This is a genomic window from Parabacteroides merdae ATCC 43184 (genome assembly GCF_025151215.1).
GTDB lineage: Bacteria > Bacteroidota > Bacteroidia > Bacteroidales > Tannerellaceae > Parabacteroides > Parabacteroides merdae.
The window spans coordinates 1,730,144-1,787,814 of record NZ_CP102286.1; the positions used below are offsets into that span (position 1 = coordinate 1,730,144).

Annotated in this window: 41 protein-coding genes and 2 pseudogenes (2 of these 43 running past the window's edge); 9 read left to right on the forward strand and 34 right to left on the reverse strand. The window is 46.5% G+C overall.

Going from position 1 to position 57,671, the window contains the following annotated elements; translation table 11 throughout:
• Window positions 1-612 carry the final stretch of a cobyric acid synthase gene (locus NQ542_RS07185; RefSeq protein WP_005638788.1) on the forward strand. It extends 912 nt beyond the left edge of the window, so only the last 612 of its 1,524 coding nucleotides appear in the window; its start codon lies off the left edge, out of view; it ends in the stop codon at window positions 610-612.
• A 10-nt stretch (window positions 613-622) separates the two neighbouring features.
• Here NQ542_RS07185 and NQ542_RS07190 read toward each other — a convergent pair whose 3' ends face one another.
• On the reverse strand, window positions 623-1,165 hold the full coding sequence (locus NQ542_RS07190; protein WP_005638789.1) for a UpxY family transcription antiterminator: 543 nt from the start codon (window positions 1,163-1,165) through the stop codon (window positions 623-625).
• A 202-nt stretch (window positions 1,166-1,367) separates the two neighbouring features.
• Here NQ542_RS07190 and NQ542_RS17945 point away from each other — a divergent pair.
• Window positions 1,368-1,469: pseudogene (locus NQ542_RS17945) on the forward strand (ATP-binding protein); the annotation flags it as partial.
• A 147-nt stretch (window positions 1,470-1,616) separates the two neighbouring features.
• Here the strand turns inward: NQ542_RS17945 and NQ542_RS07195 are convergent.
• The 9 genes from NQ542_RS07195 to NQ542_RS07235 all read right to left on the reverse strand — a co-directional run bounded on the left by NQ542_RS07195 (window position 1,617) and on the right by NQ542_RS07235 (window position 16,010).
• Entirely contained in the window at window positions 1,617-3,854 is a 2,238-nt protein-coding gene (locus tag NQ542_RS07195; protein WP_371745027.1) for a GH92 family glycosyl hydrolase, read from the reverse strand.
• Between the two features lie 66 nt (window positions 3,855-3,920).
• Complete coding sequence (locus NQ542_RS07200) at window positions 3,921-6,230, reverse strand: GH92 family glycosyl hydrolase (protein ID WP_005638792.1); 2,310 nt, start codon at window positions 6,228-6,230, stop codon at window positions 3,921-3,923.
• A gap of 169 nt (window positions 6,231-6,399) precedes the next feature.
• Window positions 6,400-7,581, reverse strand: a complete 1,182-nt coding sequence (locus tag NQ542_RS07205) for a TolC family protein (protein WP_005638793.1) — start codon at window positions 7,579-7,581, stop codon at window positions 6,400-6,402.
• Window positions 7,578-10,694: an efflux RND transporter permease subunit gene (locus tag NQ542_RS07210; protein ID WP_005648760.1), complete on the reverse strand. Its 3,117-nt coding sequence runs from the start codon at window positions 10,692-10,694 to the stop codon at window positions 7,578-7,580. Before NQ542_RS07210 ends, NQ542_RS07205 begins: the two co-directional genes overlap by 4 nt.
• A gap of 23 nt (window positions 10,695-10,717) precedes the next feature.
• Window positions 10,718-11,935: an efflux RND transporter periplasmic adaptor subunit gene (locus NQ542_RS07215; protein ID WP_005638795.1), complete on the reverse strand. Its 1,218-nt coding sequence runs from the start codon at window positions 11,933-11,935 to the stop codon at window positions 10,718-10,720.
• Between the two features lie 93 nt (window positions 11,936-12,028).
• Window positions 12,029-12,439 (reverse strand): DUF6769 family protein, encoded by a 411-nt coding sequence (locus tag NQ542_RS07220; protein WP_005648759.1) that lies wholly within the window; start codon window positions 12,437-12,439, stop codon window positions 12,029-12,031.
• 596 nt (window positions 12,440-13,035) lie between these two features.
• The gene (locus tag NQ542_RS07225; RefSeq protein ID WP_005638798.1) at window positions 13,036-13,806 is read right to left on the reverse strand and encodes a sulfide-dependent adenosine diphosphate thiazole synthase; all 771 of its coding nucleotides are present in this window, start codon (window positions 13,804-13,806) and stop codon (window positions 13,036-13,038) included.
• 173 nt (window positions 13,807-13,979) lie between these two features.
• Window positions 13,980-14,621, reverse strand: coding sequence for a cytidylate kinase-like family protein (locus NQ542_RS07230; protein ID WP_005638800.1), 642 nt, complete (start codon window positions 14,619-14,621; stop codon window positions 13,980-13,982).
• Window positions 14,622-14,663: 42 nt separating this feature from the next.
• Window positions 14,664-16,010, reverse strand: coding sequence for an MATE family efflux transporter (locus tag NQ542_RS07235; protein ID WP_005638802.1), 1,347 nt, complete (start codon window positions 16,008-16,010; stop codon window positions 14,664-14,666).
• Window positions 16,011-16,072: 62 nt separating this feature from the next.
• Here NQ542_RS07235 and NQ542_RS07240 point away from each other — a divergent pair, with 62 nt between their 5' ends.
• On the forward strand, window positions 16,073-16,546 hold the full coding sequence (locus NQ542_RS07240) for a GAF domain-containing protein (protein WP_005638804.1): 474 nt from the start codon (window positions 16,073-16,075) through the stop codon (window positions 16,544-16,546).
• A gap of 117 nt (window positions 16,547-16,663) precedes the next feature.
• Here the strand turns inward: NQ542_RS07240 and NQ542_RS07245 are convergent, their stop codons facing one another.
• The 19 genes and pseudogenes from NQ542_RS07245 to NQ542_RS07335 form a co-directional block, all read right to left on the reverse strand.
• On the reverse strand, window positions 16,664-22,195 hold the full coding sequence (locus NQ542_RS07245) for an alpha-2-macroglobulin family protein (RefSeq protein ID WP_005638806.1): 5,532 nt from the start codon (window positions 22,193-22,195) through the stop codon (window positions 16,664-16,666).
• A gap of 273 nt (window positions 22,196-22,468) precedes the next feature.
• Window positions 22,469-23,356: an aldo/keto reductase gene (locus NQ542_RS07250; RefSeq protein WP_005638808.1), complete on the reverse strand. Its 888-nt coding sequence runs from the start codon at window positions 23,354-23,356 to the stop codon at window positions 22,469-22,471.
• A complete protein-coding gene (nhaA, locus tag NQ542_RS07255; protein ID WP_005638809.1) occupies window positions 23,343-24,707 on the reverse strand; it encodes a Na+/H+ antiporter NhaA in 1,365 nt (454 codons plus the stop codon). The genes NQ542_RS07250 and nhaA overlap by 14 nt, the downstream gene beginning before the upstream one ends.
• A gap of 72 nt (window positions 24,708-24,779) precedes the next feature.
• On the reverse strand, window positions 24,780-25,973 hold the full coding sequence (locus NQ542_RS07260; RefSeq protein WP_005638811.1) for a cation:proton antiporter: 1,194 nt from the start codon (window positions 25,971-25,973) through the stop codon (window positions 24,780-24,782).
• 48 nt (window positions 25,974-26,021) lie between these two features.
• The gene (locus tag NQ542_RS07265) at window positions 26,022-26,630 is read right to left on the reverse strand and encodes an IMPACT family protein (RefSeq protein ID WP_005638813.1); all 609 of its coding nucleotides are present in this window, start codon (window positions 26,628-26,630) and stop codon (window positions 26,022-26,024) included.
• A 3-nt stretch (window positions 26,631-26,633) separates the two neighbouring features.
• Window positions 26,634-26,852, reverse strand: coding sequence for a hypothetical protein (locus NQ542_RS07270; RefSeq protein ID WP_005638815.1), 219 nt, complete (start codon window positions 26,850-26,852; stop codon window positions 26,634-26,636).
• Window positions 26,849-29,701 carry an excinuclease ABC subunit UvrA gene (uvrA, locus tag NQ542_RS07275; RefSeq protein WP_005638817.1) on the reverse strand — a complete coding sequence of 951 codons (2,853 nt, stop codon included), beginning with the start codon at window positions 29,699-29,701 and terminating at the stop codon, window positions 26,849-26,851. Before uvrA ends, NQ542_RS07270 begins: the two co-directional genes overlap by 4 nt.
• A gap of 12 nt (window positions 29,702-29,713) precedes the next feature.
• A complete protein-coding gene (locus NQ542_RS07280) occupies window positions 29,714-30,691 on the reverse strand; it encodes a lytic transglycosylase domain-containing protein (protein WP_005638819.1) in 978 nt (325 codons plus the stop codon).
• The gene (locus tag NQ542_RS07285) at window positions 30,669-32,024 is read right to left on the reverse strand and encodes a T9SS type B sorting domain-containing protein (protein ID WP_005638821.1); all 1,356 of its coding nucleotides are present in this window, start codon (window positions 32,022-32,024) and stop codon (window positions 30,669-30,671) included. Before NQ542_RS07285 ends, NQ542_RS07280 begins: the two co-directional genes overlap by 23 nt.
• 295 nt (window positions 32,025-32,319) lie before the next feature.
• Window positions 32,320-33,708 (reverse strand): phosphoglucosamine mutase, encoded by a 1,389-nt coding sequence (gene glmM / locus NQ542_RS07290; protein WP_005638825.1) that lies wholly within the window; start codon window positions 33,706-33,708, stop codon window positions 32,320-32,322.
• Between the two features lie 10 nt (window positions 33,709-33,718).
• A complete protein-coding gene (locus NQ542_RS07295; protein ID WP_005638827.1) occupies window positions 33,719-34,300 on the reverse strand; it encodes a DUF4827 family protein in 582 nt (193 codons plus the stop codon).
• Between the two features lie 54 nt (window positions 34,301-34,354).
• A complete protein-coding gene (locus tag NQ542_RS07300) occupies window positions 34,355-35,404 on the reverse strand; it encodes a DHH family phosphoesterase (RefSeq protein ID WP_005644117.1) in 1,050 nt (349 codons plus the stop codon).
• Between the two features lie 38 nt (window positions 35,405-35,442).
• Window positions 35,443-36,723 (reverse strand): ComEC/Rec2 family competence protein, encoded by a 1,281-nt coding sequence (locus NQ542_RS07305; RefSeq protein WP_005638830.1) that lies wholly within the window; start codon window positions 36,721-36,723, stop codon window positions 35,443-35,445.
• Window positions 36,724-36,873: 150 nt separating this feature from the next.
• Entirely contained in the window at window positions 36,874-37,524 is a 651-nt protein-coding gene (gene rpe, locus NQ542_RS07310; RefSeq protein WP_005638832.1) for a ribulose-phosphate 3-epimerase, read from the reverse strand.
• Window positions 37,525-38,286: 762 nt separating this feature from the next.
• Window positions 38,287-38,880: an RNA polymerase sigma factor gene (locus tag NQ542_RS07315; protein WP_005635085.1), complete on the reverse strand. Its 594-nt coding sequence runs from the start codon at window positions 38,878-38,880 to the stop codon at window positions 38,287-38,289.
• 214 nt (window positions 38,881-39,094) lie between these two features.
• Complete coding sequence (locus NQ542_RS07320) at window positions 39,095-40,768, reverse strand: OmpP1/FadL family transporter (protein ID WP_005635087.1); 1,674 nt, start codon at window positions 40,766-40,768, stop codon at window positions 39,095-39,097.
• Window positions 40,769-40,851: 83 nt separating this feature from the next.
• Window positions 40,852-42,222, reverse strand: coding sequence for a hypothetical protein (locus tag NQ542_RS07325; RefSeq protein WP_005635088.1), 1,371 nt, complete (start codon window positions 42,220-42,222; stop codon window positions 40,852-40,854).
• A gap of 411 nt (window positions 42,223-42,633) precedes the next feature.
• Window positions 42,634-42,780 (reverse strand): annotated as a pseudogene (locus NQ542_RS07330) (Crp/Fnr family transcriptional regulator); the annotation flags it as partial.
• The gene (locus tag NQ542_RS07335) at window positions 42,781-43,344 is read right to left on the reverse strand and encodes an RNA polymerase sigma-70 factor (protein ID WP_005635091.1); all 564 of its coding nucleotides are present in this window, start codon (window positions 43,342-43,344) and stop codon (window positions 42,781-42,783) included.
• Window positions 43,345-43,498: 154 nt separating this feature from the next.
• Here NQ542_RS07335 and NQ542_RS07340 point away from each other — a divergent pair, with 154 nt between their 5' ends.
• The 6 genes from NQ542_RS07340 to NQ542_RS07365 all read left to right on the forward strand — a co-directional run bounded on the left by NQ542_RS07340 (window position 43,499) and on the right by NQ542_RS07365 (window position 49,183).
• Entirely contained in the window at window positions 43,499-44,767 is a 1,269-nt protein-coding gene (locus tag NQ542_RS07340) for a carboxypeptidase-like regulatory domain-containing protein (protein WP_005635093.1), read from the forward strand.
• A gap of 78 nt (window positions 44,768-44,845) precedes the next feature.
• Window positions 44,846-45,397: an RNA polymerase sigma-70 factor gene (locus NQ542_RS07345; protein ID WP_005635095.1), complete on the forward strand. Its 552-nt coding sequence runs from the start codon at window positions 44,846-44,848 to the stop codon at window positions 45,395-45,397.
• Entirely contained in the window at window positions 45,390-46,238 is an 849-nt protein-coding gene (locus NQ542_RS07350) for a FecR family protein (RefSeq protein ID WP_005635097.1), read from the forward strand. The genes NQ542_RS07345 and NQ542_RS07350 overlap by 8 nt, the downstream gene beginning before the upstream one ends.
• A 30-nt stretch (window positions 46,239-46,268) precedes the next feature.
• The gene (locus NQ542_RS07355; protein ID WP_155151641.1) at window positions 46,269-47,828 is read left to right on the forward strand and encodes an STN and carboxypeptidase regulatory-like domain-containing protein; all 1,560 of its coding nucleotides are present in this window, start codon (window positions 46,269-46,271) and stop codon (window positions 47,826-47,828) included.
• A gap of 493 nt (window positions 47,829-48,321) precedes the next feature.
• On the forward strand, window positions 48,322-48,654 hold the full coding sequence (gene queD / locus NQ542_RS07360; protein ID WP_005635104.1) for a 6-carboxytetrahydropterin synthase QueD: 333 nt from the start codon (window positions 48,322-48,324) through the stop codon (window positions 48,652-48,654).
• Complete coding sequence (locus NQ542_RS07365) at window positions 48,641-49,183, forward strand: 7-carboxy-7-deazaguanine synthase QueE (protein WP_005635107.1); 543 nt, start codon at window positions 48,641-48,643, stop codon at window positions 49,181-49,183. Before queD ends, NQ542_RS07365 begins: the two co-directional genes overlap by 14 nt.
• 42 nt (window positions 49,184-49,225) lie before the next feature.
• On the opposite strand, the gene NQ542_RS07370 is transcribed toward NQ542_RS07365, so the two are convergent.
• The 5 genes from NQ542_RS07370 to NQ542_RS07390 all read right to left on the reverse strand — a co-directional run.
• A complete protein-coding gene (locus NQ542_RS07370) occupies window positions 49,226-50,566 on the reverse strand; it encodes a dihydroorotase (protein ID WP_005635110.1) in 1,341 nt (446 codons plus the stop codon).
• Window positions 50,567-50,573: 7 nt separating this feature from the next.
• Window positions 50,574-53,372: a polysaccharide lyase family 8 super-sandwich domain-containing protein gene (locus NQ542_RS07375; RefSeq protein WP_005635113.1), complete on the reverse strand. Its 2,799-nt coding sequence runs from the start codon at window positions 53,370-53,372 to the stop codon at window positions 50,574-50,576.
• 27 nt (window positions 53,373-53,399) lie between these two features.
• Window positions 53,400-54,902 (reverse strand): glycerol kinase GlpK, encoded by a 1,503-nt coding sequence (glpK, locus tag NQ542_RS07380; protein WP_005635115.1) that lies wholly within the window; start codon window positions 54,900-54,902, stop codon window positions 53,400-53,402.
• Between the two features lie 267 nt (window positions 54,903-55,169).
• Entirely contained in the window at window positions 55,170-57,515 is a 2,346-nt protein-coding gene (locus NQ542_RS07385) for a transglycosylase domain-containing protein (RefSeq protein ID WP_005635119.1), read from the reverse strand.
• An 81-nt stretch (window positions 57,516-57,596) separates the two neighbouring features.
• Window positions 57,597-57,671: the final stretch of a YeiH family protein gene (locus NQ542_RS07390; RefSeq protein ID WP_005635121.1), read on the reverse strand. 972 nt of this gene lie beyond the right edge of the window; only the last 75 of its 1,047 coding nucleotides appear in the window; its start codon lies off the right edge, out of view — the gene reads right to left on this strand; it ends in the stop codon at window positions 57,597-57,599.

The following is a 57,671-nucleotide window of genomic DNA, read 5'->3' on the forward strand; positions in this document are numbered from 1 at the left end:
TCTAAAAATACACTTTCGGATCTTCAAAGCCTGCGAGCGTGCGGTATAGCCGATGCAATTATCCGTGCCCATAAAAACGGGAAAAAAGTTATCGGCATCTGTGGAGGGTATCAAATGATGGGAGCACGCCTCGAGGACCCGAAAGCCATCGAAGGAAACCTGCCCGCCGTTCCCGGACTGGGCCTGCTACCGCAATGTACGATCATCGAACCGGAAAAAATAACTCGCCAAAGCACCTTTGCCTTTCTGCCTGGGCTATGCAAGGACGGTTCCTGTAAAAGCGGTTCGCGAACCATCTCCTACGGCTGTCGCGGCTACGAGATACACATGGGACGAACAACTCTGCTTGGCGACGCTCCAGAAAATCCGGTGGCCGTCCTCAACGACGGACGGACGGACGGTTATTATCTGGATAACACATGCTGGGGCAGCTATATGCACGGAATACTGGATAACCCGGAAGTCCTGGACAACCTGGCCGAAGGATTTGATAAAGAAACAACAGACCACCCTTTCGACTATGCAGCATTCAAAGAAGAACAATACGACAAGTTGGCGAATTTAGTCAGGAAACATGTCGATATGGATTATATCTATCGGCAACTGGTTTGACAATTGTCAATTATTTCAACCGGTCCACCCTGGCAACGTCATCTAGTTTGACACAGACTGTAGCCCCTAATTGTTCAAGGTAAAGAACTAAATGATTCTTTTTAATCTTCTTTACTTTTCCGGAAACATGTTTCATGGCTCCGCAAAGGATCTCGACCTCTTCGCCGGGGCATAAAGCATGTTCGGATGCTTGGTCGAGAAAATCCTGAATGGCATCGATCTCCTTCTGGCGGACAACGGCCGGTTTTCCATTGTAATAGACGATACGGGCCACGCCATACACTCGGGTCAGATTTCTTAACTCCGGGTCGGTACACCGTACAAACAGATAAGAGTTAAATAATGGCAACTCCACGATTTTGACACGGTCAGACCAGACCCTGGGCGCACGATGAAGCGGAAGCCAGCACTCGACTCCAAGCGCATTGATCCGGTCCCTCACCTGCTTTTCCGCCCTGGGAGCGGTATACAACACATACCAACTTGTCTTATCGGCGTTTATCTTAAGTTCTTTTTTCTCCATAACGTACACAAATATACGACTATTTTTCATACATGGAATGGCCCATATTCAATAAACCTTTATCCATTTCCGAACGAGCCGGATTAATCTTGTTATTTTCCCTGAATATCAATAATTATCTCTGTACGAACAAATATACACACTATTCAAGAGAAGACTTATCTGAATTTCTTTGATGCTGAACGTATGTATATCGACATCAATATATTTCAAAAGCCGAATATTCCGGAAGACAATCAGTAGGACCATCATCGAGAGTTTGAACGGGGCAATCGGGGTCGACTCTGTAAAAGGTTCCGGTTCTACTTTCTGGTTCACACTACCACTCGAATAAAAACGCGGTGTGCAAAACAGCCTTGTTCCCGTACTCCACATAGGATCACATAAAAACAGACCATATAAATATCTGATTGATAAGACCTGTTCTTTTGCACCCCCCTGTAGGAGCGGAGACAAGTACATTTTGACACACCGCTTTTCATTACTTCTGCATCGGACCCACCGATGGCGGAGGATTTCCAATCCCCCATTTCTTATTTGCTTTCGGTCCCATCTTCAGAGACAGGACACCGCCGGCGGTAATCCGACTATGGTCAAACCAAGGCCCACTCAACTCTTCGCCGTTCAACGTAGCCGATTGCACATATTTATTATCATGGGAAGCGCCATCAGCCACGATCTCGAACACATTGCCACCTCCGAGGTCGATCTTCACATCCGAAAAGACCGGACTGCCGATATTGTAAGTCGGAGATCCTGGTGTCACCGGATAAAATCCCATCATGCTAAACACCACAAAGGCAGACATGCCTCCCCCGTCCTCATCACCTGGAACTCCCATCAGGTCGTTACGGAACCATTGGTCAAGCAGGACACGGATGCGTTTCTGCGTCTTCCAGGGTTGTCCGGCATAATTATACAGATACGGGATATGCAGGCTCGGTTCATTTGCCATCGAGAACATTCCGACATTGCCGGTATGATCAGGCAAAAACGAGTAGAATTGCCACTTGGACATTCCTAAAGGAGTATCAAACATCGAATCGAGAGCAGCCGTAAAGACCTCGTTTCCTCCGATAAGCGAAACCAAGTCGCCGATATTGTGTTGTACATCCCAACGATAAATATAACCATTATTTTCATCATAATAATCGCGAGCACCCAAACCACCAGAATACCGATAATCCACACCTTCGATAAACTTACCGTCCTTATCCTTCGGATGGAAGAAACGGGTTTCCGGATTAAAGAGATTCCGGTAGTTATAAGACCGGGCAAGGAAATATTCCGCATCCTCTTTCTTCCCCAGTTCGGCCGCGATCTGAGAAAGACACCATTCGTCATAAGCCGTTCCTAAGGTAACGGCAACCGGTTGGCGCTTTTCCCACGGAGAGACATCAGCCACCGTTTCTTTTTCACCCGGTTTCAAAGCTGGAATATAGCCATGTTCCTTATAAAATTCATCCAACCATCCGGAAGGAGCCGCCGACCAGGGGATCAACGTTTTCTCTTCGATACCCTTACGGGCTGCTTCATATGCTTTTTCAAGATCGAAACCGCGAACACCTTTCCGCCAAGCATCGATAACAGTGGCAACGGCATGGTTGGAGTTCATACGGCGGGAGTCGCCGGTCACTTCAGGGAATGTCGGCATCCAGTTCGTCCCCATTTGCTGGGCCATCAAGAGATAAGAGTTGATAATATCGGTCTCACGTTCTTTATCGATCAGGATACGAAGCGGATGGGTAGCACGATAGGTATCCCAAATCCAGTCGTCGGTATAGAACGAACGGCCACCGTCTTCATGTATCTTGCCATCAAAAGCACTATAGTATTTACCGTCTTCGCTCAGATTCACCGGACGTTCATAACAACGGTATAAGGAAGTATAGAAAACGGTCTTGTCGTTTTCACTTCCTCCACTTACCTGTATCTTGCCTAAAGCATCGTTCCATTCGTTTCGTCCGATCCGGGCGATTGCACTTACATCATATGAGTTGATCTCACGTTCCAGGTTCTTCCGGGCTTGTTCTGTGCTAATAAAAGAGATTCCATAGCGCACACCGATCTCTTTCTGACCGGAGAAAGCCAATGTCAAGGCGGCATCTTTTCCCTCTACGGACGATTTACCATACTTCACGGTTCCACTGGCCAGGACACCGGATTTCTCCGGTGTCTTGTCTGTTTCGGCATATAAATAGACCTTTGTTTTCTTATCTACATATTGAAAACCACTGACAGTGTTTCCATCACATTTCAACTCTCCATTCCGGCTATTGAACACCAGATAAGCCGGTCCGTCTTTCTCGAACGTAAGGCTATAAACCGCGCTCTGGTGAGATGGAGCATAATCGACCTCGATATTCGCCTCATCCAAATATACCTGATATCGATACGGGACAATCTTTTCCCGATCGTAACTATACTGGATAACAGGTTTCAGACCCGCCTCATCACCCTGATAAGGACTCAGGTTGAAAGCCGAACTACCTCGATGGCTTGTCACGATGAGAGGCAACCCACCCAACCGGTCTCCCGTAAAATCACCACGTTCGGGATAGACGCGCAACATACTGTTAGGCAGATGGACGGTCGGATAAGTCGGCACCAGCAGATGGCTGATGTTCCCCATATAAGGGTTAACATATTCTACCGGTTCTTTCGGCAGGTTATCGGCGATCAACCGTTTTCCTTTGACATAATACCTATCGGCAAACATCATGATGGCAACTCCGATCACGACGCCCAATAAAAATTTTCCTGTTTTCTTTAGTATCTCCATTGTTTATTTCTTTTGTTTTTCATTTACTGAAAATGAATATGGAAAATCTTCCGGACTCACTCCTCTGTTCATATTCGGCTCATCTCCCATTTTGATATCCAAGACACCGCCTTTCAGCAGTTCGAAATGTTCCAGATAGTTTTTCGTATAATTCTTTCCGTTAAAAGACATAGACTCGATATAGATATTCTTGTCACTGTTCTCCGGTGCATTGACAACCAAGCTCTTTCCATTTTCAAAATGCAAAGTGGCTTTCTTAAACAAAGGTGCGCCCAATACATATTGTGTCGTTCCGGGAGCAACCGGATAAAAGCCAAGAGCAGAGAATACATACCAGGCGGAAGTCTGTCCGTTATCTTCGTCACCACAATAGCCATCCGGTGTCGGAGTGTACATACGGTCCATCACCTGACGTAGCCAGTATTGGGCTTTCCAAGGCTCACCGGCATAATTGTACAGATAAATCATATGCTGGATCGGCTGGTTGCCATGTGCATAGTTTCCCATATTCATAATCTGCATTTCACGAATCTCATGGATAACCTGTCCATAATAACTATCATCAAATACGGGAGGAACAGCAAATACGGAATCCAGCATAGTGATGAATTCTTTTCGTCCCCCCATCAAATCGATCAATCCCTGCGGATCGTGAAAAACCGACCATGTATAATGCCAGCTATTCCCTTCTGTAAAAGCATCTCCCCATTTCAACGGCGAGAAAGGAGCCATGAAGTTGCCGTCCTTATTCTTTCCGCGCATCAACTTGGTCTCCTTATCAAACAAGTTTTTATAGTTCATTGCACGTTTGGCATACAAATCCAGTTCTTTTTTGGGACGTCCCAGATCTTTTGCAATCTGGTAGATACACCAGTCATTATAGGCATATTCCAACGTACGAGCAGCATTCTCGTTAATCTTTACATCATAAGGCACATAGCCCAATTTATTGTAATATTCATGTCCTAAGCGGCCGGTGGAAGAAACCGTCGGATGTACATTTTCCGTTCCGTGGATCAAACCTTTGTACAATGTTTCGAGATCATCCACCTTTATACCTTTGACGTAAGCATCCACCAAAACCGAAGCGGAATTGTTGCCCACCATACAACCACGATGTCCGGGACTTGCCCATTCGGGGAAGAAACCGCTTTCCTTATAAGCATTGATCAAACCTTCCTGCATTTCTTTCGACATGGTCGGGTACATCAGGTTCAGGAACGGGAACAGACTACGGAAAGTATCCCAGAAACCAGTATCCGTAAACATATAGCCCGGCAATACTTTTCCATTATAAGGACTATAATGTACAACTTTCCCTAAGGCGTCTATTTCATAAAACTTACGGGGAAACAGAAGCGAACGGTACATACAGGAATAGAACGTCCGATACTGGTCCAGAGTGCCACCTTCCACTTCGATCTTACTCAACTCCTTATTCCAAACATCTTTGCCTTTTTGTACCAATGTGTCAAAATTGTCAGAACCCAACTCTTTCAGATTGAGCGAAGCTTGTTCGAAACTGATAAACGAAGAAGCGACCTTTGCATGTACAATCTCGCCTTTCGTCGTCTTAAAACCGATAACGGCACCGACATGGTCGGATTGTTGCTCACGAACACCTTCCTTCAAAGTTGCATCGGCAAAAGTTGCTTCATAAGTGAAAGGTTTATCAAATTCGATAACGAAATAGTTTTTGAAATTATCCGGTACACCACCGCTATTCTTGGTCGTATAACCGATAACCTTGTTTTCTTCAGGGATCACTTTGATATAGGAACCTTTGTCAAACGCATCCACTACGACATAGGAATGTTCGTTTTCCGGGAAAGTGAAACGAAACATGGCAGCACGATCAGTCGGTGTCAGTTCGGTTTTCACATCATGCTCTGCCAGATAGACTTCATAGTAGTACGGTTTTGCTATCTCACTCTTATGAGAGAACCAACTGGCCCGTCTATCCTGATCAAATTCAGGAGTACCGACAACCGGCATGATGGCAAACTGCCCGTAATCATTGATCCAGGGACTTGGCTGATGGGTTTGTTTAAAGCCACGTATCTTATTGGCGGTATAGGTATACCCCCATCCATCCCCCATCTTACCGGTTTGCGGGGTCCAAAAATTCATGCCCCAAGGACGTGCTATAGCCGGATAGGTGTTACCGGTTGATAGCTCAAACGACGATTGCGTCCCCATTAAAGGATTAACAAACTCTACCGGGTCAAAAGCACCGTCTGACGCAACGGCAGGCCTTCCCAGGCAGGTTAGCATAGCAATAAGAGCAAAAGCCCATATACTTTTTTTCTTCATTTTTATTTATACGATTAATATTCTACTTACAAAGATAAGTCAAACAACTCCTTAAGTAAAAGCAAGTAATGTGAATTTTTCTCAAAAATCAATAAAAAGGGAGGTTACCCATCTATGAACAACCTCCCTTCTGATCAAAACTGCTTTTTAATGAGTCCTGATATCAACTCTATAGTTTGAACTTATACAGTTGCGCCATCACCTTCTGGTATTCATTCTGCAACTGCATATGATTCTGCATACTCTGATAGAGCGTGGTGACGTCTACAAAATATTCGATCATCGAGATTTGTCCCGCTTGGATCGCCTTATTCAACAACGCCAGGTTATTCTGGCTCTCCAGCACTTCGCCATATTCGTCGATGGAAGTCTTCAAGGCTACCGACTGGTTATAGAGTTGGAGCAATTCATTCTCTACCGCCGTCATCGTGCTTTCCAGTTGCAAATCGGTGTAAAGGTTCTGTGCTTTCGCCTGTTTCACATTGTTGCGGTTTGAGAAAAGAGGAATACTGATGCCGACCAAAAAGCCATTGAAACGTTCGCCACCCGAAGATGGGTTCATACGGTAACCCAACTCAAACGAAGGCAGCCCCATCGTCTTGTTGACACTGATTTGTCTCGATGATACGGCCTTCGCACTTTGCAAAGACAACAGACGCCGATCATTCTCCAAGATTTCCTGGCGCAGGTCGGCAAACGAGAGCGGAAGCTCCACAACCTCGTAAGCCGTATCAGTCAACTGAATAGCAATCCCCCCGTTCAGCATTTCTAGCTCCCGCTGTTTATTCACACGAGCCGCTTCGTTCATGCGTACCTCGTTACGGACGTTCAAAAGTTCAAGTTCGATCTTGTTCGTTTCCAAAATATTGGCATCACCCTGTTCCAAGCGTTGCTGATAGAGTGCGGCAAGCTGTTCGGCGCTTTTCCGACGGATATCCAGCAGGTTCTTTTGCTGATTCAGAAAGATCAAGTCCAGGCAAGCTTCTTTGGCTTGCAACAAAATCTGCTGGCGCACTTCTTCGCCCTGTCGGTCGTAGTTTTCACCCTTCTGCTTGGAGAGTTTGTTCCGTTGCATATATAAAGACGGGAAGTCAAATGATTGCGAAGCGACTAATTCACCGGTAAATCCCATTCCCTCTTTGTTTCCATACAAATGGGAATAAGTAACGGTAGGATCAGGCAGGTTGTTGTCCAGTTTGGCTTCCAACTTTTGTGCCGTCACCATCTGACGGTTTGCCTGCAATTCCTTGTTATTGGTCTCTACACTCCGGAGCACTTCCTCGATGGAAGTTTGCGCCCCGGCCACCAATGCAGAAGAAAGCAATGCTATTGTTAATATGAATCGTTTCATTCTTTATCTTCTTTATTCATTAATAAATAAACAATCGGGATGATGAAGCCGTTCAGGAAAGTGGATGTCAGCAGACCTCCTAAGATAACGGTCGCCATCGGACTTTGTATCTCGTTGCCTGGCAAATCGCCGTTCAGCGCAAGCGGGATTAACGCGAGAGCCGAACTGAGCGCCGTCATCAGGATAGGATTCAAACGGTCCATAGAACCTTGCAGGACGGCTTGTTTCAACGGTACATTCTCTACAGTCCGAAGATGCGTGTAATGGCTGATCAGCAACATACCGTTACGAGTGGCAATACCGAACAGGGAAATGAAACCGATAATAGCCGGAATACTCACCTCGCCGGAAGTCAGCTTCAAGATGAACACACCCCCGATCAACGCCAACGGTAGGTTCAACAGAATAACCCCGCTCTCTTTCGCATTCTTAAACTCATTATAGAGCAACAGGAAGATCACCAACAGAGACATCAACGAAGTAAGCAGTAACGTACGGCTGGCAGCCTGTTCACTCTCGAACTGCCCGCCATATTCGATATGATAGCCTTCAGGCAACTGGATGGAAGCATCTATCTTCTGCTGTATCTCATTGACGATGCTGCGGAGGTCGCGCTCGGAAACATTACCACTGATCACGATCTTACGCTGCACATTCTCGCGATTGATCGTGTTCGGACCTGTCACGGAACGGATTTCGGCGACATAGCTCAACGGGACTTTCTTACCACCCGCATCGATCATCAGATTACGGATATCCTCCATTGTGGCACGGCTTTCATCCGAAGTCTTTACCGTCAGGTCAAATGTCTTGCCATTGTCATACACCTGGCTGACAGCTTCGCCCCCCAGCATGACATTGACATACTCCTCAAACTCCGGCAACGTGATGCCATATTGTGCCATCAACTCACGCTTCGGTGTAATGGTAAGCTGCGGACGCTCGATCTGTTGTTCCACTTTCAAGTCCACCAGACCGGGGATTCCTTGTATAGCCTCCTTGATCTGGTTACCGACCGTAAACATCAGATTCAAGTCCGTACCGAACAATTTGATTGCGATATTCGCCTCCGTACCGGAGAGCATGGCGTCGATACGATGAGAAATAGGCTGTCCTATTTCGATGTTAGCTCCACTGATGGTAGACAATTTCTCACGGACATCATTCATAACCGCATCGCGGCTACGGTCTTTCAAGACAAACGGAGCTTCGATTTCCGATACGTTTACCCCTAAAGCATGCTCGTCAAGCTCGGCACGTCCGGTCTTGCGGGCAACAGTCTGGATTTCGGGAACCTGCATCAGCAATTCTTCTGCCCGTCGTCCCATCTCATCCGATTCTTCGAGGGAAATGCCCGGAAGAGAACTTACATTGATCGTAAACGAACCTTCGTTAAATGGCGGCAGGAAGCTACGTCCCAGCGTAAAGAACATTCCCAATGCAACAAGAAACAGGCCAATCGTACACCCTAACACCATATTTTTATGTGCCAATGCTCCATTCAAGGCTTTGCCATACAAATCTTTCAACTTGCGGGCCACCCATGCCTCCTTCTCTACTTTCTTGTCTGTAGGCTTCCGGTTCAACAGGTAGCTGCACAACACAGGAGTCAATGTCAACGCCACGACCGTAGAGGCAAACAGCGCAACAATAAAGGCGATCCCCAGCGGCACCAGCATACGCCCTTCCATCCCGCTCAGGAAGAAAAGGGGCACGAAGCTGACCACGATAATGAGCGTCGAATTCAAAATCGGCATACGTACTTCGCGAGATGCATCGAACACAACTTCCAAAATGGAACGTTGCTGATCGGAAGGCAACAAATGATTTTCCCGTATCCGTTTATATACATTCTCCACATCAACAATCGCATCATCGACCAACGAACCGATAGCAATCGCCATCCCTCCCAAACTCATGGTATTAATAGTCAATCCCATATAATGCAATGTCAATATGGAAACTAACAAGGAAAGAGGCAAGGCAACCAGCGAAATCACCGTTGTACGGATATTCATCAGGAACAGGAACAGAACAATAACAACAAAGAAACTGCCTTCGAACAGACTGTTCTTCACATTATCAATAGAGCTGTCAATAAAGCGGCTCTGACGGAATATGTCGGTCGAAACGTGCACATCAGCAGGCAGGTTCTTCTGCAAGTCTGCCATAATCGCGTCTAACTTTTCCGTCAAGTCGATCGTACTGGTGTTCGGCTGTTTCGTGACCGTAATCAACACGGCAGGTTTCGCCCGTTCGGAAGCAGTTCCAAGCTTCGGACTTTTGCTGCCAATCTTCACTGTTGCGATATTTTCCAATAAAACGGGGAAATCTCCGACAATCTTGACAACTCCCTTTCCGATCTCCTCGGCATTCGCAGTAGAAAGAACACCCCTGATGATGTATTCGTTATCATATTCATAAAGGACACCACCATTGGCATTCCGGTTCATGTTGCGGGTAACGGCCAGAACTTCACCCAAGCTTACACCGTAGTGCTTCATGCGGGCGGGATCAAGCAATATCTGGTACTCCTTGATATCGCCACCGATCACGGCAACCTGTGCCACTCCTCCCGTCGAGAGTAATCGCGGACGGATGGTCCAGTCGGCAATCGTACGCAAGTCCATTTGGGTTGTAGGGGCGATTCGTGAACCACTCTTACTATCATCAACCGTCAGCCCGATAATCATCATTTCCCCTAAAATGGAAGACTGCGGGCCCAGCGTCGGTTTCCCGACATTCTCCGGCAGGCTCTCACTGACGACAGCCAACTTTTCGGAAACGATCTGACGGGCCCGGTAAATATCCGTTCCCCAATCGAATTCAACCCACACGACAGAAAAACCTGTCGTAGAAGACGAACGGACACGGCGCACATCCATCGCACCATTCACAGCCGTCTCTACCGGAAAAGTAACCAGACGCTCTACCTCTTCTGGCGCCATACCGTTTGCCTCCGTCATAATGACAACGGTCGGCGCATTCAAATCCGGGAACACATCCACATCTGTATGGAAAGCGGTATACGTACCGGCAATCATCAGCAGCAAGGAACAGATCAATACAACCAACCTGTTATGCAGCGAGTAATATATTATCTTATTCAGCATAATCTTTTTTAATTGTCAATTCATTAATGATTATGTGTATGTGCGGGAATTGCATTAGAAGCAGAAGCCAGCTTGATCTGGTAAGCACCGACCGTCACAACTTCGTCACCTGCATTCAGGCCGCTCAATATCTGGACTTCGGAGCCGTTGTCGGCACCTAATGTCACAGGAACCTTTTTATAGGCTTCTTCATGCACGCGAACAAAGACTGAATAAACACCCTGCTCCTCGATAAGGGCGGAAACAGGGACACTGATGACATTCTGCATCGGAGCCGTAAGCAGATAGATCTCGACAAACGAGCCGGGAATAATAGCTCCCTTATTATCAAACTCGAATGTAACCGGAACATAAAAAGAGTTAGTATCGGAGGCCTTGCCATAAGAAAGCAGACGTCCACGCAGATCGGACAGTTTATAAGTCACGTTATCGTACGGCGTACGGAAATTAGCGGACTGTATAGATGGCAAGTAGTTGTAATATTTCTCTGAAACCTCCGCACGCAACACCAGGCGGCTATTCTGCGAAATCGTGGCCAACGGCTGGCCTACCGTCACATAATCACCCTCTTTCACTTGCAAGTTTTTCAGATAACCGTTTATTGGCGAAACGACCGACACCCCGTTAGCAGTCTGTTTTCCTGCTACCGCTTCCCAAGCCACCTTCGCATTCTCGTAATTCAGACGTGCCTGTTCAAAATCTTTGGCAGAAACGATCTTATCCCCTATCAGGGTTTCCATACGTTCATATTCTTTCTTTGCATTCTCATACGCATATTTGGCTTTAGCCGCCACATTACCGTCAGACAAACTGCTCGAAGCAAGACTCAGAATAGCCTGTCCCTTGCGAACAGCCGTTCCATCGACAAATGACAGGTTGCCGAATGTTACCACACCGGGAACCGTAGCCACCACAGTCGACTCCTCTCCCTGCGCAGCCATCACCCGCCCGCTTGTTTTGATCACATCGGTAAAAACACCCGGCTCAACCTTAGACGTCTGCAATCCGACTGCTTCCGCCAATGCTTTTTTAAACGAAATTTCACCGGCATGTCCTTCTCCGGTCTCTTCATGTTCATGATCATGTCCCTCATGTTCATGGTCATGCCCTTCGTGATCGTGGTCGTGTCCTTCTTCGTGTTCGTGGGCTTCATGTTCATGCTCTCCATGTGCCGCAGTATTGCCATTGCAACCTGCCAGGATGTAGGCGAAAATCACCCACACTAAATATATTTTTTTCATTATGATGTATGAATTTTGATTTATGAGTTATGAATAAAAGAAGGTTCATGATTTATGATTTATATCATCAACACATAAATCATAAATCATAAATTATAAATCAAATTCATACGGAGGCGCACGAAGCCCTGACGCAGAAACAATCCACGTATCATGCAGGGACTCGATGTAGTAGGCCCGGTCATTCTCGAACAAGAGCTTGTAAAAGACCGGAACAGGAGGGTTTATATAATCAAACAATACAAGCAAAGGGAAAAGAAACTGATTCACGTTTCCATCTGTCACATGCGAGAAAATGGAAGTGTAGAGTGCGATGTTATGCCCGTTGCATCCGCAATCATGTGATTCGGAACTTCCATGCCCACCATGAGCCGCCTCGGCTGAAAGTGATTTATAGCAAGGCAACCCGTTACTATGGTGATGGTGCGGTACGACTACCGATATAAGCATCACGATACTAACAAGCAGCATCACATATTGGTATATTTTCTTTTTCACTCTCATACTTCCGATACAAAAATACGAAGTTTTTAATTACTACGCAATTATGCCTCCTAAATTAAGAAACTGTTTTGTTTTTTACCAAACCAAGCGGTTTTCATTGTCTGGCAAGGCACTTTAGTTGCCATACATCCCCATGTTCCCTCCCTTTACACCCGGGTGTACCCCCCCCTCTTCACCCAGATGTAAAGGATGGCAACATGGGGGTGTTCGTGAAATTATGTGCTTATTTCTGCCAAAAAAAGAGATAGCTTTTGTGGAATGAAGAACCATATTGTTTTTCAATCATATGATAAAAGCTCCATATTTCATGAGTGCCAAAGGAGTGACAGAGTAGTGATAGAGTAGTGATAGAGGAAAATGTCATCTATCACTACCTCTAACGTTTAAATATCAATAACTACAGGCTCGTCAGTGATAGAGTGATAGATGAAAACAGTTTCTATGATTTCTCCCGATAGAGAAGAAAGGTATGCCAAGTGAAAACTTACTTACGAAATGACATAAATCAGGCATGGATATAAACCCATATAATCCATGCCTAAAAAATCGTGATGAAGATGTGTTTTGACATCTCCTTGTTATTCGGAAATAAGCCTTTATTTGTCCAGCTTAGCACAAATAAGTTCGGCCGCCTTCTTACCGCTCATCAGCATACCGCCAAAGATCGGCCCCATGCGGAAACTACCACTCACCCCATTGGCAGCCATACCAGAAACGAACAGTCCCGGATAGATTTCCTTCGTATTTTCTACGGTTGTAGACTCACCCAGCTCGACATTCAGCGAACGTTCGCCGATCACGCCCCCAGTCGGAGTATTCAGCTTGATATCGTTCTTGCGAGCAACCACGCGTGCGATTTCACAGTCGTGGCCGGTTCCTTCCAGGACAGCCTTGGACATGATTGTCAGCGGGTCCACATGCATACCTTCGCGGATAACCGGAGCCCAGTTCACAACCACACCGGCTACGGCATCGTTATGGAACACTACATCTTCTACGGAATAGCAGTTGAAAATAGTCGCACCGGCTTTCGTCGCACCATAGATCAAAGCCGAGGTCGTGTGTACGGAATCCATGATATAAGTACCGTTTCCGGCATCCTTATAACTTACACCCAACTCACGCACGATCGGCATAGCCTCTTCCTGAACCACGATATCGTTGAACATCATGGCGCCCCCCCACATACCTCCACCGGGGGCCAGCTTACGGTCGAACAAAGCCACCTTCTTTCCGGCCTTAGCCAGATAATAAGCGGCTACGATACCAGAAGGACCACCACCGACAATAGCGACATCAATAGACAAATTGCTCTTTAACTTCGCAAAGTAAGAGTCGATAATTCCTGTTGAAACAATCTGTTCCATTACAAAATAATAATTAGAGTTTAAACATCGGAAAGCACATAGAGGTAACGCTTCCCTTTATTTAGTAATTCTACCTTTTCCCTTCACGGCGTTATCCGGCAGGTTCAATGGGTATAATCTCAGCCTGTATAGTAAGGCACCCCTATGATAAGTCGAAGGCAAAGATATAATAATTATCCGAAATGCGGCGGACGCTTGTCCATTTTCCGTTCCACAAAATTCTTCATGAACGCAACCGTCTCGTCTATCCCCAAGACAGAGACATCTATCGAAAAGTTGTAGGTGGATGCAACGCCCCATTCCTTATTCGTATAATAGTTATAATAAGCAGCACGCGACTTGTCGGTCTTCAGCATCAATTCCTCCGCCTGTTCGACCGTCAGGTTCTGGCTTTCGATGATCCGTTGAATACGGTTTTCCTTGTTGTTATGAATAAAGAAACTCAGGCAGTCAGGATTGTCACGAAGGATATAGTCGGCACATCGTCCGACAATCACACAAGAACCTTTTTCCGCCAGGTTACGGATCGTATCGCTCTGATACAGGAACAAACGGTCGTTAGACAGCACATCGGCATACGGCGGGAACAACCCCATATACGAATAGCCCATCGTAAAAGCATACGCCAAACCACTGGAAGCCTTCTCGTCCGCTTTCTCGAAAAACTCCTCGCTCAATCCGCTTTCCTTCGCGGCAAGCGCCATCAGTTCCTTGTCATAATAGCCGATGCCCAGCTCTTTTGCCAGCTTCTGTCCTACCTCGCGACCACCGCTGCCAAACTGCCGGCCGATGGTCAATATGATTTTATTATCCATGTCTATCTATGTTTTTGGTATCAAGACAAAGGTAAATAAAATTTATTTAGAATGAAACTTCCTGAACTGGTTTATCAAGACGAGAGCCGTAACAATCGTAGCTGTCGTGTCGGCGATCGGGATGCTGATCCATACGCCAAGTGTTCCGAACCATCGGGGAAGAATCAACAAGCAGGGAACGAGGAACAGCATCTGCCGGGTGAGCGAAAGGAAGATCGCCTTCTTAGACATCCCGATGGAAAGGAAAAAGTTTGTCGCCACCATCTGGAAACCGACAATCGGAAAGACCGCAAAGACGATATGCAAACCGTACACCGCCGCCTCGATCAGCTCCGGATCGGTCGTAAACATGCGGACGATCACCGACGGGAACAACTGACAGAGCAAAAACCCTGTTGTCGCCACCCCTATCGCCCACTTCATCGTCAACTTCGTCACTTCCGTCACACGCGAATATTGGCGGGCACCGAAGTTATAACCGGCAATCGGCTGCATCCCCTGGTTGAACCCCATGATGATCATAATAAAGAGGAATACCACCCGGTTCACGATCCCGTATGCGCCGATCGCCATATCGCCGCCATGCTCTTTCAGTCCCCGGTTAATCAGTATTACGATCAGACAGGCACAAAGATTCATCAGGAAAGGTGACATTCCGATATAAAGAATCCCCTTCACGATTTCGCTTTTCAGCCGGTAAATGCCTTTCTTGAAATGCAACAACTCCTTCGGACGGGAAAAATGAATCAACTGTCCGGTCAGCGAAATGACCTGAGAGATGACGGTAGCCCATGCCGATCCCTTGATCCCCCAACCGAAACCGAAGATAAAAAGCGGATTCAGTACACAGTTGATCACCACCGACGCCAACGTCGCATACATCGCTAATTTAGGGAAACCGGAAGAACGCAACACCGCATTCAGTCCTAGATACATATGAGTAATCACATTTCCTATCAGGATCACATTCATATAATCGCGGGCATACGAAATCGTGTTCTCGCTCGCCCCGAAGAAATAGAGGATCGGATCGAGCAACAACATAAAGACCAACGTAAATGCGAGTCCCAAAACTACGTTCAGCACCAGTACGTTTCCGAGCACCTTGTTCGCCCCTTCATAATCTTTCTGTCCCAACTTCACGGACACCAGCGTTGAAGCCCCCACCCCAACCAGAGAACCGAAAGCAGCCGCAAGGTTCATCAATGGAAAAGTCAAGGCCAAGCCGGAGATCGCCAACGGTCCTACCCCGTGTCCGATAAATATACTGTCTGCCATATTGTAGAGCGAAGAAGCGGTCATGGCGATAATGGCCGGTATGGCATACTGTGTCAACAACTTGCTGATGCGCTCGGTTCCAAGCACTAAAGGAGAATTTTGTTTACTCATGTCACAAAGATACGCAGAATCCGAAAAAAAGGTTACTTTTGTTTTCTTATAAAGTATAAAAAATGGCGGAAAATTTAATAATCAACGGTGAGAACAAGCGGGAACTATATGAGACGCTGCTTCATCAATTGCAATCGCTGACAGCGGGAGAGACGGACGTCGTCGCCAATATGGCGAATGTCGCCGCTGCCCTGAAACAAACATTCGATTTCTTCTGGGTAGGCTTTTATGTGGTAAAAGAAGAGATGCTCGTGCTTGCCCCGTTCCAGGGGCCTCTTGCCTGCACGCGCATCCGGTACGGGAAAGGTGTATGCGGAACAGCCTGGAAGGATGCACAAACAATCGTTGTCCCGGACGTAGAGCAATTTCCGGGACATATCGCCTGTAGCTCGGATTCACGGTCGGAAATCGTCGTACCGATAGTCAGAGATGGAAAAGTGGTTGCCGTACTGGACATTGACAGCGACAAGCTGAACGAGTTCGACAAGACGGATGCGGAATATCTGGAACGACTTTGCGCAATCTTACCGTTTTGAACGGTGGAAAACATATAATTGTGACAACCCTTCCCCCCCAATCCGTCCAGGAAGAATCCATATGATATAATTTGAAAAAACGGAAGCCTCAGACGGAGGTCTTCCGTTTTTTATTGTCTATTCGACCGTCACCATCTTTCCCTCCGTATTCGCCCGGACAAGATGGTCATACATCGCTTCGCAATAGACCGGAGGCAAATAGAAACGGCCGGGGTAGACAGCACAAAGATTGATACGGACCGTCACTTGCTTTCCGGCAGGCAGATAGTCAATATAGCTGTAAGCACGATCGTCACGAATATCTTGGTAATTGACACCTGTCACCTGATTGTCAACCGTGTCGCCTGTAAGGAAGCGCGTGTTCAATATCTCCCAACCAGCCGGAAAAACCTCAGTCAGCACCAGGTGGTTATAGCCACGAGGAGACGAATTTGAGACGGTCACCACAGCCGTGAAGTTCGTACCCTGCTGCAAAGCGGAGGTATTCACCGGATGGCCGTCATGATCCATATAGCTGACGGCGAGCGTAAGACCGTTCGCATAGGCTTCCTCTTTACCCTCGGCTGGGATACCTTCGGCCACGAGGCGGGCGAACAGAGTGGATTTGCCGGTGTTCTTCAACTCTAAGGAGGCAGAAAAGGCAGTCTTGTCAAGCAAAGTCTCCGTCCAGATGTTCCGAGTGGTGGAAACCTTCTTCGCCTTGCCGTCTACGGCATAGGAGAAGTCCATCGAGCCGGACATCTTATATTTCTCCATATAGTCGGAAAGAGCCACCAGGCTAAATGCCGTGGATTGCGTGCTCAGCCAATCGTCGGATGCGAGCGTCTTGGATATTTCATTTGCCAAAAGAGCCGCTTCCTTACCGCCATCGAGCAGACAGAGCGTCATCAGGCGGATCGAAGCATCACGCAAGTCGCTGCCGAACGTCTGATCGTATCCGGAACAAGCCGTTGTCAGAGCCGTTGTCTTTACAACCAACTCTTTCGATACATCCGGACGTCCGACCAAAGCATAACCCGCCGCCAACAGATAGCGACTCATAGACATGAGCGTCTTACTCTCTTTCAGGCGATTCATGGCGCCGACCTCGGCAACTTGCCCTAAAGCGAGGACAAACAGGCGGTATGCCTGCGTCATTTCTTCGGATTCGGCAGAATAGGAGGCTTCCGGTTTCCAGTTACGGGCAATACGGCTCAAGTCATTCAACGCATTCCGCTTCATGCCTTCGGGTACAAGGTAACCTTTCTTCTCCGCTTCGAGCAGAAAGTGGATGGCATAAACAGTCCCCCAAGCATTGGGAGCCGTTCCACCAGGCCAGTAGGAGAAGGAACCGTCTACCGTCTGGTAGGAACGCAGGCGACGGATCACTTCTTTCACTGTCGCTTCAGTCGATTGCTCCTGTTCGCGGGTCAACGAGGCGAACCCGCTCAAGTACAGTTGCGGGAATGCCTTCGAAGTGATCTGTTCAACACATCCATGCGGGTAGCCCAACAGGTAGGACAACCGCGTGGAGAGGTTGACAGGTTGGACATCCGACATTTCGAGCACAAGGGAGTTCGTACCCTCCACGCCGGGAAGGCCGACCGTCCCTTTCCAGCTCTTTCCGGCTTCGAGCGTCACAGGCGTCACCTTGATTTGCGGACGGCGTACGGAACGGATTTCGATATCGGTTTCATATACAGACTTTTCACCACCGCCGGTAGCCGTGATCTTCACGTGTCCGGCTCCGGGGGTATCTTTCACACGAATGCGGAACTGCGCCAGTTTGTCACTGACCGTTTCAAAGTGCAGCATATGGCTCTTCTCGCCGACTACCTCCATATTGCCGGAGCAGGCGATCGTGACCTGCACGTCTCCAACTCCTTTTTCGGTGGCAAAGACGGTAGCAGGAACCACCATTTCCTCTCCTATGCCGATAACGCGCGGGAGTGTACCGAGCAGCATAACAGGCTTGCGCACGAGCACGCTCTTCTCCGTGTTGCCGTAAGCCTCCCCGTTTCCGGCGACGACCATGACGCGGACACGGCCGTTGTAGTTCGGCATCTTATAGATATGCTGCCGTTTTTCTCCCTTTTTCAGCAGAAACGGACCGGCAAACTGCACGACCGGCTTAAAGCGGTTCACTATCGCCTTCGGACCTTTGTTCAAGGCATCGTCGCCGCCAATGCTGAACAGTTGCTCGATGCGGCCACCATACGCGCCGACCACGTAGTTGTACAAATCCCAGGTATTAACCCCCAATGCCTCGCGGGCGTTAAACGCCTGCCAGGGATCGGGTGTGCGAAAGCGGGTTAGGTCAAGCAACCCTTCGTCGACAATCGCCAGTGTGTAGGCCATCTCGCGACCGTTCTTTTCGGAAACCATCACGTGGCAAGGTGCTTCAGGCTTGACCTCATCCGCCATATGGATAATCGGGGCCAAATGGCTTTCAGGAGATGTAACCGTGAAGGGGACGACACCGTACATGCGGATCGGCAGGTCGTTCTTCGTGACACCATGCGGTTGCAAGAGTGTTATATAAAGGTACGCGTTTGGCTGCATATCCGGAGTGACGGCGAGCTTGACCGTAGTCTGCCCGTCGTTGCACATGTGCTCAGTGGTCGAAAGGACACGTGTTCCGTTCTCAATGCTGATGATCGCGCGGCTTCCCTTGACAGAGGGGAAGGTAACAACGATCTGTTCGCCTGGTGCGTATGTGTCCTTGTCGGTCTTGAAGGTTAGCATATTGGCGGAGGAAGAACCGTCAGCATCGCGTCTGCCTTCACTGTAAGGCCAGTCGAAATAGTTCATCACACCGGTAGAGTGTTTGCTCTCTTTGTCTTTCACCGAGATAAAATAGGTTCCCCAATCGGCATCGGTATATTTCAGGTTGAAGGAGGCCGTGCCATTCGTGCCAGTACGGATGGTGAAGGTTTTCACTGGCTTGTTATACGAATTGGAGACATAATTAGCCAGGCTGCCGTTGTCCGAGCTCCACCACCAGTACCAATGGACTTTATAGACTTTCACTTCGAGTTCAGTATTGGCTACCGCCTGTCCGAGATAGTCGACGGAAGCTACTTCATATTTATATTCGGTTCCGGTCTTCAGCGGTTCCCCATCTTGCTGGGGCGACTTGATGCCGGCATAGCGACGGTAGGGTGAATAGAACGCCCGATTGGCGTCGATGCTGAAATCGCCGGATTCCTCATACACACGGGTGACGAAACTCGCCAACAACATACCGGGAGCCGAGGCGCCGATCTCGAAACGGGCTTTGATGGTGGCGTCGCCCGCTGCATCGGTCACACCGGAGATCACTTTGCTTTCTTCGCTGTTGAAGATTTTCGAAGGATCATCGAAATAGAATTTCTTATAGCCGGAAAAGGTGGTCGGGGTCGAGATAAAGGTTCCCTGAATATCGTATTTCAGATTGCGGGCAGTTGCTCCCTGTAGCCATTCCACGTGCATAGCGGCATCGAGCGGTTCGCCTCGGAGCAATTTTTTGGGGGGCATCGTAAGGGATATCTTCAAGCGGTTCGGTTTGATCGTTTCGATACGGAGACGCTTCGTAAAGGTGACGCCGCCGACATTCACGTTGACGTTCCAAGCGCCTGTCGGCGCATCGGGTTCGGTCGGCATATCGAAAACATAAAGTCCTGCTTCGCCTTTTGTCTGTGTCTTGCGCAGGTAGAACTGGCCGAGCGGATTGTAAAGTTCCATGATGACCGGATGGTTAGCAGGGAGCATCCGGCTGCGGTCGTTCAACATAAAACCGAGATGCAGCGTGTCGCCCGGACGCCATACACCGCGGTCGCCGTAGATGAAGCCCTTGATGCCTTTCTGCACGACTTCTCCGGAGACATCGAACGAACTCAGCGAAAGGGCGGAACCGTCGTCTACACGAAGATACGAGCGTTGCTGTCCGAGGGAAGCAGTCAGATAGAACGGCTTGCCGTTTTTCAGCGAGAAACGCACCTGCCCTTTGTCGTCTGTCACGCCGGAGGCTAATTCCTGACGCTGGTAGTTGTAGACAACGACTTTGACACCTTTCTCTGGATGGGTGCTCAGAATGTTATGTACAAGGACAGTCATATCGTTATCTTCGCCGGCCATCGCCAACAGACCGAGATTGGTGGCGAGGACATTCTTGCCGACGGTCGTGTTATAATAATAGCTGTTGGAACAGGGGTCGCCACGTTTGCTATAATCGTAGTCGGACCAGTCGAAGTCGCCGTTATAGTAGTAATAACCGCCTCCATCGAAACGGCTACTTTCTTCCTTGAACTTGATCTCATCATCGGCAAGCAGTTGTTCTTTACTTTTCTTGACGAGGTCTTCGCAGGGATAGGCGGACAAATCCCGGTTGAACGACAGTTCCACCCGGTAGATGGCGCCGGGTTCGGGATCGATCAGTTCTTTCAAATCGATCGCGTAGGTATTCCAACGACTGAGATCCTGGGTGGCGTCTTCATCGAGGAAGATCGTTTTACGCGCGATCAGGCGACCGACACGCATCAGGTCACTCGTTCCTTCGAGATCATTCACCTGAAGGAATTGTCCGATGTTCTGTTCGAATATCTTGATGACACGCACTACTACGCCGCGCAAGTAGACGGCTTGAAAAGGAATAGTCAGTTGTGTGGACTGTGGGATGATCACACCGTTGCCGATAAAACGGACTTCCGGCTTTTCATCACTGACTACGATCTGACGAACGACGCTTTCTTTCAGGTTCAGCCCGTTTTTGCTTCTGATGTTCTGGCTCAGATGAACATTAAGGGCACCTTTGCTACCTGCATCGGGATAAAGGCGGAGCTTATTGCCCTCGACATTGACGGTCTCCGATTTGTTACCGTCGATCCAGGCAAGTCCCTGCATGTTTTGTGCCGCATCGAGTAGTTTCGTAAAGGTGACTTCGACGTAACGTTCCGGCTCTGCGACATATTCGACTTCATACACGGCAAAATCATTCAGTTCGGGAATATCGACAGATAGCAGTTCCTCCTCCGGCACTTTCAGTTTATTCGGGGCTACGGATAATTTAAAGGCACGTGTCGCATCCGTCCCGGCCTGTATGTTCGAGATAGAAATTTCATGCCTCTTTCCGTCGGGACTATGTTGCCATCTGGCATTCGCCTTTTCGGAAAAACGGACAAGCGACTCTACAGTTTCGGGAATTTCCCTGTCCGGCGTAAATACCGAGCAGACAATGTCGTAGCCGTTTTCATTCTTCCGGTTGATATCGACGGATTGCAGGTTGGCACGCAACAGCAAAGGCTGCGTCGAGAATCTGAATGAGAAATATTTGTCCTTTCGTTCCGTATCAAACCACTCTGATAGATCAGCCTTTACCTCGTAACGAGTGTCACGCTCAAAACTCTTGGATGGCTTGAATACGATCGTCCGGTTATTTTCAAATGCGAACTCGCCGACTGTCTCGGGCTTGATCTTGACCAGGTCACGAAGTTGGTCAGGCTCCATTCTGTCAACTGCTATTTCCTGGTTGAAAATCAGATATACGGGCGTATATCTTGAAATCGTACCGGAGGTAAACGCCTCCACATAGGGATTGAAAGGGATCTCTTCGGATTCGCTTTTACCTTTTCCACATCTGCTGAATAAAAACAAAAAACAACAGGCACAGATATAATACAGATATTTCGCCATATTTCCTGAATTTAACAGTTACACTTTCGACAAACAGACTGTCTGCGAATATAAGCATTTTTATGTACATTATTATTCTTATTTTTTACCAAATGGTAATTTCTGGCCGGACTTAAAAGACTACTTTTGCAAACTCTTTCCTCACCCTTCCTCACTTATTGGGAGAAAGGGGATTATGGCTGGCAATGCCATGTGCCGAACTGATTATTTTTTCGCGTTAACAGCTGATTATCAGTATCGGCACAAGATACGCAAGGTGGCGGAATAAGGCAGCTATCCTCTGGCATTCCGCATCACCCGCTCTATCGCATCATTCATCTGCGCGATGGACTCCAGACCAAGTGTCATGCAATGCAAGTTACTTTCGGTAACAGCAAAACGGATGGAACGTTCGCGTTCGGCATCAGAAACATGTTTGCCTTCACCAAAAATTTTCATTCCGATAAGCCCTTTGCCTTTCTTGCGTGCCTTGCCTAAAAGTTCGTTTACGGCTTCGACCGTCCCATCCATATGGCTTTGGAACGGATTCAAGCGGGCGAGGATAACGTCACACCACGGATTGTCGACTGCCTCGACCAGCGCTTCCCAGTTATGACAGGAGACGCCGACAGCTTTCACGATACCATCCTGCTTGGCTTTCGCCAGGCCGTCCATATAAAATTTACGAGTTTCCGCCCAGTCGCCTTTCGTCATACAGTGCAGTAGGAGGATATCGAAATAGTCCGTACCAACTTCCTGGCGGAAACGGTCGAGGGTTTTGCTGACCGACTCGCGTTTTTCCGACCCTTCGTCGTAGGTCCACATCTTCGTCATCAGCGTGAGTTTCTCACGAGGCAACTCTTTCAGGGCTTTTCCGACAAATGGTTGCGAACCGTACATATCGGCCATATCGAAGAAGCGAATACCGCGTTCATAACCGTGACGGGCTATCTTCACAAAGTTATCCAGTCCGAGCCGGGTCTGATTGGACTGGTAATTCCAGCCTTTCGTCCCGGTTCCCATAGCTATACGAGAGACTTTCAATCCGGTCTTTCCCAGTTTCACCCTGTCGACCGATATATCCGAAGGTACGGTCATCTGTATGTTGGCAAGTCCTGTGCGGACTAACGATAAACCGGCTACTCCGGCAATCCCAGTCTGAATAAATTTACGTCTGTCCATCTCTATAATTTTTAGGTAATACTTTCTTTAATATCAAATAACCGCACAAGCCTGAAATGAACGAACCGGCAAATACGCCCAACTTTGCCTGATTCAATAGCTCTACTCCGACATCAGGCATCCCGGCAAAAGACAGGTTCGCGATAAAGAGAGCTACCGTAAAACCGATACCGCCCAACATCGACACCCCGAATAGGTTCCGTTTGCTCACCCCTTCCGGCATCGTAGCAAGACGCAAACGGACAAAAATATAGGTGAACAGGAAAATACCCAGCGACTTTCCGGCAAACAGGCCGAAGAATACCGCCAACGGGATTCCCAGTAACGAACCGATCCCGATATCCCCGAAAGTAACGCCTGCATTGACAAAAGCGAAGAGCGGCAGGATCAGATAATTGACTAACGGATGGAGTTTGTTGGCAATGCTTTGCAACGGACTGATTGTTTTGTCCGCCAATGAATGAATATTGTTGAGAACTTGAATCTGTGTCGATGAAAGAACCGCCGCTTTCCGGGAATGACGCACTTCTGTGTAATCCAGCATATCCAGATAGCCAGTCATTTCACAAGTGAAATCATCCAGCTTAACAACCGGACGAGCCGGAACGGTGAATGCGACCAGCACACCCGCTATGGTCGGATGAATACCCGACTCAAGAAATAGCATCCACACAAAGAAACCTATTATATAGTAGAAAGCAATGTTATTCACCCTCATCCTTCCCCCTACATATAGCAAAGCCAGCAAGGCGAGTGAGATCAGAAGTGGCTCAAACGCAATCTCACCACTATAAAACAAGGCGATAATAATGATTCCGCCGATATCATCCACCACCGCCAATGCCGTCAAAAAAATACGCATGCTGAGTGGAACCCGTTTTCCCAACAACCCTAAAACAGCCAAGGCAAAGGCGATATCGGTCGCCATCGGAATAGCCACACCTCGCACTTCGGGTGCCGAATGACAAACCAGAAAATAAAACAATACCGGAACGATCATCCCGCCGCAGGCCGCAATAATCGGAAGCAGTGCTTTCCGTACCGAACTCAACTCCCCAATCAGAATTTCCTGCTTAATCTCCAATCCAATCACAAAAAAGAAGACTGCCATCAAGGCATCATTCACAAAGACCAGCATCGGCATCACTTCTCCATGATGCATAAACGGTGTGAAATTACCTATCTTCAAATCAATCGGATGAGATAAGATGTTATGGTAGGACTCCGCCCAAGGGGAATTGGCAAATAGCATAGCAAGAATCATAGCCATGAATAATAAGATACTCGCATTCGGTTTTTGCATAGCAAAACGACGCAACGGTTTAAGGATAACGTTGATGGTTCTATCCATATGGTATTTAAATATTTATGGGAAGCGGCGTGCAAACCGCTTCCCTTTGATTTTTTCCTAACAACTGTCCGCCTATTTGCCAGCTTGCTCCAGCTCGTAAGCGCTGCGGGTCAGTTTTTCAACCCACACGACAAATATACCAGTTAAAATTAAATTAAACACTATGGTGAGCACGGAAATCATAAGCGCAGGACCTCCTAAATTGTAGCCAAGCGCAATAAAGATAATCCCAGCCCCTACTTCACCGCGTGTAAACATACCGATCGACAGTGCCAGACGTTCGCGCTTCCGCCTTTCCCGATAGAAAAACAGCGGGAACAGTTTCCCGATATTGGACAGGAACGAAACAATCACGACATGCAGGATGATCACTGGCCAGGACATCATCGGCTGTGCTCCGGTTATCGTTGTCGCCTTTGCAGACTGCACGGCGAAGTCCACTCCGAAAAAGACCGGCATGCTGACTCCTACCAAGAACATAAAGAGGAATGAGACAGCCGTCGCCACATTGTGCTCAACCTTCGTATCGATATGCTTATGTCGCATCACCATACCTAATACAAACGCAGGTAACAGAACCTCGATATGAATGCTGGCATCTTCACCATAGAAGTATTTGGACACCAAATAAACAACCTGCGTGATCCCGCAGGTAAAGACTGCATAAAAAAGAATTGCCTTCCAGTCCTGCCGCATGTCATAACTGCCCATCTTTCTCCATCCGATGATCAACAGGACCATCACGATCAGAATGATAACACCCAACTGCCAGCGCAAACCTACCATCATGATCTGCAAAGGTATCATCAACAGGATTGTGTCGAGGTCGTCGAAGATCGCCAATACCTGTACCTTCTTGTATACCCAGGAAGATTTCAACCCTGCCGCCGCCAACATCGTAAACAATATACCTGCCGAAGTCGGGGCTGCAAACCGGCTCAACAAAAGGTTTTCTTTCCAAGCTTCTCCACTGTTCCAGTAAATATCGGGAAGCAACACGAACATATAATATAAAGCCACGAAGATCCAGGGGAAAGCAGCCGTCGCCATTGCAATAAAATAATCTTCGGTATAGGACCGCCAACAGCTTTTATCCATTTCGAACTCCCGCCCCACATTTATCATGATAAAGGCCAGGCAGACATACAACAGGGTATTGGAGACCGTCTTCACCGACGAATACCCCTCACCTACCATCGCCGGCAGGAATTGAGATACAACCAGTCCCAACATCAGAAAAAAAGAAAATAAAAGAATCTTCTTCATTATTTACAAATTGTTTTTGTTTAGAATTATAATAATATAACAACTTACTTAAAATTCGGTTCTGGGAATATAGACACTTTCCACCTTTAATAACCGCGCTTTCAAACGTTCGGCCTCCCCTTTGCGAATACGAAGAGTCATTTCACAATCCATTTCAAACTTTTGGGAGACGATCACTGGATTCTCTTCCTTGACAATGCGCATGATTCCGTTCAGATAAGGGTATTCGAACGCAATGGTGATATCTTCATCAACAGTGCGCTCTTCTATCTCGGCAGCAGCTATTGCTTCGGCGGCGGCTGTCCGGTAAGCAACAATCAAACCGCTCGTCCCTAATTCGATTCCGCCGAAATAGCGGATCACGACGATCAGGATATCTGTCAATCCGTTCGAGTTGATCTGTCCCAGAATCGGTTTTCCGGCAGTAGAGGAAGGCTCGCCGTCATCGTTCGCACGAAAAGTTAGGCGTTCGGGACCTAACATATAGGCCCAGCAGACATGGCGGGCGTCATAATACTGTTTACGATATTTGTCCAGTTGCTCTTTCACCTCTTCCACCGTACGCACCGGGATCGCATACGAGATAAAGCGGCTGCGCTTCTCCGTATAGTACCCTTCAGCTATCTGCTTAATGGTCTTGTAACTGTCGTCCGCCATCTTTTAATCCGGTATATGGGTTTCCTGTTCTTCCCGGAAAGCCCGGAAATCTTTCATTATCTCTCCTATCTCCTCAATAAAATAAGGGTCTTTCACGTGCTTCTTCACCTCCTCATAATAGGTTTCGATGGCCTTCAACGCACACAAATCCTGTCCGCGCAGCAGAAAGTAAGGTTCTTCCTTCTCCACGCATTGTTTAATCATCTGAATAGGATTCTTCATTTCTTATCGCTTTTTAATTCGTCTTTCAAAAATGGAGCCGTATAGCTCTTCGTTTTCGCTTTTACCATTTCTTCGGGAGTTCCGGTGAAAAGGACCTGCCCGCCGTTACGTCCGCCTTCGGGACCCATATCGATCAGATAGTCGGCACATTTGATGACATCGAGGTTATGCTCGATGACGATGATCGTATTACCCTTATCCACCAATTTATTCAGGACGCCCAACAAGACCCGTATATCTTCGAAATGAAGACCGGTCGTCGGCTCGTCCAACACGTAAAGCGTCTTGCCCGTATCTTTCTTGGCCAGTTCGGTCGCCAGTTTGACACGCTGGCTCTCACCGCCGGAGAGAGTCGTGGAAGGTTGCCCCAACTTGATATAACCCAGGCCTACATCCTGCAAAACCTTCACTTTCGACAAGATCGAGGGAATATTCTCGAAAAACTCCACCGCCATATTGATCGTCATATCCAGAATATCCGCAATGGATTTCCCGCGAAAGCGGACTTCCAACGTTTCCCGGTTGTATCGCTTGCCATGACATTCTTCACAGGGAACCAGCACATCCGGCAGGAAATTCATCTCGATCGTCTTGTAACCGTTCCCTTTGCACGTCTCGCAACGTCCGCCGGAGACATTGAACGAGAAACGTCCGGGTTTGTAGCCACGCACTTTCGATTCAGGCAGATCCACAAACAGATTGCGGATATCCGAAAAGACGCCGGTATAAGTAGCCGGATTACTTCTCGGCGAACGTCCGATCGGTGACTGGTCCACATTGACTATCTTATCCACATTGTCTATCCCTTCGATTGATTTGTAAGGCAACGGATCTTCCAGGGAACGATAGAAATGCTGGCTGAGAATCGGCTGCAAGGTCCGGTTGATCAAAGAAGACTTTCCGCTACCGGACACGCCCGTGACACAGATCAGCGTACCCAACGGGAACGTGACATCCACATTCCGCAGATTATTCCCGCTCGCCCCTTTTATCGTGATAAACTGTCCGTTTCCTTTCCGCCGCTCTTCCGGAACGGCAATCTCCGTCTTCCCGTTCAGGTAGGCCGAAGTAAGCGTGTCAGCTTTCAACATTTCTCCGGGAGTTCCGGCAAAAACAACTTCTCCTCCTAGACGACCAGCCTTCGGTCCCATATCGACCACATAGTCCGCATTCAACATCATGTCTTTGTCATGCTCGACCACGACAACAGAGTTGCCCGTATCGCGCAACTCTTTCAACGAGTTGATCAAACGAACGTTATCCCGCTGGTGCAACCCTATACTCGGTTCATCCAAGATATAAAGTACATTGACCAGCTGGCTACCGATCTGGGTCGCCAAACGGATGCGTTGACTCTCGCCCCCCGATAACGTCGCCGAAGCACGGTTCAACGCGAGATAGTCCAATCCGACATCTAACAGGAATTTCAGACGTGAACGGATCTCCTTCAAGATTTCGACAGCAATCTGCCTCTGCTTAGGATTCAACTGCTCCTCGACACCCTCCAACCACTCATACAATTCAGAGATATCCATTGCCGAAAGTTCGGCAATATTCTTTCCGGCTATCTTATAATGCAGCGCTTCCTTGTTCAACCGCTGCCCGTTACATTCCGGACAGGTAGCCATCCGTATAAACTGTCCCGCCCATTTCTGCGCGGAAGCGGAAGCCTCGCTCTCCTGCTGCATCAGGATATATTTGGCAACTCCTTCATACGACAGGAAATAATTGGAAGTACCCAGCGAATCGTTTTTTATTTGCAGGCGTTCGTCCGTCCCGTTCATGATCTCATCGATCGCTTCTTCCGGGATGTCTTTGATCGGGGTTTTCAGTGTTACGCCATATTTCTCGCAAATAGCTTCGATCTGCCAGAATATCAGTGAATTCTTATATTTTCCCAACGCCACGATACCGCCACTGTAGATACTGAGCGACGCATCGGGCACGATCTTGTTCATGTCCAACAAATTGACCTGTCCCAGTCCTTTACATTTCGGGCAAGCACCCTGCGGAGAGTTGAACGAAAAATTATGGGGAGCTGGTTCACTGTAAGACAAACCCGTCACGGGGTCCATCAACCGGCGGCTGAAATGGCGCACTTCGTTTGTCTCGGCATCCAGCACGAGTACCAGTCCGTCGCCCTGCTTCATCGCGATGCGCAGGCTTTCTTTCAAACGGCGTTCGTCCGATTCCGAAACGACCAGCTTATCGATCACGACCTCGATACTGTGCATCTTATACCGGTCGAGCTTCATGCCATGAAATATCTCTTTCATCTCACCGTCTACCCGGACATTCAGATAGCCTTTCTTTCGCATCTGCTCGAAAAGTTCCTTATAATGTCCTTTACGGTTACGGACAAGCGGGGCAAGCAGATAGGTCTTCTTCCCTTTATACTGGTTCAGAATCAGTTCCAACGTCTGCTCTTCGGTGTATTTCACCATCTTCTCGCCGCTCAAATACGAATAAGCCTCTCCCGCCCTTGCATAAAGCAGACGGAAAAAGTCATAAACCTCGGTAGTCGTCCCCACTGTGGATCTCGGATTCTTGTTTGTTGTTTTCTGCTCGATTGAGATAACAGGGCTCAGACCAGTGATCTTATCCACATCCGGCCGTTCCATATTTCCCAAGAAGTTACGCGCATAAGCGGAGAACGTCTCCACATAACGGCGTTGCCCTTCCGCAAAAATCGTATCAAAAGCCAAAGACGATTTACCACTACCGCTCATACCGGTAATTACGGAGAGCTTGTTACGAGGTATGTCGACATCTATATTCTTCAAATTATGGACACGCGCGCCTAAAACGGAAATACGGCCGCCTTCCAATGCATTCTTATCCTTCATCATTTTTCAGTTTTCTTATTTCACCACCCAGGCCGGATTATGCACATAGGTGTTAGGCGTTTTATAATACATATCAGATTCTTTCGGGATCCGGATCGTATATGTTTTTCCTGCTGTCAGCAATTTACGATCTCGCAACCAGGGATTGAAACGTTTCAGATCGGCATAAGTGATACCATTCTTCTTGGCAAAACCGGACAAATCCTGAATATCCGTCGAGACGGCAACACTCTCGCATGCGATCGGTTTATACAGATCCTGCGCTCTTAGCACGAACCCATATTTATAAGGGGCTTCAAATATCTGCTTGATAGCCATGATACGATATACATAGCGGGTTGTTTCCTCCACCAGCCAAAGGTCAAACGAACTGTCTGCATCCTGCTTGACAAGCTCTCCCGAAATACGTCCCATACCGGCATTATAGGAAGACGCGACCATCGCCCAGTCTCCATATTTTTCATAAGCCGCTTTCAGATAACGACAGGCTGCTTCGGTCGCCTTTGTCACATCGCAACGTTCGTCAACCGTAGATGTTATCGTCAATCCGTACTGCCGGGCCGTTCCTTCCAGCAACTGCCAAGTTCCTACTGCCCGTGCAGGCGATGAGACACGCGGATCGAGATGGCTCTCGATCACCGCCAGATACTTGAAATCGTCCGGAATGCCGTTAGCCTTCAGAATCGGTTCAATGATCGGGAAACAGCGGTTTGCCCGCTTAATCAGCAGCATGGTAGTAGAATGGAAATAGGTAAAGCTACTCAATTCCCGGTCAAAACCTTCATGCATATTATAACGCGTCAAATCGATATCTTTTCCGCAAAAAGAGACGGAAGAAGGAATATCAGGCGACATGGTCACCGATGAAACGACCGGACGTTGGTCTTTCACTTTTTCCGAATCACTCGAACCAATGGAGAGGCAGGCGGTCAGGCACACAGCACTACCCACCACAAAACCGACTATACTATTACTGTTCAATAATTTCATCATCAATCTTCTTGGGTCTAAGAATATTTATAGAACCTTTTTTATTATATTTAATACCATCCGATCCCACTGCATCTATCACATAAAAATAGACGCCGGGAGCGACATATTTCCCACCTTTTTTGCCATCCCACCCTTCAGCCGGGTTAGTAGAATGGTACATCTGTACTCCCCATCGATTAAATATCCAGCACTTATAGGTCACAAGCGATTTGTAGGCGACACGAAATTCATCATTGATACCAGGCGTCGTACCTGGCGAGAAAGCGTTCGGGATCTGCAATTCCGATTCTGCAATCTTGATTTCAATAGAATTGGAAACCGCCTCGCATTCTCCTGTCGCGTTGCTGACAGTCGCAACCGCCGTATAATCACCTTTCTCCGTAAACGTATAGTCGATCTCCTCATCCCTATATTCCACCAGCGGATTCTCGATCCCGTTTTCCTGATCGCTCCTATATATTTTCCAAGTATACAGCGTCGCTACCGGATCATTGGCATACGCCCGAAAAGTGACCGTTGCCGGAGCGGAAATATATTCCCCGTCTCCAGCTGTCATATTCTCCGCATTATCCATTATAAACGTCGTATCGACATGCACTTCGACGGCCACCGCCTGATAGGTATCCGAAGTGATTGATTTCTCTATTCCGAAATGTTTTGCAAACTGATCACCGGAAAGTGTGACTTCCGTATCGCACAACGGAATTGTTTCGTTATCGTTTATCTTTGTCGAATAAGGCCCTTCCGTCAGTGATCTTTGCACATTCTTAGGCGAAAAATAGTTGTTGTCTTCAGACCACTCCAATGTCTGATAAGCGACATTAAACTCCCGCTTCACCGTTATCCGATTTCCCGTCGGGGTATAATAATACATAACTGGGACAGTCGGAGAACCTTCCAGCCAAAAGCCGTCACAATTTCCTTTGACTGTAATGCTTTCGACATTAAAAGCGTATTTACTATAATCAATGATCCATACATACCAACCATTCAAACCGGAAGCCGGATCTTCCACATAATACCCGGCATCCTCCTCTATATTCCGGACAACGGATGTCTCCCCATTCTGTTCACACGGAACAGGTTCCCGGTCCAATGCCTTTTGCTTATATCGATACCATTGATGATTAGTAGACGAAGATGTATAGCTAATCTCCACATTATCCATTCCATACACCAAATAAACTCGTATACGATTTCCTGGATTCTCCAACAAATAAGGAACCCCATTTCCTCCTGTAACCGTATATTGCTGTGCCTGGATGGCCAACATCACAAACAAGAAACAAATCAATCCTCCCAGTTTCCTAATTTCCGTTCTTAGCATATACATAACCTAATTAGTTTACAAAATTACTATTTTATACGGATTTATACGGAGATAAATGCCTTTTTATTGTATTATCCAGACCTCAATCCTTTAAAAACCGTGGCTTTTTGTTCCATAAAAATACAAGGTTTTCCCTAAAAGTATCTATCTGTTTGAAAAGAAATTCTTCGTTTGAAAGGAAAATATCTGCCAATTTGGACAGCGACTGGCATTTAAAAAACATATCTGTTTCGAAAATACAAAAAAAGAGGAGATGCAATCAAGCATAACCTCTTTTCTTTTTTATCTTGATGAAAGATTATTTACACATATCGCGAATGATCTGAATCAGCTCGTCACCAATCTCTTCCGCTTCCTGCATCGTGTGAGCTTCGGAATAAATACGGATAATCGGTTCCGTATTGCTCTTACGCAGATGCACCCATTTTTCAGGGAAGTCGATCTTCACACCATCGATATCGGTGATATCATACTGGGCAAATTTCTCTTTTACTTTTGCCAAGATAGCATCTACATCGATATCTGGAGTCAGTTCTACTTTCTTCTTGGAAATGAAGTACGGAGGATAGGAAGCACGCAGTTCGCTTGTCTTCATCTGCTTCTTTGCCAGATGAGTCAGGAACAAGGCGATACCCACCAAAGCATCACGACCGTAATGGCTGGCCGGATAGATCACACCTCCATTGCCTTCGCCACCGATAATAGCATTAGTCGCTTTCATCTTCGTTACGACATTCACTTCGCCCACTGCTGCCGCATTGTACTCGCAACCATGAGCACGGGTAACGTCACGCAGAGCACGGCTTGAGCTCAGGTTGCTGACCGTATTGCCCGGTGTATGACTCAAAACGTAGTCGCTGACAGCCACCAGTGTATATTCTTCTCCAAACATCTCCCCGTCTTCGCTGATAATAGCCAGACGGTCTACGTCCGGATCAACAACAAAACCGACATCGGCTTTGGCATGCTTCATCAGGTCGGAGATCTCCGTCAGGTTTTCAGGGATCGGTTCCGGATTATGTGCAAAGTTACCGTGAGGAGCACAATGCAACTTGAAAATTTCCTTTACCCCCAAAGCTGAAAGCAATTCAGGAATAACAACACCGCCTACCGAGTTTACACAGTCGATAGCGACACGGAAATTAGCAGCTCTGATAGCCTCGACATCCACCAAATCCAGCTTCAACACACTCTCGATGTGCTTTTGATTGTAAGTATTATTGACATAGACTTTTCCTAAATTGTCGACATCAGCAAATACGAAACTTTCTTCAGCAGCAATCTTCAGCACCTCGGCACCTTCGGCAGCATTCAAGAATTCCCCCCGTTCGTTCAATAACTTCAGGGCATTCCATTGTTTCGGATTGTGGCTGGCAGTCAAAATGATACCGCCACAAGCTTCTTCCCAGGCAACAGCTAACTCGGTAGTCGGAGTAGTAGCCAGATCGATATCTACCACGTCAAAGCCCATTCCCGTAAGCGCACCGAGAACGACTTGTTTAACCATCGGACCAGAGATACGTGCATCACGACCTACCACGATCTTGTTTGTTGTCACCTTCGTGTTTTTCTTAATGAATGTAGCATAAGCAGCCACAAACTTAACAATAGCCAACGGATTGAGCCCGTCTTCCGGGTTCCCGCCTATTGTTCCACGGATACCAGAAATAGATTTAATCAGTGTCATTTAGTTAGATTTATTTTATAAAAGTATACTTCACTTTCTCAAAAAACACAGGTGTCCCTGAGCTTTGAAAATCACTGCTCATCAGTTTAAACGGAACGATCAGTTTGACAACCGCGCTGTCTCCCACGTAAGGAAGTCCGGCACCTAAACCTTCACAAATAAACATATCCCATGTATAAGAGTAATCAGGATTCAAAGAAGTATAATAACCATATCTGAACTCTACCGGATGTGTACCGTTTGAATTAGGACCGAGCAGGTCGACAGTACCGGTTCCCATGCTACTGTTTTCCATAAACATCCGGGCGATGAAACGGGAACGGATCGCCGTTTGTCCCAGTACCGCACGTTCACTGTTTCCTTTATTGACGATATTCAGATAAACACCATTATCCAACTCAACAAATTCATTTTCCTTAAAAATGCTGTCAGTCGGAAATTCTTCCAGAAAAACCAATCCACTATCCGCACGCAAACGATCAATAGCTTTCTCCTGGGCCTTCAACATATCAGTGTATGACTTTGTCTTGTCACACGACACCACCATTATGGCGGTGCACATAATCAACAGGATATAAAAACCTCTCTTCATCTGTTACCTATTTATTGTAAATGAATGGCAAATGTATACAATCTCCGCCACATCTCAGTCATGTTTATCTAAATCTTCTGTTTTATTAGGATTAAATTCCTCCAGGCCTTTTTCAAATACGGCAACAGCATCGGCCAATGAGCCATAAAATTCTCCACCCGAAGCATTTTTATGTCCGCCGCCATTGAAATAGCGGCTTGCAAACTGGTTGCAGGGGAAATCACCGACAGACCGAAGCGAAATCTTCACATAATCCTTATCTTCGCGAATAAAGACACTGAAAGCCACATTTTCGATGCTCAACGGCAGATTGACAAATCCCTCCGTATCACCCGTCACATAATGGAAACGGTTCATCTCTTCCAGCGAAAGCGTGATCAGAGCGGCATGTTGCTCCGGATAAACTTTCATTTTTTCATACAGAACGTATCCCATCATCCGTAAACGGCTTTCCGAATATACCTGGTTCACTTTCCGGTAGATCAAATCCTTATCGATACCTTTCTTGATCAGTTCGCTTATGATCGTATAAATTTCCGGCTTATTCGAATTGTAGGTAAACGAACCGGTATCCGTCATCATACCCGTATAAATACAAGCGGCACAATCTTTATTGATCAGGTCGAACATCCCCATACGACAGATGAAACGGAAAACCATTTCGCTCGTAGACGACATTTCAGGATATGACATCGTAACCCGGCAAAAATCAGCCGGATTCAGATGATGGTCGATCATCACTCTACGCCCCTCTGCCGCCACAACAGCCGGAGCCAATTTTTCGATACGCTTGGGTTCGTTGAAATCGAGGCAGAATAAGACATCCGCATCCCGGATCAGCTGTTCGGCAAAATCAGGATATTTCTCATGAATGACGATTTCTTTATGTCCTGGCATCCATTTATAGAATTGGGGAAAATCGTTAGGGACCACTACCGTCACGTTATCTTTTCCATAGGCTGTCAGAAAATGGTACAGTCCCAATGCGGAACCTATAGCATCCCCGTCAGGGGTAACATGTGTCACTATTACAAAACTTTCGCCTTTCTCGACGTACTTCTTGGCTTTCTGAATTTTCTCTTCGTGAATGATTTTCGTAATCATATATTCTCTTATTTTCAATGACAAAGGTACTACTTTTTTTAGATTCCACACTGCTTTAAATCCTCAATCACCCGGACAAGAAGTATAATTAACAACAAAAACAGAATGACGAGCAAATAACGCGAACGTCCGGTATGACCATACAACAGGATAGACAAAAGCATTCCATACGCCACCAGCATCGCAGGAAAATCGAACCGGAAGGAGAAAACCGCCCCCGGTACCTGGCTAAAAGCATCGACAACCCAAAGCAGGTCGTGCGCCAACCATTCCACCCCAACCTGCAACCAGCCATACCCAGGAATCCATTCAGGCAAAAACATGTAGACCAAACTTGCCGGTATCAACAAAGTCGCAAGAAACGTAAGCGGCAAGTTCGTCAACAAAAAGACAGTCGAAAACTGCCCGAAATAATACAGACATAAAAAAGTCGTGCCCGCCTGTGCCGACAGAGTAACCGTGACCCACCCCCACGGTGTCCTCAAAAACGGATTATGCACTTTTATCAACGCCTGCAACCGAGGTTGGAAATAAAGGATGGACAGCACGGCCAGATAACTCAGCTGGAAACCTATGTCGAATAAGTACAAGGGTTCATAAACCAACATGCAAAAAGCGGAAGCCGCCAATATATTATAACGCTCCGCCCTCCTATCCAACACTCCGCCCGTCAGATACATTGTAAGCATCAACGCTGCCCTCACAGAAGAGGCCGCCAAGCCCGTTATCGCAACAAATCCCCACAATAGCACAAGCAGCGAGATGTAGCGAATCCACCGGCAACATCCATTCCTGGAGAGAAAAGAAAAAAGAAAAGATAAAAAGCCACAGACGATTGCCACATGAAAGCCGCTTACGGCCAGGATATGTGCTACCCCCGTAACCGAAAAACGGTTCCGCACCTCCCGACTCATAGCTTGCCGGTAACCGACAGTAATAGTGGCCAGTACAGATTTTTCTTCATCGGTCAGATTTAGTTTTTCGATCGGCTCCAATAATCGTTGCTGTTCTTCCCGCGCCCAACGGGAAAGAAGGGAAGTCGGATGTTCCGACGAGGCTTCAAACTGCGAATAAGCAGTCTTTTGTATCGAGAGGAAAAGCAACAGAGACAAGAATACCGCTCCCCACAGCCAACGGGTTTCATAACAAAAATGCTCCTGCCCTCTCAAGGCAAGACCGGCTGTGGTAAGGATAATAACAGGGAGCAATAGTAATACCCAGGAATAAGTACAACACGAAAAAACGGTCTGTAGTATAGCCCCCGCAATCCAGACAAGCAGCGGACGGGCAAAGGGACGGATCTGTAATTCTTTTATCATAATGTAAGGTTTTGAAATGGTTGGTTTAAGGCTTGATGGTATTACACAAAGGGCATCATTCCGTAGGGGCAGGGTCTACTCTGGCCATTGCATCCAATAAAGGTACGATTTCTGATTGGGCGGAGTAGAACCCCGCCCTACGAGTCGACATTATAAATCTTTCAGTTCTCGGATCGTCTTCAACGGATCAGGGGAACGGAAAACAAAACTACCGGCAACCAGCACGTCCGCCCCCACCTCAAGCAAAGGTTTCGCCGTCTGCATATTGACACCGCCATCGACTTCGATCAAGGTATTCAACCCTTTTGCCAGGATCATATCTTTCAGACGAGCTGTTTTATCTATCGAATGTTCAATAAACTTTTGCCCTCCATAACCCGGATTTACCGACATGAGCAATACCATATCCAAATCCTGCAAGATATCTTCCAACAGGGAAATCGGCGTATGCGGATTCAATGTAACAGCCGCCTTCATTCCCGCCTCTTTGATCGCCGCCACCGTACGGTGCAGATGTGTACAAGCCTCATAATGCACATTCATCATATAAGCGCCCGTAGCCGCCACTTCCGGAATGAACTTTTGCGGTTCCACGATCATCAGATGTACATCCATCGGTTTCTTGCAAATTGGCTTCAACGCTTCCAGAACCGGAAAACCAAACGATATATTAGGAACGAACACACCGTCCATTATATCCAGATGCAACCAATCAGCATCACTCTCGTTGATCATTTCCACTTCCCGCTGCAGGTTCAGAAAATCAGCAGCTAACAGAGAAGGTGCTATTTTATGTTTCATACTCTTTTTGCTTTTCTGCAAGACGACGTCAGTTCATTACTAAACCACAGAGTTCCGTGCGTAAAGCGGGTTCTGAATGATAAACCCTCGCAAATTGGGTAAGGAAATCAAGTGTTTGCCGACGCGGCATTGTTTTCCTTTCTTTTCGGTTTCTGTTTGTTTTATTTTCTATTTCATTCATACATTGAGTAGAAAGTCTCTTCATAGGCAACTCGTTTTTTATCTTGTTTGATAATAAAACGGGCAAGCTATCTCCTTATTGTATGACAAGAAAATAAATTTTCAACTTTTAGAGCCTGTTTAAATTTCTCTGAAATAAATTTTGCATAGCTCTCATCGACCTGCTTTATTCTATTATAGGATTATTTTGAAAAACAACTGTCATACTATCACTAATTTCCTTTTATCAATTGAATATCAATAGACACAAGCAATGATAGTAGGTATGACGGATGCCTATTCCATCTATCATACTATCACTAACCGCCTGTCCAAGATTCTTCTTCACATGACTTATTTTCAATAACATAATAAGATAAACCCATTGCCACCCGGGTCTCGATACCATTCACACTCGGATGTCAAGACCGTTCACATCCGGGTGTAAAAAGCCTGTAAACGGGAATCTTCGGCACTTTTTCTGACTGTTTGAAGCAAAATAAGTCACCTGTTTCAACAAAAAAGACGGCATCTCCTACAGAAAAACATCCTCAATACAACTCTCACAACCAACAAATGCAAAATTTAAACAGGCTCTTATTATCAAGCCATTGACAGCTCGATACTGTTTTCTTCCGCCATACGACGCATATTCAAGATCGCATAACGCATACGTCCCAAAGCCGTATTGATGCTTACACCTGTAATATCGGCAATTTCTTTAAAACTGAGATCTTGATAGTAACGCATTTCCAATACTTCGCGTTGGCTGTCGGGAAGGTGCTTCACCAACTTTTTCACATCAGACAATACCTGACGGCGTACGATGTTATCTTCGATCGTGCCGTCGCAAAGTTTGATATTATTGAATAGATCCACTTCCACTTCATCATTTGAAACCGTATTTTCACTGCGTTCCTGACGGAAGTTATCGATAATCAGGTTATGAGCAATGCGGGTAATCCATGCTTTAAACTTACCGTTTTCGGTATAACGGCCTTGTTTAATGGTCATAATCACCTTGACAAAAGTCTCCTGAAAGATATCTTCTGTGAGATCTTTGTTATGGACTATAAAGTAAATGTAGGAGTGTATGCTACTTTTGTAACGATTCAACAATACATCGAAAGCAGCATTATTACCTTCTGCATAAAGAACGACCAGCTCTTCGTCAGTCATCATTCTTAAAGTCTTCATTACTTCTATATTTTTAGTTTTTTCTTGAGTAATGTTTATGCTATAGGCAACGATATTTAAAATTGTTAGACAATAATATTATTTATATTTACAAAGGCAAAAGAACAAAAAGTATTTTAAATAGGCAAACATTTCCTTTATTTTTACATAAAAAAGCCCCCTGACCGTACGTTTTATGTACGAACAGGGGGCTTTTAAGAACAAACTATGATTTTTAGAACTTATAGCCTAATGTAAGAGCAACCTTTGTCGTGTTTGTCTTCAATGTTGCGGGAATGGATTCTACCAGAACATTTCCATCACCATCATAAATATTAGAGAAAGGATAAACATCTTCCTTTTGCATCCGATAGACACAAGCCAAATCTGCATAGAAATTAGGTGTAAAACGATATCCCAAGCCAACTGTAATATATCCCACATTACGATCAACCGTATATGCAGTATTCGTACCAGTAGTGGATATTTCGTTCAATGCCATAACACCATCACCTTTCTCATCATACAACAATGTGCTTTTTGCCGGACTGTGCTGCCAAGCCCCACCGGCACGTATGGCAAATTGAGGCGTAATCTTCACTTCCGTACCCATCTTCAACAAACCGCCCAAACCAAAATCTTCTTTGATATAGTCATTATCCACAGTTCCTTGCCACCCTTCAACTTCTCCAGCCCAGCCGGATAGATGCATTGCCTTATATCTTGTCAATTCATAATCGACACTAATCAGCGCCGTTTGTCCGATAATTGCAGCAGCACTAAAAATCCAACGATCAGAAGTACGCAGCCGATATTCAGTAAAAGCTCCGTCCGGAGTAGAAGTAAACGAGTTCAAATTCGGAGTCTCAGCTTTTGGATCATTTGCAAAAAAACCTTCGATATAAGCGCCAGCCTCTGCCCTATAATAGTTTTTCATCTTATACCATGTGGGAGAATTATAGGCAACCCCTAATCGTAAAAAGTCGGAAGGTCTTGCAATTACTCCTAAATTAAAAGAACATCCCGTACCATCCACAGATGAATAATTATCCAAAAACAAGTTATCACTGTTAGCGGCATTGTTATTGGCAAAGCCAAAATTCTCATCATAAACAGAACTCAAATGATAATTCAAATCCGTCACAGAAACAGTCGCACCGATAAACACAGCATTGGAAATATTGGTTGCCAAAGAAAAATCATATTTATCCACTGCTCCGCTTTCATTCACATACATATCAGCTTGCTGTACCTCCCAGTTCTGCCATGTTCCATCTACACCTGTTCCAAAAGAACTATGAAAACCTCCTTTTTGAGAAGGATTTGCAGATCCAATTATATAGGTATCATATCCCATAACGGAAAGCCAATCCTGATTCATATAAGGATCATGTGAATCTGAAATAAGAAGATCATTTCCTGTTACTCCAGCACGATTAGTTAAAGTTGCAATATAGTCCGACAAAGAAAATCCACCAGGACCGCGTCCCATACGGTAACGACGATTAAAATTTTTCACCCGGTTATAGGCAAAACCCACATTCCATCCAATCAACCCTTCATCGTTTCCAGTCGGGAAATATCCTACATAAGCGATATTATCGAAATTGAACTTTGTCCGGTTTTCATCCATCTTAGTTCCCGACCATTCTGTATTTGTCTTCATCGAAGACAAACTCAATGTTGTAACAATCTCTGAGCTACGATAAATACCTAACCCTGCCGGATTTCCCCCCATAGCAGAAATATCACCACCTAATGCACCAAAAGCTCCTCCCATTCCTAAATATCGAGCAGTACCGCTCAAATCATATTGAGAAAACTTATAAGCATCCATTTCCCCTTGTGCAAATACAGCACCACCACTTAACAAAAAGGCAGATGCCAATATACAAATCGCTTTTTTCATCACTTCTACTATTTTCTTATACCTTATAATTAAGTGAGGACACGCCAATCACATGTCCTCAATATAAATTATTCATACTTGTATTATCTCGAACGACCACCGCTTGAACGTCCACCGCTCGAACGACCGCCTCCACTATAACCACCGCCACTCGAACGGCTGCCACCTCCCGAATAAGTACTGATACTTGAACGGTTGCCACTACTTCTTGAAGGCGTATAAGTACTCCTCATCTGCGAACCACTATCATAGGAACGAGTGCTGATATTGCTCCTGCTTGTTCCTGTGTATTGGCGGTTGCTCGAACGTATCGAATTTGTTCCAATGCTGTTTTCACGTGATATCCTTGTGCGGCTTGAAGACGCGTTAATATCCGTACGACTACGCCCGGTCACCTGATTTCTATTCGTAACCGCCCTTCGGCTACTTCTGTTCGAATTTACGCCTGTACCAGAAGACGAACGAAGAGAAGATGCAGAAGAACGAGTTCCACTATTTCGCAAGGAAGACGAAGAGCGACTGCCACTACTTCGCAAAGAAGATGCAGAACGAGTCCCGCTTGAAGCCATCGAACTCCGCGAACCAGAAGAACGATAACCAGAACTTCTACCGCCGGAACCTGTTGTTCTCAACCCTGCAGAATAATGTCTATACGGTGAAGCATAGTAATGATGATGATGGTGATGATGTCCCCAGTAGCCACCACCCCAATAACCGGGTCCCCAATAACTCGGACCCCAACCCCAAGACGGGCCCCAGTAGCCGGCATAGAAACCACCCCAACCCCAGCCGAAACCGAAGGACGGACCGTAGCCCCAATAGCGGGCCGGGCTGTAAATCCAGGGATCATACCAACCGCCGTACCAGCCACCATACCATCCGCTGTACCACGGATCATAGTAACCGCCCCAGCCATTGCCGATGTTCACATTGACACTTACGTTGGTACTGCCGTTGGAATAATCCGTATCGTAGCCATAAGCATAATATCCGTCACTCAGATACAGATCGACTTGGTCTGCTCCGGCAATCGTAATCTTGCTCGGCGAATGGTAACGGATGATACGCTCGGTATATTCCGTATCCGAACGACGTTCCTTTTTAGAATCGGAAGCGACAGTTTTTTCATTATCCATATCGTCGTTATATTCGGCCAAGATTTCACCGTCTGAATCTTCATCATACGGCTCCTCCACGTCAACCGAAGTATAGCGACGGTTATATTCATCTACATCTCGTTCTTCATCAGACACAGCACTTTTTCTTTTGCTGGTACTGTATGTAGACGTCATCGTAGTACGTTCAGCATCCTCTTTAGGCTGTATGACCTTCTCTTCTGTTTTTTCTTTTTTATCTTTTTTGCTGGAAGAGAAATACACATCATCAAAGAACTCCTCCTGGGCTGCGGCACTGAAGCCTACCAGAAGCATCACCATCAAAGATGTTAATTTCATGGGTTTCATATTCGTTTCTCCTCTACTTTATAATATTTCTATTCTTTAGACTAAATACAAGGGGGTAGGTTTAATACCCCTTCTGTCTCACTAATAAAAACCATCCATTTTATTCACAAATATAGCTGTTTCCAAATAGTTTCCAAGCATTTATATATACTTTAACCATCCGGACAGCTTCATCGTCCAATAATCTCCATTATAGATAAGATGCTTTGGAAAAAAGAAACGCTGCACAACATACAGAAATGACCGTGTATCAAAAATGTCAAGACCACCCCATGTAAATAGGATTATATAAGACATGCATTTTGAAACAACATTTGCGGGTAATATATTTTTTCACCTTTCTACCCGCCAGGCAAAATACAGACTCTACTTACTAAATGATAAACGTGTAAAAAACAAATGTTATTTCACAGAGGCGCGTATCCGGCTAAGCGACTGCGGGGTAATTTGCAGGAATAAAGCAATATGCTTCAACGGGACCCGTTGGAAAAGGTCCGGGCGCGTACGCAACAAGGTCTCGTATTGCTCACGGACATCACTCCAACTGTCTCAATTTTCGGTTCCGCTTATATAACGCGACAACATATCTCGCATCCGCCCGATCGCTTTCTGTAACTGTACATCGACCGTATTGACGCTTATGCCCAAGTCTTTCGCTACCTCGGCATAAGACTGCTTTTCTTCACGTACACGGATAAATATTTCACGACATCGCTCCGGCAGGCGATCGAGGGCCTTGACATAGTGGGCGAAAAGTTCCTCACTGACCAAGATGTCTTCCGGCGATTCACCGGAGATGGACACACCGTCAAAAGCATCCGCCGTCATGTCTTTCCGGCGTTGTTCCTTTTCGAGATAGTTCAGAGAGGCATTTTTTATCGTGATAAAGAAATAATCTTCCAAATTGGCTATATGGTGCAAAGACTCGCGACGTTCCCATATTTTCAGGAATACATCGAGGACGACCTCCTGTGCCCACTCTTCCGTATGCAGATAGTAGTAGGCTATACGAAAGAAACGGTCGAAGCAAAGATTATAAAAGCTACGCAGAGCAGTCTGGGAATTCTCCTCTTCGATCCGCCTTAAATATTTCCTTATCTCCTGCTCTGTCATCGTCTCATCTTAGTATAACCTGCGCAAAAATAGTCAAATTTTCAAACTATGTCCATCATAATAAAAAAATCCAGGGACGAAGCATAGGGTATTTGCCGGCTGAACCATCTTAGTAATACAAGCACGAGTATTTACTTATTAAACTATATGAGATATGAAAGCGATGCATAAACAACTATGGGGATACTTGCTCATTACACTGTCGCTGGCGGGATTCACGCCTTTACAGGCACAAACGGATTCGGCTGACGAAGGGGGTTACATCACGGTCAGTGGTATCGTAAAAGACAAAAAGAGCAAAAAGAGCCTGGAATATGTCAATATTTCTATTCCGGGCAGTACGACCGGCACGGTCACGAACGCCGACGGTGAGTTTTCTTTCAAGGTAAAGGATTCCATCCATGCCAAAGAAGTGGAGATTTCGCACCTCGGATATTTCAACAGTAAAATAGAACTCAACGGCAAGGATGTGGAAGAACAGACCGTGTGGCTGACCCCCTACACGAATATGCTCGACGAAGTTATCATCCATGCCCGCGATCCTCGTTACTTGGTGGAAGAAGCAATCAAAAAGATTCCGGCCAACTACAGTTCGAAGCATAGCCTCCTAACCGGATTCTATCGTGAAACGGCCCAGAAAGGGCGCCGGTATATCAACATCTCGGAAGCGGTGATCGATATCTACAAGACTCCTTATGACGAGGGAGTAGACCGCGATCGCGTACAGATATTCAAAGGGCGCAAGCTGCTCAGCCAGAAAGCAAGCGACACATTGGCCGTCAAACTGCTGGGAGGCCCGAACCTATCCGTCTATGTGGACGTGGTGAAGAATCCGGATGTACTGCTCGACCTGGAAAGCCTGCCTTACTATAAATTCCGGATGGAAGAATCGACAACGATCAACGACCGGCCACAATACGTTATCAATTTCGAGCCGCAAGCCATATTACCGTATGCGCTTTATTATGGAAAACTATACATCGACAAGGAACGGCTCTCTTTCACGCGGGCCGAATTCTTTCTCGACATGAACGACCGCAACAAGGCCACGCAGGCGATCCTCCGGAAAAAGCCGTTCGGGTTACGGTTCAAACCGGTCGAAGTCTCGTTCCTGGTCAACTATAAGGAACGCAATGGGCTGACTTATCTGAGTTACATCCGTAACGGCGTCCGCTTCAAATGCGACTGGAAACGCAAATTGTTCTCAACCAATTACACCATCCTTTCGGAGATGGTCGTAACGGATGGCAAGGAAAGCGGCATAAACACTATTCCCTACAAGATGGCATTCAGATCCAACCAGTCCTTATCGGACAAGGTTTCCAATTTTGCCGATGAAGGTTTCTGGGGTTCCTACAATATCATCGAGCCGACAGAATCATTGGAACACGCTGTCAACAAACTGAAGAAGCAACATAGGTAATGTGCCAATTTGCCAATGAGCAGATTAATGTATAAATTAGCAACATTTCTCAATTGGCACATTGAATAATTATTAAACATGAAAGACCTGCTTACACTTACAAAGATCAAAAATGGAGACGTCAAAGCTTTTGAACAAGTATTCCGTCTGTATTATATGCCTCTTTGTATGTTTGCAGCCAGCATAACCGGAAGAATGGATATTGCGGAAGAGATCGTACAAGAATTATTCTATGTGTTTTGGAAGGAAAGGGAACGGTTACAATTGTTTCATACGATAAAAAGCTATTTGTATGGGGCCGTGCGTAACCAATCCCTCCAGTACTGGGAACACCAGGATGTACGCAACCGTTATCGGGATGCCATCCTCTCCCACCCGGATAAAGACGACACACCGGACGACCCACAGGAGCAGATCGAATACAAGGAACTGGAAGCTCTGGTAAACCGGACACTCGAAAAGCTTCCCGAACGTCGTCTCCGCATATTCCGGATGCATCGTTTCGAAGGAAAGAAATATGCGGAAATCGCATCCAACCTCTCCCTTTCAGTCAAAACAGTCGAGGCCGAAATGACGAAAGCACTCCGAACACTACGAGACGAATTAGAGATTTACATGAAATATGATTGAAACAGAAAGAAATAAAAGAAAAACAGACCGGGCCTGGAATACGTTGTACCAACGTCTGGATGAAGAAGGTTTGCTTTCGGGCAGACCGGCTTCGCCATTCAGAAGCCCTGCATGGAAAAGAGGAGTAGCCGCTGCTGCCGTCGCCCTTCTTTGCCTGCTTATCTCTGTCACCTACCTGAACAGGTCTGGGCAGGATACCGATCCGAACCTGCTCACCCGTCAGAACAGTGAGACGGCAACGACATTGGTAACCACCCTTGAGGATGGTTCCGTGGTCTACCTGGCAGGAAATACTTCATTGAAGTTTCCTGAACATTTCTCATCCGACCGACGGGAAGTGAGCTTGCAAGGGAATGCCCTGTTCGATGTAGCCGGCAACCACAAGCGGCCGTTCATAATTGAAACCGAAGATACACGTATCGAAGTGTTAGGGACGGCCTTCAATGTGAAAAGTAACGATAGCTCTCCTTTCGAACTGTCTGTACAGCGAGGGGAAGTAAAAGTGACGTTGAAGAAGGACGGACAGGACATCCATGTAAAAGCCGGAGAAACCGTCACGCTCCTCTCCCGGAGACTACAATTGAGCATGACGCCCGATCCGGCACTATTCGACCGTTATACCAAACGAATCAGGTTCAAAGACGAAAAATTAGGCAATATCCTGCGGGTGATCAATCTGCAAAATCCGGATATCCGGTTGGAAACGACACCAGAGCTATGGAACCGGACGCTTACCGTCACCTTCTCCAATGATACACCCGAAGCGATGGCTGAACTGATCTGCCTTGCCCTCGATTTGAAGAAAACACGACAGGACAACATGATCCTTTTATTCAATTGACAATTAAATGTTATTTATATAGTGAAGCTAATGATTCAGATTTTTCGCCTTCTCTGTCTGTGCTTTTGGATGCTTTTGCTTCCGACAGGCCTGTTATGCGCAGAGGGAGGCGATGATGTTTTGGCCCGCATGATTCACTTATCCAAAGAAAAAAATACCGTCTACCGCCTGCTTGACAAAGTATCGGAACAAACCGGCTTTCTCTTTATCTATGACAGCAAGCTGATCGATAATGAAAAAACGGTACGCATCCCGAAAGGAGACTACACCATCCGGCAGGCAATTTACCTGATCACAGGAAACAAAGAACTGAGCTTGCGTGTGATAGGCGATCACATCCTGATCTCCGGGCCGCAACCTGCCAGGCAAACAGCCATTCCCGAGACCATTCCTCCGAAAGAGGCAGACAACTATTTTATTGTCAAAGGAATCCTACAAGACCAACAGACGAATGAACCGATCAAGGCGGGCACTATAGGAGTCCTTGCTACTTCAATCGGCAGCATCACCAATGCAAACGGGGAGTTCCGGCTCACGCTGCCCGACTCGCTTCGCCGGTCTACGCTCTACTTCTCCCACTTAGGCTACGAACCCCGCAAGATAGAGGCCTCTCTTCTCGCCGGACAACACACGGTGATCACGCTCGATGCCAAAATAATCCCGATCCAAGAAGTCGTAGTGCGCATCGTCAACCCACTCCGCCTGCTTCGAGACATGAAAGAAAACATCCGGAAAAACTACCCGCAATCACCCGCTTACCTGACTACTTTCTACCGGGAAGGAATCGAACGAAAAAATAAATTCGTAGGATTGACGGAAGCTGTATTCAAAATTTACAAATCGGCCTACAAGCCCAATCCGGCACCGGACCAGGTCAAACTGCTCAAAATGCGCCGGATCATCAGCCAGCAGGAAAAAGACACGATCATCGCCCGGATGAAGTCGGGAATCAACGCCAGCCTGAGCCTGGACTTGATAAAAGAATTGCCTGACTTCCTTCTGACAGATGAAAAGATAGAGTCTTATATGTATGCATCTTCCGATATCGCCGTGATCGACGACCGGTTAGCCCATGTGATCTATTTCGAACAAAAAGGAAACATCAACTCCGCCCTTTACCGGGGAGAACTGTATATCGACACGGAAAACAACGCATTGCTCCGCGCCCATTTCGAAATCAACCCCAAATACATTAAACAGGCTACCGGGATGCTGGTGGAGAAAAAGAGTCGCAACCTAAAGATCACTCCCCAAAAAGTGATCTATACCGTAACATACAAACCTTACAACGGCCAATATTACATCAACCATGTCCGAGGCGACCTCTTTTTCAGGATAAAGAAAAGGAAACAACTGTTCGGAACTTTCCCATTGCATACCTGGTTCGAGATGGTTACCTGCAAAATAGACACGAACCGAGTAAGCCGCTTTGCCCGTAGCGAAGCATTACCGACACGGACAATCTTTGCGGAAACCCGATTTACTTACGATGAAAAGTTCTGGGGCAACTTCAACATGATCCCACCTGAAGAAAAACTCAATGATGCGATTGGGAAAATATCGTCAAAAATAGAAGAAACGGAAGAGTAACCCTCTAAAAATCATAAAGAGGACCTTTTCTCAAAGGTCCTCTTTATAGGTTTTAATAGGTATTAGTCTTTAAGGCAAAAAGATTGTTTAGGTTATCTGCTTACAAAGATGAGGCATTTTAAATTACTGAACAAATAAAAAAAGATATTATAAAACACATTTTTAAGATTATCGAAACTTATTTGCAGCTTCTTCTATTTTTTAACAATATAGGACTGCTGCCGAAATACTGGTTCAGAGACATTAAAACCACCTCATATCTTTGATTATGAAGCAAATTAATACATAATATTTTTATTTCACAACAAAAAAGTTCATTTTTACGATAGATCCTCCCCTGATCTTTGTTTTAAATACATACAAACAGTTACAGATATTTTTAATATTTCAATACATTAAGTACCGCTTCGGAACCCGATTTTTTCAGTAAATTTGCACCTTGTACCGAGGTGACATTAGGTGCAGGCATAATATTCTAAAACAGTTTTATCGTATGTATACCGTTATCAAACGTATGGAGATTTCGGCAGCTCACAGTCTGTCGCTTTCCTATCCGAGCAAATGCGAATATCTGCATGGTCACAACTGGATTATCACCGTGCATTGCCGTTCCAAAGAATTAAACACAGATGGCATGGTGATCGATTTCACCCATATCAAGCAGGTCGTAAAAGATCAGCTCGATCACCGGAACCTCAACGAGGTGCTCCCTTTTAACCCGACAGCCGAGAATATCGCCCGGTGGATATGCGACCAGCTTCCCACCTGCTACAAAGTAGAAGTTCAGGAATCAGAAGGAAACACGGCAATCTATGAGAAAGATTAACGAGATATTCTACAGTCTCCAAGGAGAAGGTTTCCATACGGGTACGCCTGCCGTTTTCGTCCGCTTCTCCGGATGCAACCTGAAATGCAGTTTTTGTGATACCCGACACGAGGAAGGGATCTTGATGTCTGATGAAGATATTTTACAAGCTATTTCAGCCTTTCCTTCAAATGTCGTTATCTTGACAGGAGGCGAACCTTCGCTCTGGATCGACCAGACTTTTATCGATCTGCTACACATGGCAGGAAAATATATTTGCATCGAGACTAACGGGACAAACCCGTTGCCGGAAGGCATCGACTGGGTGACCTGTTCCCCGAAAGGGTTTCCCTTGAGGCTGACACATATAGATGAGATCAAAGTGGTCTATACAGGACAGGACCTGACGGAATACGCCGGTTTGAAAGCAACCTGGCATTTCCTCCAACCCTGTTCCTGCCTGAATACAAAAGAGGTGGTAGAGTACATCCTCCACCACCCCCAATGGCACCTCAGCTTGCAAACGCACAAACTTATTGATATCAGTTGAAAGGTGAAAGTTATAAAGAGACGTAAAATTAACTTTCACCTTTCAACTATACCGAGCTTCCATCCCGCGAACCTCATCATTCACCCGTCCATTGTCATAGGCCAGTTGCCCGTTGACGAATGTTTTCCAAACGGCATGATGGAATGTATAGCCTTCGAAAGGAGACCAACCGCATTTATACAGTATATTTTCTTTTGCCACTGTCCAGGTTTCTTTCGGATCGACCAAGACAAGGTCGGCATAATAACCTGGACGGATATAGCCACGGCGATCCACGCGGAAAAGTTCTGAAGGCATGTGAGCCATCTTTTCCACCACTTTTTCATAAGTGAAACGGCCTTCCATCGCCAATTCCAGCATAACAATAAGCGAATGCTGGATCAGCGGACCTCCGGAAGCGGCTTTCAGGCAACTTCCCTCCTTTTCGGAAAGGAGATGCGGGGCATGGTCGGTCGCCACAATATCGATCGTGTTGTTATTAACGGCTTCACGCAGTGCCGTACGGTCTGCCAGCGTCTTAATCGACGGGTTCCATTTGATACGGTTTCCGAACTGTTCATAATCGCCATCGTAAAACCAAAGATGATGCACACATACTTCACCTGTGATCTTCTTTTCACTAATCGGAAGCTTATTACTCAACAAAGAAAGTTCTTTTGCTGTCGAAAGATGCAGAATATGCAGACGGGAACCGAGACGGGTAGCCAGTTCAACTGCCTCGGACGAGGAAGCATAGCAGGCTTCCTCGCTACGGATCTTACTATGGAAGGAGATATCCAGGTCGTCACCGTGCAAGCCCGTATAATGAGCGATGTTCCGTTTGATGACCTCCTCCTTTTCGGCATGGATAGCGATAAGCATCCCGGCTTCGCCGAAAATACGTTCCAGGCTATCCTTCTTATCGACCAACATATTACCGGTGGAAGAACCGAGAAAGAGTTTCAGACCCGGCACACGGCTACGATCCAGTTTACGGATTTCATCCATATTGTCGTTCGTCCCGCCGAAGAAGAAGGAATAGTTAGCAACCGACATTTCAGCTCCCCGTTGCAATTTCCATTCCAGATCGGCAAGAGTTGTCGTCTGAGGCTTCGTATTCGGCATATCCATGAAGGTAGTCACCCCACCAGCTACGGCAGCACGGCTTTCGCTAGCGATATCGCCTTTATGCGTCAATCCCGGTTCACGGAAATGCACCTGATCGTCGATAGCACCCGGAAGCAAGTATTTACCTGTAGCATCTATCACGGTCGCATCACCGGACTCAGCCGGAATTGTCCCTTCATATACTGCGGCAATCTTATCATCTTCGATCAGTACCGAACCGGTGAAGGTGCGGCCTTCGTTAATGATAGTGGCGTTTTTTATCAGCGTTCTATTCATATTTCTTTTATTTTAGTCGTGACAAAGGTACGAAATTCTCCAGTTTTAATATTCCCAAAGAAGACGGGATATGGAAATCCGGTTCGGCAGCATCAGGGACGATCCAGGATGACCAGATCACGCGCTCCCCGGCATCGTCGAAATAATCGGCCCGGTAAACACCCATGCGGATTTCACCTTCCGGAGAAATCAACCCTAATTTTCTTAGCGTCTTCAACGAAATGCTCCCTTCCACACGGTAAGAATCTTTGCCGACGGAAGTTGCCAACTTCAGATCCTTGAAGTTCCAGTTAAAATCAAACTTACGATAGTTATGCGCTTCATAATCCATCACTTTCCCCTTCGGATCGATCTCCGCACAATAATACGTCTTCATCTCCGGATCCTTGCTCATAAAAAACTCGATCCGGTCTCCATTACCGACAGAAGCCTCCGTCTTCTCGTCATTATAAACCAAAGTAGTATCAGACACCTCATACAGGAAATACAGGTTCTTTTGATCATGACAGGCATAAAAAGCGGTTTTGTCTTTTTCCGCCCCGTCCCAGGGAGCGATTAGACCAGTTACAGCCGAGACGTTTTTCCAGTCGTCTTGTTTACCATCCACTTTGATTCCTTTGGAAAAAGGAGCACTGATAAACGGTTGGGCAGAAATGCTTTTTCCCGGTTCATGGCAGGGAGGGAAGACGATCTTCACATCCTTCCCATTCATTTTGAGCGACAGGGAATGTTGCTTGTGTGTCGGATCGGCAGCTTCGATCAACCAATTTCCATTATGCAGACGGAACATATAAATACCCGGAGTCTGTAAATCGACCTGCAAGTCTTTTTGCAAGTTTACTACCTGCGGCTCATACGCCGTCACATAAAAACAGTTGCCGGCAGCAACAGCCTGAATGGATGTGTCATTCCGGATCACCCGGATATCCTGTACTGCAAAAGCTGCGGTTTTTTCGGCGGTAGAAGCTGGAAGGATCAAATATTGGTAATCGGCGTTATCCTCTCTTCCATGATCGATATAGAGACTAACAATCTCTCCTTCTACCATTTTAGGAGCATATGATCCCATAAAATCACACCAGCGCCCGGATCGCTTTTCCGAAATGGCCACATAGGCGGAAGGTTGTAACAGAATATACCCTGTGTTATCATGGAAGAAACGTTGTTCCTCCGGAGAAGAAACATACTTTCCCTGTACCGGCAACCAATTACCATCGGCATATCGGAGCAAATCGCCCCGTTTCACCCGCTGGTCTACAGATGTCGTAACCGCCAAAATGCTGTCCGAACGAATCCCGGCACCTAAGCAAAGGACATAATCGCGGGTAAAGATCCAGGACTTGTGCGCCTGCAAACCATCCCGATCCAAGACCATTGCCGTCATTCCGGTTTCACCATCCGTCACACCTCCGACAAAGGCAGTCTTATTCCTCACATGCGCCCCATAATTGAAAAAAGCAGGAACGGGAGCCTCGCTCTCATAAGCGGTAATGCCTGGAATCTTCCGCCAGTCCCAGAAAGGAAAAATATTCAGATACTCGTCACCACGACAGTACGTATAAAGAGCACCGTCGCCCATATAAAAGCCTTTCAAATTATCTTCGTTCACCAACTCCGTGCCGATCACCCGGTCAGAGGCCATCTTGACCGAAGCCATCCAGGTGGAGAAACGATGAACGGTCTGATCAGAATCCCAGAAATGTTTATGCCCGATGAAAGCACTACCTTTTCTTTCGGGAGCATAGTTATCTTTCAGGAACTCATTCATCTGCCGGATATCTTCAGCGGAACTGCCACGCATCAGGGCATTTGTGGCAAAAGCCAGACTGAATGCCTTGTGTATCTGCCCGCTATGAAACAATTGCCGGTCCAGAGCATTGACATCCATATACCCTTTCCAGACAATCCAACGATAGCCGTTCAGAAGGAAAGAATTCAAAATTCCCTGTTGTTCCTTGTTCAGGGCAAAAACGGTTCCCGCAAACAGGCCGGAATAAGAACTCATCTCCGTCAGGAAAGCCAATCCGTAGTTTCCGAATTGTTGCTGCGGTCCGTGCTGATGAAAGCTCCAGTCGCTTTTGATCCCTTCCTGCATACCAGTCATAATCTCGGATACAATAGTATCACGGGCAGCCTTTACCAATTCGAAATCATCCTGCAACAGTCCACGCATCAACACATTCCCGGCAAGCCAGACTTTATTCTGTCCTGTCATGCCGAACTTGGCATTTTCCATCACCTCGATGGCGGCTTCCTTTTCCTCCGGGTTCAATTGTTCTTTCATTAGGAGGAAAGCTGGTCCCAATGTCTTGGGAACACCGATCTGGTTATACCACCAGTTCTTACAGACCGGTTTCTCCCGGAACCAGTAGCCCAATGCCAGGTGAATGACCGATTCGAGCTTCGGTTCCCAATGACAATCGCCCTCTTCAGCCCTGTACAGCTTGGCTAGTCCCAGCACCCGGTCGGCATGTTCCTTGACAGACCAGCCCGATCGTTTCTGGTCGTTATAGTTAATATCCGGCCAGGAACCGTCTTCTCGGATCGTTTCCATATATCCCGCTATTTTCTCCACGTTGAAAGGATAACGCTGGTGGAGTTCAACGACAACCTGATCGGATATTTCCGTTTCAGGCTGTATACCTGACAAGAGTTCCACCAATGAAGCCATCCGGTCGTCATTCGATATAAAAGACTGGATATAGTTTTGTTGAAGCCGTTCCAATTCCTGTTGCGGTGTCTGTGCAAACAATGGAACCGCCACAAAAGAGAGTAGAAAAAAAGAGACTTTATTTCGTAAATTCATGGTATATATTATAGATTATTCATACAACTAATCCGCAGCCCAATTCAAGCTCCTACCGACCGCTTTATGCCATTCGGTAAGCAAAGTCTCGGCCGTTTCTTCATGCATTTCAGCACTAAAGATATTATCCAAGGACCACTGTTCTTTCAGTTCATCCACATCTTTCCAGTAACCGATCGCCAACCCTGCCAGATAGGCGGCACCCAAAGCCGTTGTTTCAAGGACACGAGGACGAACCACCGGACAACGACAGATATCCGCCTGGAATTGCATCAGGAAGTTATTAGCAATCGCTCCACCATCCACACGGATCTCTTTCGGCTTGGCATGTATATCGTTTTCCATAGCCATCAAGACATCGTAGACCTGATAGCAAATACCTTCCAAGGCGGCACGGGTCAGATGGGCTGTACTTGTTCCGCGCGTGATTCCGATGATGACTCCACGGGCATACTGGTCCCAGTAAGGAGCTCCCAACCCGGTCAGCGCCGGAACAAAATAGACACCTCCGTTATCCGGCACGGAATTGGCCAGCTGCTCCGTGATAGCGGCACTCTGTATCAATCCTAACTCGTCACGCAACCATTGAACGACCGCACCACCGACAAAAACACTTCCTTCCAACGCATACGTCACTTTCCCATCCAGTTTCCAGGCAATAGTCGTCAACAAATTATTTTTAGATAAAACAGGCTTGCTTCCAGTATTCAGAATCATAAAGCATCCTGTTCCGTAAGTCGTTTTAATCATACCGATATCCGTACACAATTGTCCGAACAGGGCGGCTTGCTGATCACCGGCCATTCCCGAAACCGGGATACCGGTCTTAAATATCGGGGTGGAAGTCTCGCAATACACTTCGCTACTACTTTTCACTTCCGGCATCATGGATGCCGGAATTTGGAAAAGGTCAAGCAGTTCCTTATCCCATTCCTGCGTATGAATATTGAACAACATCGTACGGGAGGCATTCGTAATATCCGTAATAAATTCGGTTCCGCGGGTCAGTTTCCAAACCAACCAGGAATCGACCGTACCGAAACAAAGCTCCCCACGCTCGGCACGTTCCCGGACACCCTTCACATGATCAAGAATCCAACGTATCTTCGTAGCAGAAAAATAAGCATCGATCACCAATCCGGTCTTCTGCTGGATCAGAGAGGCATACCCCTTTGTTTTCAATTCTTCGCAATAGTCTGCCGTACGTCTGTCCTGCCAAACAATGGCGTTATAGACAGGGAAGCCGGTCTCCCGGTCCCATATTATCGTCGTTTCACGCTGGTTGGCAATACCGATACAGGCAATATGCATATCCGTCACATCCGCTTTAGCCATAGCCTCCTTGATGGCAGACGATTGTGTGTACCAAATCTCGTTCGGGTCATGTTCCACCCAGCCAGGCTTAGGGAAATACTGCTGGAATGTTTTCTGCGCTAGTGTGATGATATTGCCCTGATGGCTGAAAAGGATGGCTCTCGAAGAGGTCGTGCCCTGGTCGATAGCCAGCACATATTTATTTCTGAAATTCATATCTTTCGTCTCATTAGATTATTTTAATATAATGGGAAACTACCCGGTTAAAGTCTTTCAACCGGACGGTCTACCATGTTTTATCTTTTCCCCGTTCCATATCCCATATCATGAAAAGTTAACACATACAAATCTAACAAATAAATTCCAATTAAGGTTCCACCGTCATGAAAAAGAAACACACGGATATAATAAAAAATGCATGGCCATAAAATGAAAATTCCATAACCACGCATTTTTTATTGCACTTAAAAGCAAGCCTGTTTCTTATTCAAACATCTTATCAATGCCACCCACATCTGCCGGAGTCTGTTTTCGTTCCTCTTCGGTGGCCATTTTACAAGGATTCTGATACTGTTCGGGAATGTCGAAATCCTCTTCCTGCGAATAGCCCAACGTTTTGTCGGCATAAACTTTCTGCATGTAAAGTCCATAGATTGGCAGAGCCATACTAGCTCCCTGTCCTTCCGACATCCGGTCGAAATGGATAGAACGATCTTCACCGCCGACCCAGACACCGGATACCAAGCTCGGCGTAAAACCCATAAACCAACCGTCGGAGTTATTCTGCGTCGTACCGGTCTTTCCTCCCATCGGCGCTTTGATGCCATAACGGGCACGAATACGACCACCAGTACCACCGTCTATCACATTTTTCAACATGTGGAGCATCTTATAAGAAGCATCTTCCGTCAATACTTCACTCATCTGCGAATTGAAATTCGCAATCGTATTGCCGTAAGGATCCTCTATTCGGGTCACATACAAAGGTTCGACTCGTATGCCTTTGTTGGCAAAAGTCGTATAACCGCTTACCATCTCACCAACCGAGACATCTGGAGTCCCCAAACAAATCGAAACTACTGGATCCATTTCGTTCTTTAATCCGAACGAATGCAGCAGACGAACAAACGTATAGGGAGACAATTGGCTCATCAACCAAGCCGTCACCCAGTTGTCGGAATTCTGCAATCCCCACTGTACAGAAACCATCTCACCGATCCGTTTCTTATTCGAGTTACGGGGTTCCCAAAGCCGTCCGTTCTCATCGGTCAGGCGTTGTTGCACGTGCAACATCTCGTCACACGGACTGATACCTTCAATCATTGCAAGGGAATAGAGGTAAGGTTTAATAGTGGAACCGATCTGACGACGGCCTCCATTCACCATATCATACTGGAAATCATTATAATCGATACCACCCACATAGGCTTTCACATGACCGGTGCGCGGATCCATCGACATGAAGCCGGTACGCAGGAAACTCTTATGATAGCGGATCGAATCCAACGGAGACATCGTCGTGTCTATAGCACCTCCCCAACTGAACACACGCATCTCGACCGGTTCGTTAAAGGCAGCCTTTATCTCTTTCTCACTCGCTCCCGCCTTCTTCATGGCACGGTACCGATCTGTCTGGTGCATAGCATGCATAAAGATCGTATCAACCTCGCCTTGACGTAAATCACGGGAAAACGGAGCATAACTTTTTCCTCTCTTCTCTTTAAAAAATGCAGGTTGAAGATAACCTCCGATATGCTCACGGACGGCATCCTCAGCATATTTCTGCATACGGGAATCAATGGTCGTATATATTTTTAAACCATCCGTATACAAATTATAGAATTCTCCATCAGCCTTTTTGTTCTTGTTACACCAACCGTATGCAGGATTCGTTTCCCAGGCAACCGAGTCTTCCTTGAACTGCTGCATCTGCCATCCCCGATAGTTTTTACGCTCAGGTTTCTTCGCCGTCAAAAATAAGCGCAGATATTCGCGGAAATAAGGAGCCAACCCTTCCTTATGATCCATACGACTAAAATGAAGTGTGAGCGGCAAAGCCTTCAGCGAGTCACATTCCGCCTGCGTTATATAGCCGGCTTTCTGCATTTGTTCCAAAACCGTGTTACGCCGTCCGCGTGTCCGCTCGTTATGGCGCCTGGGATTAAAATAAGAGGGATTCTTACACATTCCGACAAGTGTCGCCGCTTCCTCGATCTTCAACGTCTTGGGCGTCTTTCCGAAATAAACACGGGCAGCAGACTGGATTCCCACGGCATTATAAAGAAAGTCAAACTTATTCAGGTACATATTAATGATCTCTTCCTTCGTATAATAACGTTCAAGCTGGACGGCAATCACCCACTCGATCGGTTTCTGGAACAAACGTTCCATCACATTGTCAACACTTGGAGAAAACAATTGCTTTGCCAATTGTTGCGTAATGGTACTACCACCACCACCACTTTTCTGCATCAAAATGCCTCTCTTGACAACTGCACGAAACAGTCCCTGCGCATCGATACCGCTATGTTTGGCAAAACGGACATCTTCCGTTGCGATCAACGCCTTCACCAAATCGGGAGATAGATCGTTATAATTGACCATGATACGGTTATCCTGGCTATGCGCATAGATACCGAGTGTTTTCCCATCAGCAGACACGACCTGTGAAGCATATTTATCAATCGGGTTTTCAAGCTGTTCGACCGGTGGCATATAGCCTATCGAGCCTTTGGCTATTGCTGAAAACAATAAAACAACAGCACCTACCGCTATCACAAACAGCAGCCAGAACGAAATTATAATACCTTTTGTTACCTTTGAAGCCACTTTTCTCTATTTTTCTTGTTTTGGGCACAAAGGTAATAATTTATTAAGACACTCCCTCACCACAGCATCAAGCAATTTATGTTAAACCAAATACTTCGCCAACAAATAGCCACCACCTAACAACCAGATATACAATACTGCCGCCAAGATGAAAGG

Excerpts from the sequence above, each read along its gene's own strand:
- NQ542_RS07345 (WP_005635095.1), top strand. The coding sequence starts at position 44,846 with ATGAAAGACCTGCTTACACTTACAAAGATCAAAAATGGAGACGTCAAA.
- queD (WP_005635104.1), top strand. The coding sequence starts at position 48,322 with ATGTATACCGTTATCAAACGTATGGAGATTTCGGCAGCTCACAGTCTG.
- glmM (WP_005638825.1), bottom strand. The coding sequence starts at position 33,708 with ATGACACTGATTAAATCTATTTCTGGTATCCGTGGAACAATAGGCGGG.
- rpe (WP_005638832.1), bottom strand. The coding sequence starts at position 37,524 with ATGAAACATAAAATAGCACCTTCTCTGTTAGCTGCTGATTTTCTGAAC.
- NQ542_RS07365 (WP_005635107.1), top strand. The coding sequence starts at position 48,641 with ATGAGAAAGATTAACGAGATATTCTACAGTCTCCAAGGAGAAGGTTTC.
- NQ542_RS07370 (WP_005635110.1), bottom strand. The coding sequence starts at position 50,566 with ATGAATAGAACGCTGATAAAAAACGCCACTATCATTAACGAAGGCCGC.
- nhaA (WP_005638809.1), bottom strand. The coding sequence starts at position 24,707 with ATGGATAGAACCATCAACGTTATCCTTAAACCGTTGCGTCGTTTTGCT.
- NQ542_RS07340 (WP_005635093.1), top strand. The coding sequence starts at position 43,499 with ATGAAAGCGATGCATAAACAACTATGGGGATACTTGCTCATTACACTG.
- NQ542_RS07200 (WP_005638792.1), bottom strand. The coding sequence starts at position 6,230 with ATGAAGAAAAAAAGTATATGGGCTTTTGCTCTTATTGCTATGCTAACC.
- NQ542_RS07250 (WP_005638808.1), bottom strand. The coding sequence starts at position 23,356 with ATGGACAGACGTAAATTTATTCAGACTGGGATTGCCGGAGTAGCCGGT.
- NQ542_RS07355 (WP_155151641.1), top strand. The coding sequence starts at position 46,269 with ATGATTCAGATTTTTCGCCTTCTCTGTCTGTGCTTTTGGATGCTTTTG.
- NQ542_RS07350 (WP_005635097.1), top strand. The coding sequence starts at position 45,390 with ATGATTGAAACAGAAAGAAATAAAAGAAAAACAGACCGGGCCTGGAAT.
- NQ542_RS07215 (WP_005638795.1), bottom strand. The coding sequence starts at position 11,935 with ATGAAAAAAATATATTTAGTGTGGGTGATTTTCGCCTACATCCTGGCA.
- NQ542_RS07295 (WP_005638827.1), bottom strand. The coding sequence starts at position 34,300 with ATGAAGAGAGGTTTTTATATCCTGTTGATTATGTGCACCGCCATAATG.
- NQ542_RS07320 (WP_005635087.1), bottom strand. The coding sequence starts at position 40,768 with ATGAAAAAAGCGATTTGTATATTGGCATCTGCCTTTTTGTTAAGTGGT.
- NQ542_RS07280 (WP_005638819.1), bottom strand. The coding sequence starts at position 30,691 with ATGATGAAATTATTGAACAGTAATAGTATAGTCGGTTTTGTGGTGGGT.
- NQ542_RS07210 (WP_005648760.1), bottom strand. The coding sequence starts at position 10,694 with ATGCTGAATAAGATAATATATTACTCGCTGCATAACAGGTTGGTTGTA.
- glpK (WP_005635115.1), bottom strand. The coding sequence starts at position 54,902 with ATGAATTTCAGAAATAAATATGTGCTGGCTATCGACCAGGGCACGACC.
- NQ542_RS07335 (WP_005635091.1), bottom strand. The coding sequence starts at position 43,344 with ATGACAGAGCAGGAGATAAGGAAATATTTAAGGCGGATCGAAGAGGAG.
- NQ542_RS07260 (WP_005638811.1), bottom strand. The coding sequence starts at position 25,973 with ATGAAGAAGATTCTTTTATTTTCTTTTTTTCTGATGTTGGGACTGGTT.
- NQ542_RS07305 (WP_005638830.1), bottom strand. The coding sequence starts at position 36,723 with ATGATAAAAGAATTACAGATCCGTCCCTTTGCCCGTCCGCTGCTTGTC.
- NQ542_RS07300 (WP_005644117.1), bottom strand. The coding sequence starts at position 35,404 with ATGATTACGAAAATCATTCACGAAGAGAAAATTCAGAAAGCCAAGAAG.
- NQ542_RS07265 (WP_005638813.1), bottom strand. The coding sequence starts at position 26,630 with ATGGCGGACGACAGTTACAAGACCATTAAGCAGATAGCTGAAGGGTAC.
- NQ542_RS07375 (WP_005635113.1), bottom strand. The coding sequence starts at position 53,372 with ATGAATTTACGAAATAAAGTCTCTTTTTTTCTACTCTCTTTTGTGGCG.
- NQ542_RS07220 (WP_005648759.1), bottom strand. The coding sequence starts at position 12,439 with ATGAGAGTGAAAAAGAAAATATACCAATATGTGATGCTGCTTGTTAGT.
- NQ542_RS07190 (WP_005638789.1), bottom strand. The coding sequence starts at position 1,165 with ATGAAAAATAGTCGTATATTTGTGTACGTTATGGAGAAAAAAGAACTT.
- NQ542_RS07235 (WP_005638802.1), bottom strand. The coding sequence starts at position 16,010 with ATGAGTAAACAAAATTCTCCTTTAGTGCTTGGAACCGAGCGCATCAGC.
- NQ542_RS07195 (WP_371745027.1), bottom strand. The coding sequence starts at position 3,854 with ATGTTTGCCGATAGGTATTATGTCAAAGGAAAACGGTTGATCGCCGAT.
- NQ542_RS07285 (WP_005638821.1), bottom strand. The coding sequence starts at position 32,024 with ATGTATATGCTAAGAACGGAAATTAGGAAACTGGGAGGATTGATTTGT.
- NQ542_RS07325 (WP_005635088.1), bottom strand. The coding sequence starts at position 42,222 with ATGAAATTAACATCTTTGATGGTGATGCTTCTGGTAGGCTTCAGTGCC.
- uvrA (WP_005638817.1), bottom strand. The coding sequence starts at position 29,701 with ATGATGAAGGATAAGAATGCATTGGAAGGCGGCCGTATTTCCGTTTTA.
- NQ542_RS07315 (WP_005635085.1), bottom strand. The coding sequence starts at position 38,880 with ATGAAGACTTTAAGAATGATGACTGACGAAGAGCTGGTCGTTCTTTAT.
- NQ542_RS07245 (WP_005638806.1), bottom strand. The coding sequence starts at position 22,195 with ATGGCGAAATATCTGTATTATATCTGTGCCTGTTGTTTTTTGTTTTTA.
- NQ542_RS07225 (WP_005638798.1), bottom strand. The coding sequence starts at position 13,806 with ATGGAACAGATTGTTTCAACAGGAATTATCGACTCTTACTTTGCGAAG.
- NQ542_RS07205 (WP_005638793.1), bottom strand. The coding sequence starts at position 7,581 with ATGAAACGATTCATATTAACAATAGCATTGCTTTCTTCTGCATTGGTG.
- NQ542_RS07240 (WP_005638804.1), top strand. The coding sequence starts at position 16,073 with ATGGCGGAAAATTTAATAATCAACGGTGAGAACAAGCGGGAACTATAT.
- NQ542_RS07270 (WP_005638815.1), bottom strand. The coding sequence starts at position 26,852 with ATGAAGAATCCTATTCAGATGATTAAACAATGCGTGGAGAAGGAAGAA.
- NQ542_RS07230 (WP_005638800.1), bottom strand. The coding sequence starts at position 14,621 with ATGGATAATAAAATCATATTGACCATCGGCCGGCAGTTTGGCAGCGGT.